We start from the raw sequence: 57,081 nt of genomic DNA, 5'->3' as shown, positions 1-57,081 counted from the left end.
CCGATGCCCTCACCGCCGGCCTGACCTGGTTCCGCGCTCTGCTCGAACACGAGCGCGGCGCCTACTGGACCTTCCTCGTCTCCACCCCCGGCCACCTCGCGGTCGGGGCGAGCCCGGAGGCGCACGTGAGCGCGCAGGCCGGGGCTCCCGCCGGGCCCGGCCACAGCACGGTGACGATGAACCCGATCTCCGGCACGTTCCGCCACCCGGCCGGCGGGGCCACGGCAGAGACCCTGACGGAGTTCCTCTCGTCCACCAAGGAGACCGAAGAGCTCTTCATGGTGGTCGACGAGGAGCTCAAGATGATGAGCGCCGTCTGCAGCGACGGGGGCCGCATCACCGGTCCGCATCTCAAGGAGATGTCGCGGTTGACGCACACCGAGTACATGCTGCGCGGGACGAGCACGATGGATCCGCGGGACATCCTGCGCGAGACGATGTTCGCCCCGACGGTCACCGGATCGCCCATGCAGAACGCGTGCACCGTCATCCAGCGACACGAACGCGCTCCGCGCGGCTACTACTCGGGCGTCGCCGCACTGTTCACGCCCACGCCCGGCGGCGGACACGACCTCGACGCGCCGATCCTCATCCGCACGGCGTATCTCGTCGACGGCACGCTGCGCGTGCCGGTCGGCGCGACGCTCGTGCGTCACTCCGATCCCGACGGCGAGGTCGGTGAGACCCATGGAAAGGCCGCGGGCGTGCTGGGCGCCATCGGCGCGGTCGCCCGCGACGTCGTCGCGGAGGCGAGCGCGCTCGACGAAGACGCGCCCGCCGCCCGGCCTCCCCGCCTCGCCGACGCGCCCGAGATCGCCGCACTGCTGGCCGCGCGCAACGAACGCCTCGCGTCGTTCTGGCTCGAGCCGCAAGCCGGCGAGATCGCGGGACCGTACTCCGGGCGCACCGCGGTCGTCGTCGACGCCGAAGACCGCTTCACGACGATGCTCGCGCACCAGCTGCGCCACCTCGGCTTCGCGGTCTCGATCCTCCCGTGGAACGACGCGGATGCCGCGGCCCTCGCGGCCGCCGACCTGGTGGTCGCCGGGCCCGGACCCGGCGACCCGCGTGACGACGCCAACGCACGGATCCGGACGATGCGCGCCGTCGTGGCCGACCGGCTGGAGAGCGGCCGCCCCCTGCTGGCCGTCTGCCTGAGCCACCAGATCCTCGCCGATCGGCTCGGCATCTCCCTGGCCCCGTTGGACGCGCCGCATCAGGGCCTGCAGAAGACGGTCGACGTCTTCGGGGTGCCGGCGTCCATCGGCTTCTACAACACCTTCACGGCGCGTGTCGAGCCGGGCACCGACGAGATCGGCCGGACGCGGATCTCGGCCGACCCGGCATCCGGCGACGTCTACGCGCTCCGCGGGCCGGGCTACGCCTCGGTGCAGGGCCACCTCGAGTCGATCCTGTCGCGCGACGGGCTGCGGACCCTCGAGAGCCTCATCGCCGACGCGCTGTCCTGAACCGGGGCGCGAGGACGCTCAGCCGAAGATCTTCATCGGGTTGACGATGTCGGCCAGGATGAGGATGCCGCCCATCACGATGAGCGCGATGACGACGACGAAGGTGACCGGCACGAGCCGTGTCGCGTCCACGGGAGCGGGCGGCGGCCGCCGCCACAGCTTCGCCCAGGCCCGCTTGAGTCCGTCCCAGAGCGCGACGACGACGTGCCCGCCGTCCAACGGGAGCAACGGGATGAGGTTGAAGACGAACAGCGCGAGGTTGAGCGATCCGAGCAGACCGAGGATCGTGGCCACCCGGTCGAGGACGGGCGCGTCGATGGCCGCCGCCTCTCCGGCGAGCCGGCCCACGCCGACGACCGAGAGCGGGCCGTTGGGATCGCGCGGCGCCCCCGTGACCAGGTCGGAGGCCGTCTGGTAGACCCGGACCGGGAGCTGCCACATGATGCCGGCGACCTGGCCGGCCTGCTGCAGCGCGGCGGCGGGCCCGTCCCACAGCGGCTGGCGCACATAGGCGGTCGCGGCCGTCATCCCGACGAAGCCGACCTCCGCGGTCACCGCCGTGCCGTCCGGACCCGCGATCTGGCGCTGCGCGAGCATCGGCGTCACGCGCAGGGTCTGCTCGACGCCGTCGCGACGGACGACGACGTCGATCGTGCGGTTCGGGGCGGCCTGGATGATCGCCGACGCCTCCTCGAAGGTGGCGACGGGGGTCCCGTCGACCGACACGAGCTCGTCGCCGGGGCGAAGGCCCGCCGCCGCGGCCGGCGACTGCGGGTCGTCCGCGGTGCAGGCGGTCTGGGTGGAGCCGGCAGGCAGGACGCATTCGTTGACGGCGGCGACCGTCGTGGTGGCCGTCTGCACCCCGATCCCGCTGAACACGATGGCGAACAGCAGCATCGCGAGCAGCAGGTTCATGACGGGGCCGCCCAGCATGATGACGACCCGCTTCCACACGGGCAGCGCGTGGAACGTGCCCGTGCTGTCGTCTCCGGCGATCGTCTCGTCATTGGCGGCGCGGGCGTCCTGCACCATCGTGGCGAAGAACCCGCCCCCTGCCTTGCCCGCGGCACCGCCCACCGCGGCGCGGGCACGCGACCGCGGGTACACCCCCGCCATCGAGATGTAGCCGCCCAACGGCACGGCCTTCACGCCGTACTCGGTCTCGCCGAAGCGACGCGACCACAGCGTCGGTCCGAAGCCCACCATGTACTGCCCGACGCGGACGCCGAAGCGCTTCGCGGGCACGAGATGACCGATCTCGTGCAGGGCGATGGATGCGGCGAGTCCCACGACAAGCAGCAGGACGCCGACGATGAAGGCGATGACGGTCACGAGCGAACAGGCTACCCGCCACCGCTTTGAGTTTGCTCAGTCCGCGCCCCGGGCCCCGGTAGGCTCGACGTGTGCCCGAACGCCCGATGACCCGCCGGCTGCGGGCCCTGCGCGGGACGGCGGCGGCGGCGATCGCGACGACCCTCGCCTCGACCGGGCACACGTTCGGCGGCGGGGCCGCGCCGTCGCTGTGGCTGCTGGTCGCCGTGACCGTCTTGGCGGCGCCGCTCGCGGTCGCGATGGTCGGACGACGGCGCAGCCTTCCGCGGCTGGCGGCCGCCATCGCGACGGCCCAGATCGCCCTGCACACGGCGTTCGCCGTCGTCGGCGGCGCCGCACCGGTCACCCCCGCCGGGCACGAGCACGTGATGCCGGGCGTCGCGATCGGGGTCGCGACGACCCACGCCGGCGGGCATCTGACGGCCGCCATGCTGATCGGCCACCTGGTGGCCGCCCTCGTGACGATCGCGCTCGTCGCCTACGGCGAACGGCTGCTCGCGATGATCGCGCGCGGCGTCCGTCGCCTCCTCGCCCGGGCCGCCGTGACGGCGCCCGGACCGCGTCCCCGCGCGCACGCCGCCCCGACCGACCGGCGCATCGCCCTCCCGCTCTTCCTGCTGTCCGCTCTTCGTCGACGGGGGCCGCCGGCGTTCGCACGCTGAGCACCGCCGCACACGCGGCACCCGCGGCGCACGCGCCGCCCCGTCACCGCGGCATCCCGCCGCACCACGTACAGAAAGAGCACCCTGATGACCGTCACCACCCGTTCGCGCCGTCGCACCCGCCTCGCCGCCGGCCTCATCGCCGGCGCAGCCCTCGTCCTCGCCGCCCCGCTGGCCGCGTCCGCGCATGTCCACGTGACCCCCGACGAATCGTCGGCCGGCACGACCACCCGCCTCGCGTTCTCCTTCAGCCACGGCTGCGAGGACTCCCCGACCACCGCCGTGAAGATCACGGTGCCGCAGGGCATCGACGGGGTGAAGCCCGTGCTGGACGGCGCCTGGACGATCTCCCGTGAGCTGAACACCGACGGCATCCCCACGAGCGTCACGTTCACGGCCGTGACCCCCGTCGAGTCGGGCGTCGCGGCATCCGTCGCCCTCGACGTGATCTTCTCCTCCAGCGCCGCGAACACGTCGGTCGCCTTCCCCGTCCTGCAGACCTGCGCGACGGGATCGACCGACTGGTCGGAGGTCGCCGCCGAGGGACAGACCGAGGACGACCTGGCCGCCCCGGCACCGGTCGTCGCGGTCGGCGCCGTCTCCGCGGACGGCGGAGAGCACGGCCATGACGCCTCGACGACCGAGGAGCACGCCGACGCCGACACGCACGCGTCGACGGATGCCGCGGCACCGGCAGACGCCGATCCCGTCGCCCGCTGGCTGAGCGGAGGGGCCCTGGTCGCGGCGCTCGCGGCCCTCGCCGTGGCCCTCTTCCGACGCCGCGCCTGACCCCCGGTCGGGCGGCGGATTCGACCCCCGTCGCCCGGCCGCTCTCAACGAGCCGCGATAGAGGGCACATAGTTTTCACATAACTCCATGCGCGAGCATGGGGGGATCATGACACCCGACATCGAGAGCACCCTGCCCCCGACGCTTCGCCCCGATCAGCCGCCGCAGAGGAGACTGATCGACCTCGTCGATCGCTTCGGCGGAGAGCTGCGCGCCGGAGACGGCGACACCGTGTTGCGCGGGATCACGCTGTCCACCAACGATCTGCGCCCCGGTGAGGCGTTCGTCGCCCTGCCCGGCACCCATCAGCACGGTGCCGAGTTCACGAGCGCGGCGGCCTCCCTCGACGCGGCGGCGATCATCACCGACGAGGAGGGTGCGCGCCTCGTCCGCGATGCGGCGCTGTCTCCCACGCTCCCGGTGGCCGTCTTCCCCGATCCCCGCGGCACCCTCGGCGCCATGTCGGCATGGGTCTACGGCACCGACCGCGACCTGCCGACCCTCCTCGCCGTCACCGGCACGAACGGCAAGACCAGCGTCTCGCACCTGCTGAAAGCGATCCTCGAGCAGATGGGGGTGGTCGCCGGACTGTCGTCCACCGCCGAGCGCCACATCGGCCCCGAGGTGATCACGTCGCGCCTGACCACGCCCGAGGCCAGCGAGTTCCACGCCCTCCTCGCCCTCATGCGCGAGCGCGGCGTCGAGGCCGTGGCCGACGAGGTCAGCGCTCAGGCCCTCGACCGCCACCGTGTGGACGGCATCGTCTTCGACGTCGCGGGCTTCACCAACCTGACCCACGACCACCTGGACGACTTCGGCGACATGGAGACCTACTTCCAGGCCAAGCTCCCCCTCTTCACCCCGGAGCGCAGCCGGAGGGCGGTCGTCAGCCTCGACTCGGAGTACGGGCCGCAGCTGGTCGCCGCCGCGACGGTGCCGACGACGACCATCACGACGCCCGCGATCGCGGCCGTGCCGGCATCCGCCGATTGGACCGTGGAGATCTCCGCGGAACGCCAGAACGGCACGACCTTCTCGCTGCGGGGTCCCGGCGGGCAGGCGCTGGAGACGACCGTGCCGGTGATCGGGCGGCATATGGCGTCCAACGCGGGGCTCGCGATCGTGATGCTCGTCGAGGCCGGGTACGAATGGTCGCGGATCCACGCCGCGCTCGACGGTCGCCGCATCGAGGCCGCCGTCCCCGGACGCACGCAGCGCGTCTCCGGGGATGCCGGGCCGGCGGTCTACGTCGACTTCGGGCACTCCCCGGACGCCTTCGACAAGACGCTGGCCGCGGTCCGGAGGGTCACCCCCGGGCGGGTGCTGATGCTGTTCGGCGCCGACGGCGACCGCGACACGACCAAGCGCTTCGACATGGGCCGCACGGCGGCGCTGGGCAGCGACATCCTCATCATCACGGATCACCATCCGCGTCACGAGGATCCCGACCAGATCCGCGCGGCGCTGCTGACGGGGGCCCGTGCGGCGATGTCCCGCGCCGAGATCCTGGAGATCTCCCCGCCGGAGCGCGCGATCGTCGAGGCCGTGAGCCGGGTCGGCGACGGCGACGCGATCCTCTGGGCGGGGCCCGGCCACCAGGACTACCGCGACATCCGCGGCGTCCGCACGCCCTACTCGGCGCGCGAGCTCGCCCGCCGAGCGCTCGACGCGGCGGGCTGGCCCGCCCCCGCACCGACGTGGACGGTGCCCTACCCCGCCGACTCCATCGCACCATCGGATCCGACGCGGCCGTTCTGAGCTCCGCTCGGGCTCTCTCGCGAGGCGCTTCCCCTTTGTGGCCTGACCACATTGCGGGCGGCGCCTCGCGCGCTTCTCCTGTCGACTTCCTCCACAGTCCCGTTGTGGTCTGACCACAGGTCGTATGCTGGGGTCACGACCCGACCACGGATGGGTGGACGGGCCGCTCCCACGAGGATCTGAGGAAGCGAATCATGACCACCGTCACCCCCTCCGCACAGGACACGCAGCCCGCCGCCTGGAACGGTTTCACCGCCGGCCCCTGGCAGGACGCGATCGACGTGCGCGACTTCATCCAGCGCAATTACACGCCCTACCTCGGGGACGCCTCGTTCCTGACGGGAGCGACGGCGCGCACCACCCGGGTCTGGGACACGCTGTCGGCGATGTTCCCCGTCGAGCGTGAGAAGGGCATCTACGACGTCGACGCACACACGCCCGCCGGCATCACGGCACACGGTCCCGGCTACATCGCGAAGGACGACGAGGTCATCGTCGGCCTGCAGACCGACGCGCCGCTCAAGCGCGCCATCATGCCCAACGGCGGATGGCGCATGGTCGAGGGCGCGCTGAACACGTACGGGTACGAGGTCGACGAGACGCTGAAGGAGATCTTCACGACGTACCGCAAGACGCACAACGAGGCCGTCTTCGACGCCTACTCCCCCAACGTCCGCGCCGCCCGCAGCTCGCACGTGATCACCGGACTGCCCGACGCGTACGGCCGCGGACGCATCATCGGCGACTACCGCCGCGTCGCGCTCTACGGCGTGGACCAGCTCATCGCCGCGAAGCAGGTCGACAAGCTCGGGCTCGACACGACGCCGTTCAGCGAGGAGGTCGTCCGCATGCGCGAGGAGCACGCGGAGCAGATCCGCGCGCTCGGCGAGCTGAAGCAGATGGCCGCGTCGTACGGCTACGACATCTCCGGTCCGGCGACGACGGCCCGCGAGGCCGTGCAGTGGCTGTACTTCGGCTACCTCGCGGCCGTGAAGGAGCAGAACGGCGCCGCGATGTCGCTCGGGCGCACCTCGACGTTCCTCGACGTGTTCATCGAGCGCGATCTCGAAGCCGGGCTCATCACCGAGTCCGAGGCCCAGGAGATCATCGACGACTTCGTCATCAAGCTGCGCATCGTCCGCTTCCTGCGCACCCCCGAGTACGACAGCCTCTTCTCGGGCGACCCGACATGGGTCACCGAGACCATCGGCGGCATGGGCGAGGACGGCCGCCCGCTCGTCACGAAGAACTCCTTCCGCTTCCTCCAGACGCTCTACAACCTGGGCCCGGCCCCCGAGCCCAACATGACCGTGTTCTGGAGCCCCGAGCTGCCGCAGGGGTTCAAGGACTACTGCGCCCGCGTGTCGATCGACACCTCGGCCGTGCAGTACGAGTCCGACGAGATCATCCGCCCGGCGTGGGGGGATGACGCGGCCATCGCGTGCTGCGTGAGCCCCATGCGCGTCGGCAAGCAGATGCAGTTCTTCGGCGCCCGCGTGAACCTCGCCAAGACGCTCCTGTACGCGATCAACGGCGGACGCGACGAGGTGACCGGCAAGCAGGTCTCGCCGGTCGCGGCGCCCGTCGGCGACGGCCCCCTCGACTTCGACGACGTCATGGAACGCTTCGACAAGACGATGGACTGGCTGGCCGAGACGTACGTGGAGGCCCTCAACTGCATCCACTGGTCGCACGACAAGTACGCGTACGAGCGGATCGAGATGGCCCTGCACGACAAGGACGTGCTGCGCACGATGGCCTGCGGCATCGCCGGACTCTCGGTCGCGGCGGACTCGCTGGCGGCGATCAAGTACGCCACGGTGACCCCCGTCCGCGACGAGCGCGGCATCGTCGTCGACTACCTCACCGAGGGTGACTTCCCGAGCTACGGCAACGACGACGACCGGGCCGACCAGATCGCCGTCGGCCTCGTGGAGAGCTTCATGTCGAAGATCCGCCGTCACCCGATGTACCGGGGCGCCCTGCCCACGCAGTCGGTGCTCACGATCACCTCGAACGTCGTCTACGGCAAGGCGACGGGCAACACGCCCGACGGTCGCCGCGCCGGCGAGCCGTTCGCCCCGGGCGCCAACCCGATGAACGGTCGCGACACGCACGGCATGCTGGCGTCGGCACTGTCGGTCGCCAAGATCCCGTACGCGCAGGCGCAGGACGGCATCTCGCTGACCAACACGGTCGTGCCCAGCGGCCTGGGACGCACGACGGACGAGCAGGTGCGCAACCTGGCGGGCCTCCTCGACGCCTACGTCGGCTCGCACGGCTACCACATGAACGTCAACGTGCTGAACCGCGAGACGCTCGAGGACGCCATGGAGCACCCGGAGAACTACCCGCAGCTGACCATCCGGGTCTCCGGCTACGCCGTCAACTTCGTGCGCCTCACCCGTGAGCAGCAGTTGGACGTCCTGTCGCGGACCTTCCACGGCTCGATGTGACCCCCGAGAGAAGCTGAGGACCATGGCCAGGGCGGTGCTCCGCCACCCGTGCAACACGGTACCGGCCTCCCTCCCCGATGACGCGGTGCGCCTGGAGGTCCCCCTCCAGGCGCCCGCCCATCGGCGCACGGGCGCCGGCGTCGACGGACTCGAGGTCTCCGACGTCGACCGTCACGAACGCCTCACGGCGATGCGCGAGGGCCGCCTCGGCTCCGTGCACTCGTGGGAGCTGGTCACGGCGGTCGACGGACCGGGGACGAGACTGACCACGTTCCTCAGCGGATGCCCGCTGCAGTGCCTGTACTGCCACAACCCCGACACGCTCGCGATGAAGGACGGCCAGCCTGTCACGAGCGATGAGCTGCTGGCCCGCATCTCCCGGTACACCGCGGTCTTCCGCGCCACCGGCGGCGGCATCACCCTCTCCGGCGGAGAGGTGCTCATGCAGCCCGCCTTCGCCGCACGGATCCTCCGTGGCGCGAAGGAGCGCGGCATCCACACGGCGATCGACACCTCCGGCTACCTCGGCGCGGCGGCGTCGGACGCGATGCTGGACGACGTCGATCTCGTCCTGCTCGACGTGAAGAGCGGCGACCCGCAGGCCTACCGGGAGATCACCGGTCGCGATCTCGAACCGACCCTCGCCTTCGGTCGGCGCCTGGCCACCCGCCCCGAGGGCCCCGAGATCTGGATCCGGTACGTCCTCGTGCCGGGCCTGACGGACGACGTCGAGGGCATCGAAGCGGTCGCGGCCTACGCGGCATCCCTCAACGAGATCCGACCCGGCGCCGTGACGCGCGTCGAAGTGCTGCCGTTCCACCAGATGGGCCGCGACAAGTGGGACGCCCTCGGCCGCGAGTACCGTCTCGCCGACACCGAGCCGCCCTCCGTCGCCCTCGTGGAACGGGTGCGCGCGCAGTTCCGCGCGCACGGCCTGGTGACCTACTGACGTCGGCTCCTCTCGCGAACGCGGACCGCTGCTTCCCCTCCGCGGCCGCGCGGCCGGGTCATCGACGACCGGGCCCCGGACCGGACCGCTCTCCCCCATCCCCTGTGGGCGGTCCGGTCCTCTTCTCCGCCCGGGCGCACGGCCGGGGCGGCGACCTCACGCGGAGGCGATGATCCGGTCGGCGCTCCTGCGCGCCCACGCCTCCGCCTCGGTCAGGGCGTCGCGCGACAGCATCGACGGCGCCTCGTGCGCCTCCACGGTCCGTCGCACGGTGTCGAGGATGCAGGGAAACGAGAGCCGCCCCTCGTGGAACGCGTCGACGGCCTGCTCGTTGGCCGCGTTGAACACGGCCGGATACGTCGCACCGGCGCGGCCGACGCTCTTGGCGAGCGCGACGGCGGGGAACGCGTCCTCGTCGAGCGGTTCGAACGTCCACGAGCCGGCGCGCGTCCAGTCCAGCGGCACGCCGACGCCGCCGACCCGGTGCGGCCAGTCCAGGCCGAGCGAGATCGGCAGGCGCATGTCGGGCGGAGACGCCTGCGCGATCGTCGATCCGTCCACGAACTCGACCATCGAGTGGACGATCGACTGCGGATGCACGACGACGTCGATGGCGTCGTAGTCGATGCCGAACAGCAGGTGCGCCTCGATGACCTCCAGGCCCTTGTTGACCAGCGTCGCGGAGTTCGTCGTCACGACGCGGCCCATGTCCCAGGTGGGATGCGCCAGCGCCTGCGCCGGGGTGACCCCGGCGAGGTCGGCGCGGCTGCGACCGCGGAACGGACCGCCCGAGGCGGTCAGCACGAGCCGGCGCACCTCGTCGGCCGCGCCGGCGCGCAACGCCTGCGTGATCGCCGAGTGCTCCGAGTCGACCGGGACGATCTGCCCGGGAGCCGCCCGCGCGGTGACGAGCTCGCCGCCGACGATGAGGGACTCCTTGTTGGCGAGCGCGAGCGTGCGCCCGCACTCCAGCGCCGCGAGAGTGGGACCCAGCCCGACGGATCCGGTGATGCCGTTGAGCACGACATCGGCATCCACGTCGCGGACGAGCTGCTCGGCCTCGACCGCGCCGAGCGCGGTGTGCTCCACACCGAACTCCGCCGCCTGCGCGGCGAGCGCGTCGGCGCTGCTGCCGGCCGCGAGCCCGACGACCTCGAACCTGTCGCGGCGTCCGCGGATCACGTCCAGCGCCTGCGTGCCGATCGAGCCGGTGGAGCCGAGAATCAGGATGCGGCGCATCCCGTCAGCCTACCGGCGACCGATCGGGACTACTGGTTCTGCGAGGTCTGCGCGCCGAGGATGTCGACGACGAACACGAGCGTCTCGCCCTTCAGGTCGGTCGTGTTGATCTCGCCCTCGCCGTACCCGTCGGCGGGGGTCATCACGACCAGCACCTGCGAGCCGACGGTCTGACCCTCGAGCGCCTTGCGGAAGCCCTCGACGACCCCCGTCGTGCTGAAGCTCGTGGGGACACCGCCCTTGTCCCAGGTGGAGTCGAAGGTCTCGCCGTTCGACCAGCGCACGCCGGTGTACTGCACCAGCACCTGGTCGCCGCTCTGCACGGTCGCGCCGTCGCCCTTCTTGAGCGTCGCGATCTGCGTCTCGGCCGGCGGGTTCCCGCCCGGCAGCGTGATCGTGGGGGCGCCGTTGTCGGCCAGCGCGACGGTGGGCATGCCCGCGACGGGCTCCTGGGAGGCCCCCCACGCGGCGCTCGGCACCACCGAGAGCAGATCGACGACGTAGACCTGTGCCGCGCCCTGCTCGCTGGCCGGGAAGGTCGCGACGACGCGCTCGCCCGGCGCGCCGCAGCCGAGCACCTGGCCGAGCGGGCTCGACGCGGAGATTTGGGCGGGCAGCAGCTGACCGGCCTGGTAGCCGATGTCGCCCATCTTCTCGCCGGTCTCGGCGTCGTAGGCGGTCATCGCGTAGGAGATGAAGTCGCCCGCGGCGACGGGGGTCCCGGTGCCCTTGTCGATGGTCTTCGCCTCGAGCTTGTCGATCTGCAGCGGGGCGGTGAAGGACAGGGTCGGAGACGTACCCGCGTCTCCGCTGACGGTGACCGCGTCGACCGCGGTGCCGGCGGCGACCTGGGCCGAGCAGAGGTCGGCCGCAGCGTCGGCGCTGGGGCTCTGCGTGGCGGCGTCGCCGCCCGAACCGGAGCATCCCACGAGGAGGACGGCCGAGACGGCGGCGATGGACAGAGCGGCGAGCGGGCGCAGGCGCACGATGAGGACCTCACAGATGGGAGACGGGACCCGCCCATCCTCTCGCACTTTGTTCTGTGCGCGCTGGGAGATCGTCGGCGAGCCCTGGCGGGGCATGCGTGATCGGGCATGCGATCGGGAGTACCCTCATCTGGTGACATCCGCCGAGCCCGCCCCCGACGCCGCCGGCGAACAGGCGCCGCCCGAGACGGGCCCCCACGACGTGACCGGCATCGGCCCGACCTACGTCATCGGCCGCTGGGTCGTGGCGCCGCTCGCCCGCCTCGTGTACCGGCCGCGCATCGAGGGCCGCAAGAACTTCCCCCGCAAGGGCGCGGTCATCATCGCGAGCAACCACCTGTCGTTCATCGACTCCTTCGTCATCCCGATGGCCGCCCCGCGCCCCGTGCGGTTCCTCGCGAAGTCGAGCTACTTCGACGGCACCGGGATCAAGGGATGGTTCTCGCGGCAGTTCTTCTACGCCGTCGGCGCGTTCCCCGTCCAGCGCGGCGCGGGACAGGCCGCCCTGGACGCCCTGGATCAGCAGCGCCGCATGCTCGAGGAGGGCTGGTCGACCGCGCTGTACCCGGAGGGCACCCGCTCGCTGGACGGACGCCTCTACAAGGGCCGCACGGGCGTCGCCTTCCTCGCCCTGCAGACCGGAGCGCCCGTCATCCCCGTCGGCCTCGTCGGCACCAACGAGATCATGCCGGTCGGCGCGAAGTTCCCGCGTCTGCGGCCGCGGGTGACCGTGCGCTTCGGCGAGCCGCTCGATCTGTCGCACCACGGCTCGGCCGACTCGGGCCGCGCCCGACGGCAGGCCACCGACGAGATCATGGCGGCCATCCACGCCCTCTCCGGCCAGGAGCTGGCGGGTGCCTACAACGAGGCTCCCGCGTCGAATCCCGTCGAGCGGCTCAAGCAGGTCCTTCCCCACGAGCGTCGCTGACCCCCGCGCGAGCGTCGCTGACACCCGCGACGACGACCACGGCCTCGTGCCGCACGGGGAAGTTGACGGAGTTCGCGATGAAGCACCACTCGCGCGCCTGCGCGTGGGCCGCCTCGGCCGCGGCGACCATGGATGCCGCGGCCACCTCGACCCGGGGGTGCAGGGTCACCTCGGTGAACGACCCCCCGCCGCGGCCGTCCTCCGTCATCAGGCCGGTGGCGCTGTCTTCGTAGGACACGACGACGACGCCGGCCTGGACGCACGCGTGCAGGTACGACAGCAAATGGCATTCGGACAGCGCCGCCAGCAGCAGGTCCTCGGGGTTCCACTTCGCCGGGTCGCCGCGGAACGGCCGGTCGCTCGAGGCGTCGAGGGCGGGTTTGCCGTCGACCGAGATCGTGACCGAGCGGTCGTAGTCCCGGTATCCGCTCGTGCCGGTGCCCCGGTTGCCGGTCCACCTGCTGTGCAGCGCGTAGCGATGCTCACCGTTCATGCGGCCAGTCTGCCATCCGCGACCGCCGCGGCCGATGCGCGCAGGGAAGTAGGCTCTTCTGCGTGTCAGATCCTCACGCCTCCGCCCGATCGTCCGCGCGCAACGGAACCATCGCGGTCGGCGACGCCGTCGAGCTCGCCGTCGTCGAGCGCAGCGGCTTCGTCGAGTCGCGGCATGCGGGCGCGGCGATCGTGCTCGACGCAGAAGGCGTCGTCCGGCTGAGCCTCGGCGACGTCGAGGCGCCCATCCTGCCGCGCTCGAGCATGAAGCCGCTGCAGGCCCTGGGCTGCCTGACGGCGGGCGTGACGCTGGAGGGCGAGCAGCTCGCGCTTTCGACGGCGAGCCACAGCGGCACCGACCGGCACGCCGCGGTGGTCCGGGAGATCCTGGGACGGGCCGGCCTCGGCGAGGACAGCCTGCAATGCCCTCCGGCATGGCCCGGCGACACCGCGACGCGCGACGAGCTCGTGCGCGAGCTCGGCCAGCCCGAACGGGTGCGGATGAACTGCTCGGGCAAGCACGCGACGATGCTGCTGGCCTGCACCGCGAACGGGTGGGACCCGGGCAGCTACCTCGACCCGCAGCATCCGCTTCAGGTGCACATCCGTGAGGTGATCGAGCGCCTGACGGGCACGAAGGTGTCGACCATGGCCATCGACGGGTGCGGGGCGCCGGTGTACGCCATGAGCCTGACCGCCCTGGCGCGCGCGGCGCACCGGATCGGCACGGCGTCGGAGCGATCCCCGTTCGCGCTGCATCGCCAGGCCGGCGCGCTCGTGCGCGCGGTGCGGGAGAACCCGTGGGCGATCGACGGCCCGGGACGGCCCGACACGATCGCGATCGAGCGCCTCGGAGTGTTCGCCAAGGGCGGCGCCGAGGGCGTCATGATCATGACGGCTCCCGACGGCACGACCGTCGCGCTCAAGACCCTCGACGGCAGCGGCCGGGTGGCGACGGCGGTGGCCCTCTCACTGCTCGCCCGCGTCGGCGCCCTGACCGCGGAGGACGCCGCCGCCACGATGGCGCAGCTCCCCCTCGAGATCACCGGCGGGGGCCGCGAGGTGGGACGCATCCGCCCGACCGTCTGATCGGCGCCCCGGCGGCAGGCGGACCCGCACGCACTCCCGTCCGGGAACGACCCGCCAGGCGCGCCCGGCTGCGGACGCGGCGAACGGCGGCAGCTCTCGCCGACCCGTCACGGCGCGGAACTCGGGGAGGCACTCCGCGCCGATCAGCAGCTCGTGCGCCGACCTGACGCGCGCCAGCAGGCGCCATTGCGCGAGCCACTCGTCGGCGGCGCCGTGGACGACCAGGGTCTCGCGCGGGGCACCCGGCGGCGCTGCCGCCGGGTCGATCAGGTCGGATGCGGCAGCCTCGGCGACGGTCAGCAGACGCGCTCCGCGGGCAGCGCAGGCCGCGGCGAGACCGCGCGGGTCGGCGCCCGGACCCGCCACGACGGCGGTGACACCGCCGACGGCGCCCGCCGGTGACCACACGGGCGGCGCGGGGCCCGGCGCGGGCATCACGGGCGCGTCGGTGTGGGCGAACTGGACGAGGAGCCGGCCCCAGCGTCCGCGCCCCACCGGCTGATCGGAAAGGAAATGGGCGGAGTCGCCGCCGGCGGCGACGTGGTCGGCGCGCGTCGCGAGCGACAGCAGGGCGCGATGCGGGAGGAGCTCGATGATGCGCGCCGAAGGGCCCGAGATCCGGGCCGCGGAGACGACGACGAGCCGGCCCGCCCGGCGCGCGTCACGGACGATGCGCTCCAGACGGGCGACGAACTCGACGGCGTACTCCGCGGAGAACCGGCCGACGAGGGCGTCGAGGTCGTCGATCAACACGGCGCCGCCGGTCGCGGAGCGCAGCAGAACGTCGACCGCGTCCCACGCGCCCTCCGCGTCCGCCGGAACCCACAGCGGAGCAACGCGAAGCTGGCGCGCGACCGTCCGGAGCACCCCCGTGCGCCCACTCGCGGCGGCCCCGACGACGGCGAGACCCGCGGCATCCTCGGGGAGGACCACCGCCTCCTGACGCTGCCGGTCCGGCTCGTCCGCGAGCCCCAAGACGATCCGTCCCGGGCGGGCGACCCGTTCGAGAGGCACGGATGCCGCGAGCGGCGGAAGCCAGGGCGCCCGCGCACGCTGCGCTCCCGCCGCGACCCGGATCGCCTCCAGGGCGCGCGCGGTGCATCGGGCGACGCGCAGGCGCCGCGGCTCATCGTCCGCCGCGCCGCGGATCAGCGCGATCCCCCGCCCCTCCGGGCGCCCCGACAGCCGCACCGCGTCGTCGGTGCCGAGGACGAGGCGGGAGTCGGCCGCGTCGGTGGTGCGCAGAGCGATCCGCAGCGGCGCGTTGGCCAGGACGGCGTCGCGGAAGGCGCCGGTCGCCCGCTGCGACGCGAGCACGAGATGCATCCCGAGCGCCCGCCCGCGCGCCGCCACATCGGCGAAGAGCTCGTGCAGCTCGGGATGGGCGTTGATGAGGGCCGCGTACTCGTCGACGACGATGACGAGGCGCGGGAGGGCACCGACCGCCTCGTCGATGTCCTTCGCCGCGTGCGCGGCGAGCGTCCGCTCCCGATGCCGTATCTCGGCACGAAGGCTCTCCACCGCCCGCACCGCGGCCTGCTCGTCGAGATCGGTGAGCACGCCCGTCACGTGCGGGAGGGCCGCGAGCGCGTCGAATGCGCGCCCTCCCTTGAAGTCCACGAGGAGCAGGGCCACCTCGGTCGCATCACGGCCCCGGCACATGCCGGCTGCCCACGTGCACAGCAGCTCGCTCTTGCCGCTGCCGGTCGTGCCGATCACGACGGCGTGCGGACCGTCGGTCACCAGATCGAGGGAGACGACCTCGCCCGCGCTCACTCCCAGCGGACAGCGCAAGCTGCCCGGACGGGGCTCGTCGACGGCGAGGTCGTCGACGGTGGTCGCCTCGTCCGCGCGGTGTCCGAGGCCGTGCGCCCGCGCCGCGAGCGCCGACGCGATCTCGGCGGCCTGGGCGGCCGAGACGGCCTCGACCTGCACCGAGCGGGTGTTCCCGTCGTGATCCAGCCGCCCCCGGTCTCCCCCGGCGAGCGTGAGCACCGCCGCGCACCGCGGCGGCACGGGATCGTCTTCACCGATCACGACGATGGGGATGTCGGCGCCGGCGGGAACGCGCGCAGCGGCATCCGTCACCACGACGGCCGCCCCCGCCGTCGCGTGGGCGTGGGGCAGCTCGCCGGCGACCGCGAGGACCGTGCTCAGCGCCGCGGGGTCGGCGACCCGCACTCGACCGGGAGGGTGGACCAGGCACACCTGCAGCAGCAGCGCCCGGGCCACGGATGCCGCGAGCACGGCCGGCCCGCGCACGGCGATGCCCGCGTCCAGCGGGATCGTCACGGGTACGTCCTCGATCTCGCGGGCGCGACGGCGCAGCGCACGCGCCGCCTCGTCGGCGGCGTCGCCCTCGATGCGCAGACCGCTGACACCGGCTCCGCGCCCGACCACGAGGCAGCTCTCGCGGCCGGGGACCGCCCGCCAGATCTCGGCGTCGTCGCCGCACAGCGCCGCGACGTCGGGAGTGCGGCCCCACGCGCGCGCACGTTCCTCGGCATGGCGCGTCTCGACCTCGCGGCCCAGGCGGGTCAGCTCGCCGCGTGCGGCGCGACGGGCCGCGTGTCGCGCGCGGCGCGCGGCGCGCAGCCCGTCACCGAAGGAGGCGACGGCCAGCAGCGGTCCGAGCGCCGCGAACCACAGGGCGTACGTCGATCCCGTCACCCGCCACAGCACGAGTGCGCCGACGACCGGGACGATCGCCGCCAGCACGGGCACCGGTGCGCGCACCGGCGGAGGCGGCACCGACGGCAGGCGGAGGAGATCGTGCTCACGGGCGGCGACATCGCTCATGCCGGCAGTCAACCGGCCCGTGGACAGCGCCGACCGCGGATGCGGACGATCGGTGGAGGGAAGGCGTCAGTCGGCTGCCGGGGAGGAACCCGTGCGGTGGACGTCGAGGACGATGATCGAGATGTTGTCGCGGCCGCCGTTCTCCAGCGCCGCCTCGAGCATGTCGTCGGCCGCCGCACTCGGGTCATCGTGCTGCAGGAGGAAATGCAGGATGCCGTAGTCCGTGAGTTCCTTGGTGAGCCCGTCGCTGCAGATGACGAAGCGGTCGCCGTCGATGACCTCGAGGCGGACGTAGTCGGGCGCGACGCCGTCGGAGGGGCCCACGGCGCGGGTGATCACATTGCCGTAGGGGTGGTTCTCCGCCTCTTCCGGGCTCAGCCGTCCCGCGGCGATGAGCTCCTGCACGACGGAGTGGTCCGTCGTCACCTGGGCGAGGCCGCCGTCACGGAAGAGGTAGACCCGGGAGTCGCCGATGTTGAGGGTGACCCAGGTCGGCTCGGGTGTCGAGGTGTCGAGGTACACGCCGGTGACGGTCGTGCCCGTCCCGTCGTCGGTCGCATCGGGGTGCGAGGCGATGTCGGCGACGGCCCGTGCGAGCGCCTTCTCGATGCTCTTGGGGGTCACCTCGCCCTTGGCGGCGATCGACTCCAGGCGCGCGACCGCGCTGCTGCTGGCGATCTCCCCACCGATGTGCCCGCCCATGCCGTCGGCGACGACGAAGAGCGGATACTCGGCGAGGACCGCATCCTGATTGACCTCGCGCCGCCGACCGCGGTGGGTCAGTTCCGACCACTGCAGTTCGAGCACACCGTCCGCGAGCGGGATGGTGCGCGAATGGGTCGCGGCTTCGGGCACGGTCCCACTCTAGTGGACGCCTCAGCCCCGCACCCCGCCGACAGGCGCACCGCTCGGCGGAAGGTCGGCGATCCCCTCGTCGTCGACGGGCGCCTCGAACTGCGCGTCGTAGAGCCGGCGGTACGCACCGCGCGCGGCGAGCAGCTGCTCGTGGGTGCCCTGCTCGACGATCGAGCCCTCCTCCATCACGAGGATCAGGTCCGCGTCGCGGATGGTCGAGAGCCGATGCGCGATCACGAACGCGGTCCGGTCGGTGCGAAGGCGCGACATCGCCCGCTGGATGAGCAGCTCGGTGCGGGTGTCGACCGAGCTGGTCGCCTCGTCGAGGATGAGGATGCGGGGATCGGCGAGGAAGGCGCGGGCGATGGTGATGAGCTGGCGCTCACCGACCGACAGATTCGTCGCCTCGTCGTCCAGCACCGTGTCGTAGCCCTCCGGCAGGGCGTGCACGAACCGGTCGACGTAGGCGGCCGTGGCCGCCGCGACGATCTCCTCCTCCGACGCCTCCGGACGCCCGTACGCGATGTTCTCGCGGATGGTGCCCGAGAACAGCCACGTGTCCTGGAGCACCATGCCGGTGCGTGCCCGCAGGTCGTCGCGGGTCATCCGCCGGGTGTCGACCCCGTCGAGCGCGATCGCCCCGGCATCCACATCGTAGAAACGCATGATGAGGTTCACGAGCGTGGTCTTGCCCGCACCCGTGGGCCCGACGATCGCGACGGTGCTTCCCGGCTGCGCCTCGAGGGTCAGCCCGTCGATGAGCGGCTTGTCGGCCACGTAGCGGAAGCTCACGTCGTCGAACTCGAGGTGAGCGGCGTCGGCGGGCGCGGTCGCCGCCGGATCGGGATCGGGCTCCTGCTCGGGCTCGTCCAGCAGCTCGAACACGCGCTCGGCGCTGGCGACGCCGGACTGCAGCAGGTTCGCCATCGACCCCAGCTGGCTGAGCGGCTGGGTGAACTGGCGCGAGTACTGGATGAAGGCCTGCACATCGCCGATCGAGAGCAGTCCCGCGGCCACCTGGAGACCGCCGACGACGGCGATGCCGACGTAGACGAGGTTGCCGATGAACATCATCGCGGGCATGATCACGCCGGAGAGGAACTGCGCGCCGAAGCTCGCGCGGTACACCTCCTCGTTCTCGACCGCGAAGTCCTGCTCCACCGCCCGCTGGTGCCCGAAGACCTTCACGACGGCGTGGCCCGAGAAGGTCTCCTCGACGCGTGCGTTCAGGATGCCGGTGGCCTTCCACTGGGCCACGAAGAGCTTCTGCGAACGACGGGCCACGAGCACGGTGACCAGGACGGTCAGCGGGATCGTGACGAGCGCGATGACGGCGAGCAGCGGCGAGATCACGAACATCATCACCAGCACGCCCACCACGGTGAGCAGCGACATGATGACCTGCGACAGCGTCTGCTGCATCGTCTGGCCGATGTTGTCGACGTCGTTCGTCACGCGGCTGAGGAGCTCTCCGCGCTGCACGCCGTCGAAGTACGACAGGGGCAGGCGGTGGATCTTCTCCTCCACGCGGACACGCAGCCGGTGCATCGCGCGCTGGACGATGCCGTTGAGCAGACGGGCCTGGAGCCAGTTGAAGACCGCCGCGAACACGTAGATCGCGAGGACGGCGAGCAGGATGGTGCCGAGCCGGCCCATGTCGATGCCGGCGCCGGGCGTGAAGTCCATCGCGGAGAGCATGTCGGCCTGCTGCTGATTGCCGCTGGCGACGAGCTGGTCGATGACCTGCTGCTTGGTCGCCCCGGCCGGCACCTGCATCGAGATGAATCCGGCGAACACGACGTTCGTGCCCTCGCCGAGGATCTTCGGTCCGAGCACCGAGAGCCCCACCGACAGCACACCCAGGATCAGGACGACCACGAGCTTCGCGTTGTCCACGCGCAGGGTGGCGAGCAGGCGACGCGCGCTCGGGCCGAAGTTCTGCGCCTTCTGCACCGGCGCGCCCCCGGCCATCGGGCCGCCGCGCGGGCCGCGGGGCCCCGGGCCGCTCACGATGCCTCCTGCGCGGCGAGCTGCGACTCGACGATCTCGCGGTAGGTCTCGCTGGTCTCCAGGAGCTCCTCGTGCGCGCCGATGCCGACCATGCGACCGTGGTCGAGGACGATGATCTGGTCGGCGCTCTGGATCGTCGAGACGCGCTGGGCGACGACGATGCGCGTGGCGCCGGGCAGATGCATGTCCAGTGCTCGGCGCAGCGCCGCGTCGGTCTGCAGGTCGAGCGCCGAGAACGAGTCGTCGAAGATGTAGATCTCCGGCTGCTTGGCGAGCGCACGGGCGATCGCGAGGCGTTGACGTTGGCCGCCGGAGACGTTCGTGCCGCCCTGCGCGATCTGGGCCTCGAGTCCTCCCGGGAGCGCCGTCACGAAGTCCTTCGCCTGGGCGAGCTCCAGCGCCCGCCACAGCTGTTCGTCGGTGGCGTCCTCGTCGCCGTAGCGGAGGTTGGAGGCGACGGTGCCCGCGAACAGGAACGCCCGCTGCGGCACCAGCCCCACCCGCTCCCAGAGATCGTCCGGATCCATCGTGCGCACGTCCACCCCGTCGACCGTGAGACTGCCCCCGGTCACGTCGAAGAGGCGCGCGATGAGCCCGACGAGCGTGGACTTGCCCGACCCGGTCGAGCCGATGATCGCGGTGGTGGTGCCCGGCTCGGCCTGGAAGCTGATGCCCTGCAGCACCGGCGCCTCGGCACCGGGGTAGGTGAACTCCACGTCGTCGAACACGACCCGGCCGCCACCGCGCGCGGCCGGCACCGGCGTCTGCGGGGCCCGGACCGAGGGCTCGGTGTCCAGCACGGCGCCGATGCGGTCGGCGCACACCGCCGCGCGCGGGATCATCACGAACATGAAGGTCGCCATCATGACGCCCATGAGGATCTGCATCATGTAGCTCAGGAACGCGAAGAGCGTGCCGATCTGCACGCCGTTGTCCTGCACCTCCGCAGCGCCGAACCAGATGATGGCGACGGAGGAGAGGTTCATCACGAGCATGACCGCGGGGAACATCAGCGCCATCAGGTTGCCGGCGCGAAGCGCCGTCTCCATGACGTCTTCGCTCGCGCGGGTGAACCGGGCGCGCTCCTCGTCCTCGCGCACGAAGGCGCGGACCACGCGGATGCCGGTGAGCTGCTCGCGCATGATCTGGTTGATCCGGTCGATGCGGGCCTGCATCTTGGTGAAGGCCGGCACCATCCGCACCACGATGAGCGACACGATCACCAGGAGCACGGGGACCGACACCGCGACGAGCCAGGACAGCCCGGCATCCTGTCGCACCGCCATGACGATGCCGCCGATCGCCAGCATGGGAGCGGCCACCATGACCGTCGCCGACATCTGCACGAGCATCTGCACCTGCTGCACGTCGTTGGTGTTGCGGGTGATCAGCGACGGCGCGCCGAACTGGCCCACCTCCCGCTGCGAGAAGGCCACCACGCGATGGAACAGGTCCGCGCGCAGCGCCCGGCCGAGTCCCATCGCGAGCCGCGACCCGAAGTACACGGCGATGAGCGAGCACACGATCTGCACCAGGCTCACGCCGAGCATGACGCCGCCGGTCTGCCAGATGTAGCCGATGTCGCCGGTGATGACACCTTTGTCGATGATGTCGGCGTTGAGCGTGGGCAGCAGCAGCGAGGCGACCGACTGGCCGAGCTGGAAGACGACGACCAGCACGAGCAGCGGCCATGACGGTGCGATGTAGCGCACCAGGATCCTGCCGAGCACGGCACCACCTTCCCGCGCCCCACGAGATGAGCGTGAGATGAGCGCGAGACGACGCTACGCCCGCGCGCCGTCCACGCTCAACCGCCCGGGTGCGCTGTGAGCGAACCCGGGCGGTCGAGGTGAGAAGGTGCGATCAGGAGCGCGGCGGCTCCGGAGCCGCGGGGGGCTCCGTCGTCGGAGGCTCGGGCGCCGCGGGCGGCTGCGTGGCCGCGGGCGGCTGGTACGTGGGCGGCGCCGGCGGCTGGTATCCCGCGGGCGGTGCCGGCGGCTGGTAGGCCGGCGGCTGGTACCCGGCCGGAGCGGCGCCGGTGGCCTGGACGGGAACGCCCTGCCACACGGTGCGGTCGGCGAGGAAGCCGTTCGCGGCCCACGGTGCCGGTGCGACGCTCGGGTTCCAGCGCGACTTGTCGAACGCGAGGATGCCGAGCCAGACGATGCCGAGGAGCACGTAGAGGATGACCCAGGGGGTCTCCTTCTGGAGCTTGAGGCCGACGCGCCACGCGGCCAGCGCCCCGACGACGATGGGGAGCAGGGCGATGATCCATCCGAGGACGGGGATCTGGCTCAGCAGGCCCGACGCCAGGATGGCCCCGAGCATCACCCACGGGCTGACGTCGCCGAGCTTGGCGAACACCATGAAGTTGTAGATCGGGACCCAGGCGCGCCACTTGCCCTGGACACCGGCCTTGTCGAAGATCTTCATCAAGAAGAAAGCGCTGATCACGTAGCCGATCACCGCGAAGATGAAGATGAAGAATGCGAGCGCGATCAGGGCAGCCGCAGCCGCAGCCGCGCTGCCTCCCGAGTAGTCATCCATGAAAACCTCCCCCGGCGAGTCTCGCCGTCGAGCACGACCACCCTGGCCCGCTCGGCTCACATCGTATTGGTAGTGCCCCGACGAGCGCGACGTCTGTTGCGGTGGGTCTTCCCGGGGCGGTCGCGCCGATCGATAGCCTGTCCCCATCCCGCCCACCGCCATCCGGAGGAAGACGCCATGACCGAGCCGTCCGCACCCACACCGCCGCCCCTGCCCGAGCGACCCGCAGAGGAGGCCGCCCGCGAGATGCCCCGCCCCGAGGGGATCGCCGGCGTCGACGACACGGGGGTGCCCCGGCTCGTGGGCGATCTCGACGACATCGGCCGCGGCTTCCTCGCCGCCCTGTTCGACCTGTCGTTCACGCGGTTCATCACCCGCCGCCTCGCGAGCGTCTTCTACCTCGTGGGGCTGGTCGCCATCGGCATCGCCTTCATCGCGAGCTTCCTCGGCGGGATCATCTCGGGAATCGGCTCGCTGTGGTGGAACCCGGGCGGCGGCATCGCCCTGATCCTCTCGACGCTCATCGTGGTCCCCGTGCTCGCGTTCCTCGCGGTCGTCGTGCTGCGGTTCGTCATCGAGGCCGGCGTCGCGCTGGTCGCGATCGCCGAGAACACCGAGCGCACGGCCGCGAACACCTCACGCGACTGACGGCACGGGGCCGTCAGACGACGAGCTCGATCTCGCCCGCCGCGCCCTCGCGCAGGACGACGTCGTTCGCCGTCGCCCAGCGCAGTAGCGCGTCGATCGTGGAGATGCGCGGCCGGGTCTGGGCGAGGGCGCGTACGAGGGCGCCCTTGCCGGCCTTGTTGAAGTGGTTGAGGGCCCGAGCGGTCCCGTCGTCGCCGACGGTCACGACCCGCAGGTAGGCGCAGCGGAGTCCGGACGGGACCGGCCCCAGAGCCGCGTAGGCCTCCGAGCGCAGGTCGAGGACGAACGCGGGAGCCTCGGCCGCCAGCGCGGACGACACGGCGCCGGCCCAGTGGCGACGCAGCGGCGGGATGCCGGGGAGCGCGGTGCCCGCGGCGAGACGGTAGGCGGGGATCGCGTCGAGCGCGGCGACCGGGCCGAACGGCGCGGAGTGGATGAGGACGTGCGCGCCGAGCCAGCGGCGCGCCGCGGGCTCCAGCGTCGCGGCATCCAGGGCGTCGAAGAGGACGCCCGTGTAGCGATCGATCGCCGGCATCGTCGGCGCGCGGCGCAGTGCGGCATTGTCGGCGATGTCGCCGCGCTGGCGCGCGGAGAGTCTGAGCACGGCGGCCGCCGCGTCCTCGTCCGCGCTGAGGGCGATCAGCGCATCGATCACGGCCTCGCGGGCGTCGGTCAACGCGGGCAGGGCCAGCGACCCGACATCCAGCGGCCGGGACGCCCGTCCGCCGGGACGCTTCGTCTCCGACGGCGGCAGCAGGATCAGCATCACGCCTCCCAACAGTGAGAAACCACTCCCCTGCCGACGAACCACCGGAGCGGTGGTTCGTCGAGAGGGAAGTGGTTTCTCGAGGTTTTCAGCGAGACGCGAGTGCGGCGTGGCCGGCCACGATGGTGAGCTCGTCGCCCTCCATCGACAGGAATCCATCCTGCGCGCTGGCGACGACCTTCGTCCCGTCGGGCTGCGTGATGCGCACCTGCCCTTCGGCGAGGATCGCGAGCACGGGCTCGTGACCGGTCATGAAGCCGATCTCGCCCTCGACGGTCTTGGCGACGACGAGATTCGCCTCGCCGTGCCAGACCTCCTCCTCCGCGGAGACGAGGGTGACGGTCAGCGCCATGTCAGCTGTTCTCCTTCTGGATCTTCGCCCACTTCTCCTCGACGTCGGAGATGCCTCCGACGTTGAAGAAGGCCTGCTCGGCCACGTGGTCGAAGTCGCCCTTGACGATGGCGTCGAACGACTCGATGGTCTCCTTGATCGGGACCGTGGAGCCCTCGACACCGGTGAACTTCTTCGCCATGTAGGTGTTCTGCGAGAGGAACTGCTGGATGCGGCGGGCACGCGAGACGACGATCTTGTCCTCTTCGGACAGCTCGTCGACACCGAGGATCGCGATGATCTCCTGCAGCTCCTTGTTCTTCTGCAGGATCTGCTTCACGGCCGTCGCCACCCGGTAGTGGTCCTCGCCGATGTAGCGCGGGTCCAGGATGCGGCTGGTCGAGGTCAGCGGGTCGATGGCCGGGTAGAGGCCCTTCGACGCGATCTCGCGGGAGAGCTCGGTCGTCGCGTCGAGGTGCGCGAAGGTCGTGGCCGGCGCCGGGTCGGTGTAGTCGTCGGCCGGCACGTAGATCGCCTGCAGCGAGGTGATCGAGTGACCGCGCGTGGAGGTGATGCGCTCCTGCAGCACACCCATCTCGTCGGCGAGGTTCGGCTGGTAGCCCACGGCCGACGGCATGCGACCGAGAAGGGTCGACACCTCGGAGCCCGCCTGCGTGAAGCGGAAGATGTTGTCGATGAACAGCAGCACGTCCTGCTTCTGCACGTCGCGGAAGTACTCCGCCATCGTCAGCGCCGACAGCGCGACGCGAAGACGCGTCCCCGGCGGCTCGTCCATCTGGCCGAAGACGAGCGCGGTCTTGTCGAAGACGCCCGCCTCCTCCATCTCGCCGATGAGGTCGTTGCCCTCACGGGTACGCTCACCGACACCGGCGAACACCGACACACCGCCGTGGTCCTGCGCGACGCGCTGGATCATCTCCTGGATGAGGACGGTCTTGCCGACACCGGCGCCGCCGAACAGGCCGATCTTGCCACCCTGCACGTAGGGCGTCAGCAGGTCGATGGACTTGATGCCGGTCTCGAACATCTCGGTCTTCGACTCGAGCTGGTCGAAGTTCGGCGCCTGGCGGTGGATGCCCCAGCGCTCGGTGATCTCGACGGTCTCGCCGGGCTCGAGGTTCAGGATGTCGCCGGTGACGTTGAACACCTTGCCCTTGGTGACGTCGCCGACCGGGACCGTGATGGGGCCGCCGGTGTCGCGCACCTCCTGGCCGCGGACCATGCCGTCGGTGGGCTTGAGCGAGATGGCGCGCACCAGGTCGTCGCCGAGGTGCTGCGCGACCTCGAGGGTGATCTCCGTCGCGTCGTCGCCGATCGTGATGGTCGTCTTCAGCGCGTTGTAGATGTCGGGGATCGCATCGTGCGGGAACTCGATGTCGACGACCGGGCCGGTGACGCGTGCGACGCGCCCGACGACCGTCGTCTCGGCCTGTTCGGCGGTGGCGGTGGCAGTCATTGTCTGTCTCTTTCGGTGTGGGCGTTATTTGCCGGATGCCAGGGCGTCGGCACCGCCGACGATCTCGGCGATCTGCTGAGTGATCTCGGCCTGACGCGCGTTGTTGCGCAGGCGGGTGTAGTCGGTGATGAGCTTGTCGGCGTTGTCGCTGGCGCTCTTCATCGCCTTCTGGGTCGCGGCGTGCTTCGCGGCCGACGACTGCAGGAGCGCGTTGAACACGCGGCTCTGCACGTACACCGGCAGCAGCGCGTCGAGGACGACCTCGGGGCTGGGCTCGAACTCGTACAGCGGGTAGACCTGGGTGGCCGCGCCGGCGGACTCGACGACCTCGTCCGCCTCGACGACCTCGAGGGGCAGCAGACGAACGGTCTGCGGCTCCTGGGTCATCATGCTGACGAAGCGGTTGAAGACGAGATGGATCTCGTCCACGCCGCCCTCCTCCTCGCCGCCGCGGTCGTAGGCGTCCAGCAGGGCGCCCGCGATCTGCTCGGCGGTGTTGAAGTGCGGAGTGTCGGTGTCGCCCACCCACTCGCCGGCCGACGCCATGCGGCGGAACTGGAAGTAGCCCACCGCCTTGCGCCCGACGAGGAAGTACTCGACCTCCTTGCCCTGGGAGCGCAGCAGCTCACCGAGCTGCAGGCCCTCGCGCAGGATCTGCGAGTTGAAGGCACCGGCGAGCCCTCGGTCGGAGGCGAAGATGACGACCGCCGACCGGCGGATCGTCTCCCGCTCCGTCGTGAGGGGATGCTGGACGTTCGAGTGCGTCGCCACGGCGGAGACGGCCCGTGTCACGGCGCGCGCGAAGGGCGAGGAGGCGCGCACGCGCGCCATCGCCTTCTGAATGCGCGAAGCCGCGATGAGCTCCATCGCCTTCGTGATCTTCTTGGTCGTCTGAGCAGAAGAGATCTTCTGCTTGTAGACCCTGAGTTGTGCTCCCATGGATTCTCTGTCTCAGATCGCGCCGGGCGTCAGCCGCGGCGGCCCTTGACGATCTGCTCCTGGTTCACGTCCTCCTCGTGCGCGGCGGCGACCTCTTCGTGACCGGGCTTGTTGATGGCCTGGCCCTTGCCGCCCTGGAACTCGAGGATGAAGGCGTCGGTGACCTTCTCGAGCTCGGCGACCGTCGCGTCGTCGAGCACGTTGGTGTCGCGGAGCGTGTCGAGGATCGTCGTGTTGCGCTTGAGGTAGTCGAGCAGGTCGCGCTCGAAACGGAGCACGTCCTCGACCGCGATCGTGTCGAGCTTGCCGTTGGTGCCGGCCCAGATCGACACGACCTGCTCCTCGACGGGGTACGGGTCGTACTGCGGCTGCTTGAGCAGCTCGGTCAGACGCGCACCGCGCTCGAGCTGACGGCGCGATGCCGCGTCGAGGTCGGAGGCGAACATGGCGAACGCCTCGAGCGAGCGGTACTGGGCCAGCTCGAGCTTGAGCGTTCCCGAGACCTTCTTGATCGACTTGACCTGGGCGTCGCCGCCGACGCGCGAGACCGAGATGCCCACGTCGACCGCGGGACGCTGGTTCGCGTTGAACAGGTCGGACTGCAGGAAGATCTGGCCGTCGGTGATCGAGATCACGTTGGTCGGGATGTAGGCCGAGACGTCGTTGGCCTTCGTCTCGATGATCGGAAGACCCGTCATCGAGCCGGCGCCGAGCTCGTCGCTCAGCTTCGCGCAACGCTCCAGCAGACGCGAGTGCAGGTAGAACACGTCGCCGGGGTACGCCTCACGGCCCGGCGGGCGGCGCAGGAGGAGCGAGACGGCGCGGTAGGCCTCGGCCTGCTTCGACAGGTCGTCGAAGATGATCAGGACGTGCTTGCCGCCGTACATCCAGTGCTGGCCGATGGCCGAGCCCGTGTAGGGCGCGAGGTACTTGAAGCCGGCGGGATCGGATGCCGGGGCCGCGACGATCGTCGTGTACTCCATGGCACCGGCGTCCTCGAGCGCACCCTTGACGGAGGCGATCGTGGAGCCCTTCTGACCGATGGCGACGTAGATGCAGCGGACCTGCTTGTTGACGTCGCCCGACTCCCAGTTGGCCTTCTGGTTGATGATCGTGTCGATCGCGATGGCCGTCTTGCCGGTCTGACGGTCGCCGATGATGAGCTGACGCTGACCGCGGCCGACGGGGATCATCGCGTCGATGGCCTTGATGCCGGTCTGCATGGGCTCGTGCACGCTCTTGCGCTGCATGACGCCGGGCGCCTGCAGCTCGAGGGCGCGGCGCCCCTCGGTGGCGATCTCGCCGAGGCCGTCGATCGGGTTGCCGAGCGGGTCGACGACGCGGCCGAGGTAGCCGTCGCCGACGGCGACCGACAGGACCTCACCGGTACGGGTGACCTTCTGGCCGGCCTCGATGCCGGAGAACTCGCCGAGCACGACGACGCCGATCTCGTTCTCGTCGAGGTTCAGCGCGAGGCCCTCCACGCCGTTGTCGAAACGCACGAGCTCGTTCGCCATGACGCCGGGAAGACCCTCGACGTGCGCGATGCCGTCGGCGGCGTCGACGACCGTGCCCACCTCGGTGGCGGCGGCGCCGGCCGGCTCGTAGGCGGCGACGAAGTCTTTCAGCGCGTCACGGATGACGTCGGGGCTGATGGTCAGATCTGCCATGGTGTTCCTTCTGTTCTAGCCAGCGAGGCGCTGGCGCAAGTCGTTGATTCGGGAGGAGACGGTCCCGTCGATGACGTCGTCACCGATCTCCACGCGCATTCCGCCCAGCACCTCCGGGTCGACGACGACGTTCACGGTGACGTCGGCGTCGTAGCGGGCGCTCAGCGCGGCCGCGAGGCGATCCTGCTGCGCGGCGTCGAGCGCGCCGGCCACCCGCACGGTGGCGACCTTCTTGCCGCGCTGGTCGGCGACGAGCTGGAGCGCGCGGTTCAGAAGGAAGCGCACACGGCGCTCCCGGGGCTGCTGCACCAGCTGCGAGGCGATGAGGGCCGTGGCCTCTCCCGCCCGACCGCCGAGCAGCTTCTCGATCAGCGCGCCCTTGGCCGACGCGTCGCCCCGCCTGCTGCCGAGCGCCAGCTCGAGCTCGGGGTTGGCCGCGACGAGGCGTGCGACCTGGAACAGCTCGCCCTCGACGTCCGTGCCGGGAGCCCCGATCGCGGCGGCGCGGATCGCGAGCTCCTCGATGCCGGAGATGAGGTCGCGCGTCGACGACCAGCGCTGCGAGACCGCGGAGGTCAGCAGCCGGACGGCGACGGGACCGTACCCGGCGAACACGGCGCGGGCGACCTGGGCGCGCACCTCGGCAGGCGCGCCCCATGCGGAGAGCGCGCCGCTCAGCTGCGCCGAGTCGGCGATCTCGCGCGCGGCCGCGAACAGCTCGCGAGCGACCGTGAGGTCGCCCACGCCGGCTGCCGTCAGCTCCGCCGTGGTCGTCGCCAGTGCCTGAGTGGTCGCGCTGCCCATTACTTCGCCTTCTCGAGGTCAGCGAGGAAGCGGTCCACGACGCCCTTCGCCTTGGCGTCGTCCGAGAGCGACTCGCCGATGACGCCGCCGGCCAGGTCGAGCGCCAGGGTGCCGACCTCGCTGCGCAGCGACACGAGCGCCGTCTGGCGCTCCGCCTCGATCTGCGTGTGCGCGGCGGCGGTCAGGCGCGAGGCCTCGGCGGATGCCGTGTCCTTCGCCTCGGCGACGATCTTCTTGCCGTCCTCACGGGCGGCGTCGCGGATCTCACCGGCCTCCTTGCGAGCCTCGGCGAGCTGCGCCGTGTACTCCTCGAGCGCGGCTTCGGCCTTGCGCTGCGCCTCGTCGGCCTTCGCGATGTTGCCTTCGATGGCGGCGGCACGGTTGTCGAGCAGCACCTTCATCTTGGGAAGGGCGACCTTCCACACCACGACGAGGATGACGATGAAGCAGACACCCGACCAGATGATGTCGTACCAGGCGGGGATGAGCGGGTTGTGGCCCGCTTCCTCCGCGGCGTACGCGACAAGATTGCGCATCCTGTCTCCTTAACTGGTGCGGGCGATCAGACGAAGATGAAGCCGGCAGCGATGCCGATGAAGGCGAGCGCCTCGGTGAAGGCGATACCGATCCACATGAGGACCTGCAGGCGGCCGGCCAGCTCGGGCTGACGGGCGACGCCCTCGATCGTCTTGCCGACGACGATGCCCACGCCGATGGCGGGGCCGATGGCCGCGAGGCCGTAGCCCATCGTCGCGACGTTGCCGGAAAGCTCGGCGAGAACCGTAGTTGCGTCCACGGGGTTTTTCCTTTCGGGGTTGGGTGGGAGAGGCGGGAGCCTCGCCCGCTCAGTGCTCTTCTGCCACCGCGAGCTGGATGTAGACCGCGGTGAGGATGGTGAAGACGTAGGCCTGGAGGAAGGCCACCAGGATCTCGAACAGGGTGAAGGCCAGACCGAAGGCGAGCGAGCCCGCCGCCAGAGCCGACCACCAGCCGCCGAGGGTGATGAGGAAGAACTGCGTCGCCGAGAAGAACAGGACGAGCATGAGGTGACCGACGATCATGTTCATCAGCAGTCGCAGGGTGAGCGTCACCGGGCGGATGATGAACGTCGACAGGAACTCCAGCGGCGTGACGATGATGTAGAGGAACGGCGGGACGCCCGAGGGGAACAGCGCGTTCTTGAAGAAGTTCTTCGGGCTCTTCTTCATACCCGCGTAGATGAACGTCACGTAGCTGATCACCGCGAGCATCAGCGGGACGGCGATGATGCTCGTCCCGGCGAGGTTCATGAACGGGATGATGCCTGTGATGTTGAAGAACAGGATCATGAAGAACATCGTGGTGAGGATCGGCAGGAAGCGCTGCCCGTCCTTCTTGCCCAGGAGGTCTTCGGCGATGTTCACGCGGACGAAGTCCAGGCCCATCTCGGCGATGCTCTGGAAACGGCCCGGCACGATCCGCATGCGACGGGTTCCGGCCCACAGGAACAGCACGAGAGCGATCGTCGCGATGAACTGGATGAGGTGGATCCGCGTGACGGGGACGCCCAGGACGCTGAAGAGGACGTCCGGGAAGAACTCATCGATGGACGGGCCGTGGAAGCCGCCGTCTTCGGCGGTCTTGGCGATCAGTGTCGCAGCTTGGGTAAACAGCGCTGGCTCCAGCTTCGGGGCACCGGATGCAACCGGTGCGACGATGGTCGGTGTGAGCGTCACTGCGCACGCGTTTCGCGGAGCGCGAACGGGCGCAGAGACAGCCTATCAGCCCCGGGAGGGGTTATCGTCCGCGGGCCGCGGACCGTCCTCGGCATCCCCCCTTTCCGGGGGCGCCGGGCGTCGCGCTTCGTCGATGACGTCGGCGAGCGTGGGCAGCGAGGCGTCGCTGACGACGGGCACGCGCATGCGCACCATCACGATCGCGTCGATCGCGAGCGAGACCACCACGCTGATGACGAGCGCGATGAAGAACACGCCGGCATTCAGCCACGGCTGGCCCCGCAGCAGGAACAGCACGACGAGGAAGACGACGAACTTCAGCAGCCATCCGCCCATCACGGCGCCGAAGAAGATCGGCACGTACAGCGGATCGCCGAACCACCGGTTGGACACGAGGATCGTGACCGCCGTGAACCCGAGGAAGACCGCCGCGAGGACGATCGCGACCAGCGCGCTCCACAGACCGGAGGTCCCGGCCACGGCGAAGCCGATCAGCGCGCCGACGACGGCCAGGATGCCGGTGGCGAGGGCCGACCACAGGAGGGTCGTGCGCAGGACGGTGGTGCTGGACAGGGAGCTCATGAGGTCCTCGGGGTCGGATCGGACGGGGGCGCCGCGGCGCCGTCGGCAGCGGTGGGGGCGGAACGCCGGGACGGCATGAAGGTGACGACGAGGCAGGCCGCGATGCCGACGAGGACGAACACCCCGCCGATCGCGTAGTCCCCCGGCCAGTTCTGGGTCGTCCCGATGTACATGAGCAGCACGCCCACCGACACCACGGCCGTCCACGCGTAGAAGATGAGGACGGCGTCGCGGTCGCTGTGCCCCATGTCGAGCATGCGGTGGTGCAGGTGCTTGCGATCGGGAGAGAAGGGCGACTTCCCGCGCGCCATGCGGCGCACGATCGCCATCCCGAAGTCCAGCAGCGGCAGCAGCACGACGACGACGGGCAGCAGGATGGGGATGAACGCACCCAGCAGCTGCGAGCGGCCGAACACGTCGTTGTCGCCGAGCAGCGCCGGCGGCAGGTTGCCCGTGAACACGATCGCCGACGACGCCATGAGAAGTCCGAGCAGGAGCGCCCCCGAGTCTCCCATGAACAGTTTCGACGGGTTCCAGTTCAGCGGCAGGAAGCCGATGCACACACCGATGAGGGCGACGGCGATGAACGAGGCGAGGCTCGAGTAGCTCGATGCGCCCGTGTCGCGCGCGACGAGGTAGGTGTACACGAAGAACACCGCGTTGGCGATGAGAGCGACCCCGGCGACGAGGCCGTCCAGTCCGTCGATGAAGTTGACCGCGTTCATGACGATGACGATCGCGATCACCGACATCGCGAAGCTCGCGAAGCTCGACACCACGAACTGCTGGCCGAACGGGATGAAGAAGATCTGGATGCCGCCGAAGCCCACCACGATGCCGGCGGCGAGGAACTGCGCACCCAGCTTGATCATCCAGTCCAGATCCCACAGGTCGTCGAGCACGCCGACGACGACGATCAGGGCGGAGGCGCCGAGCAGCGACCAGATGACCGCCGGATCGGCCCAGAAGATCTGGAAGTAGCCGATCTGCGAGGAGATGCCGAAGGCCACCAGCACGCCGAGGAACATGGCCACACCGCCGACGCGCGGCTTGGGCGTGGTGTGGACGTCACGCTCACGGATCTCGGGGTACAGCTTGAGCCGCATCCCGATCCGCCAGACGACCCAGGTGAAGCCGAGGGTCGCCACGGCCGTCACGGCGACGGTGAGCAGATAGAACCTCATGGCGCGGGCGCGTCGTCGCCGAGCGGCTCGGGGTCGGGCTCGAGCAGCTCGCCCAGCACCTCGCGGAGCCGGTCGCGCGGGACGGCGCCCTCGCGGAGCACCCGGACGGGACGCCCTCCCGGGACGGCGAGTCCCGTCGCGTCGACGATCGTCGACGCGACGCCGTGCGAGGACGGTCCCCCGTCGAGGTAGACGGAGACGCTGTCGCGGAGCATCGTGTAGGCGCTGTGCACGTCGACGGCCGCGGCCTTGCCGGTGAGGTTGGCGCTGGAGACCGCCAGCGGGCCGCAGTCCTCGAGCAGCTCGAGCGCGATGCGGTCGGCGGGCATGCGCACCGCCACGGTGCCGCCCGTGTCGCCGAGGTCCCACGACAGGGAGGGCTGCGACGGCAGCACGATCGTCAACCCGCCCGGCCAGAACTCCTCGACCAGTCGCTCCACGGGAGCCGGAACGTCCGAGACCAGGGCGCGCATCGTCGACAGGCCCGCGACCAGGACCGGAGGGGGCGACTGGCGCCCGCGCCCCTTCGCCGCCAGGAGCGCGGCGACGGCGCTGGCGCTGAACGCGTCGGCCGCGATGCCGTACACGGTGTCCGTCGGCATGACGATGAGCTCACCGCGCCCGATCGCCTGCCGTGCCTTGCGCAGACCCGGAAGCAGCTGCTCCGTGTCGCGGGCGTCGAAGAACTCAGACATATCGTGTCCAGTCTACGTTTCACCCGCGCGACGTTTCGACTCGCTGCGCTCGCTCGACGACCGGAAGGCGCGCGACGTTTCGACTCGCTGCGCTCGCTCAACGACCGGAAGGCGCGCGACGTTTCGACTCGCTGCGCTCGCTCAACGACCGGAAGGCACGCGACGTTTCGACTCGCTGCGCTCGCTCGACGACCGGAAGGTCAGGGGCGGAGGGCCGTCGTCGCCCGGTCGCGGAGGGTGAGGTCGGGATGCGTGGCGCACGCGCGCCAGCCGTCGGCCTCCAGCAGCGCGCGGATGGGGCCGCCCTGCCATTCCCCGTGCTCGATCACGAGGGTCCCCCCGGGGCGCAGCAGACGCCGGCCGACCCGGGAGAGCACGCGGACGACGTCCAGGCCGTCCTCTCCCCCGTACAGCGCCGACGGCGGGTCCCAGTGGCGCACCTCCGGGTCGCGCGGCACGGCGGCGTCGGGGACGTAGGGCGGGTTGGAGACGAGCACGGCCACCGAGCCGTCGAGCTCCGGGAACGCGTCGGCGAGGTCGATGAACGCCAGGCGCGCCTGCGGCGCGTGCCGGGCGAAGTTCTCCTTCGCCCACACGAACGCGTCGAGCGCGTTCTCCGCCGCGTGCACCTGCGCGTGCGGCACCTCCGTGGCCATCGCCAACGCGATGGCGCCCGAGCCGGTGCCCAGGTCGACGGCGACGGGCTCGGCATCCGGCACGGCGCGCAGCGCGTCGATGGCGAGCTGGGCGACCATCTCGGTCTCGGGCCGCGGCACGAAGACTCCCGGACCCACCCGCAGCTCGAGATGGCGGAAAGGAGCCGTGCCCGTGAGGTGCTGGAGCGGCTCACGGGCGGCGCGGCGGGCGATCAGCGCCTCGAACGCCGTCGTGTCATCGGGGACGTCGTCGCCACGCAGAGCCGCGGCGAGCAGTTCTCCGCGCGTGCGGCCCCAGACGTGCGCCGCCAGCAGCTCCGCATCGACGTCGGGCGTCTGCACCCCCGCGGCGGCGAGCGTCTGCGTCGCCCGTCGGAGCAGGTCGGACAGGCCGGTGGCAGCGCGTCGTGCGGGCGCGCCGGAATCGTGCGGGGGGATCATGAGCCCTCCCACCCTAGTCGCGCCCGCCGGCGGATGCCGCGCGGGAGGCCCGTGCACCCGTGAAGAATCGTCACAATCGACTCCGGAGCAGATCGGGCGCTTAGGCTGGTGCGAGACGCCGACGGCGACGCGATCACGCACGACCGGGCGGCACCCGACCGCACGAAAGGCAGGCCATGTCCGGCATCCACCCCGACATCACGAGCGCATTCGGCAACACTCCCCTGGTGCGTCTGAACCGCATCGCCGAGGGCCTGCCCGGCACGGTGCTCGCCAAGCTCGAGTTCTACAACCCGGCGTCCTCCGTCAAGGACCGCCTCGGCATCGCGATCGTCGACGCCGCCGAAGCGGCGGGCGCGCTGCAGCCGGGCGGCACGATCGTCGAGGGCACGAGCGGCAACACCGGCATCGCGCTGGCGATGGTCGGCGCCGCACGCGGCTACAAGGTCATCCTCACGATGCCCGCGTCGATGTCGGTCGAGCGTCGTCTGCTGCTGAAGGCCTACGGTGCCGAGCTCGTGCTCACCGAGCCCGCGCTCGGCATGAAGGGCGCCGTCGCGAAGGCGGAGGAGATCGCCGCCGCGACGCCCGGCGCCATCCTCGCAAAGCAGTTCGCCAACGAGGCCAACCCCGCCATCCACCGCAAGACGACGGCCGAGGAGATCCTCCGCGACACCGACGGCGAGATCGGCTACTTCGTGGCCGGCATCGGCACCGGCGGCACGATCACCGGCGTCGGCCAGGTGCTGAAGGAGCGGGTGCCGGAGGCGAAGGTCATCGCCGTCGAGCCGGCCGACTCCCCGCTGCTGACCAAGGGCACGCCCGGGCCGCACAAGATCCAGGGCATCGGACCGAACTTCATCCCGGAGATCCTCGATCAGGGCGTCATCGACGAGGTCGTCGACGTCGAGTTCGACGACGCGATCCGCGTCGCCCGCGAGGTCGCGACCACGGAGGGCATCCTCGTCGGCATCTCCTCCGGCGCCGCGATCTGGGCCGCACTGCAGATCGCCGCCCGCCCCGAGGCCGAGGGCAAGAACATCGTCGTGATCATCCCGTCCTTCGGCGAGCGGTACCTCTCGACGGCGCTCTACGAGCACCTGCGCGAGGACTGATCCCCGACGTGACCCGCACCACCGGCCCCTCCGCCGCGCCGCGACTCGGGGCGTTCGCCCGCGTCCGCGAGGACATCGCCGCCGCGAAGCTGCGCGACCCCGCAGCCCGCGGCGCGGCGGAGATCGCCGTGCTCTACTCCGGCCTGCACGCGATCTGGTCCTACCGCCTGGCGAACGCCCTGTGGCGGCGCGGCTGGCGCTTTCCGGCCCGGGCCCTGTCGCAGCTGACGCGCTGGCTGACCGGGGTGGAGATCCATCCCGGTGCGACCATCGGGCGGCGCTTCTTCATCGACCACGGCATGGGCGTCGTGATCGGCGAGACGGCCGAGATCGGTGACGACGTCATGCTCTACCACGGCGTCACCCTCGGCGGACGCACCCGCGACGCGGGCAAGCGCCACCCCACCCTGGGCGACGGCGTGGCGGTGGGCGCCGGCGCGAAGATCCTCGGCCCCGTGCGCATCGGCGCCGGATCCGTCATCGGGGCCAACGCGGTCGTCACGCGCGACGCACCGGAGGACTCGGTGCTGGTCGGCGTTCCCGCGAAGGCGCGCACGCGCCGCGCGGGCGAAGACACCCGCGCGCTGCTGACGACGCCGGAGTACTACATCTGACGCATCGTCAGGACGCGCGCCGGCTCTCGACCTTCTTCTTGAGGAGCACCGCGGGCAGCAGGAACGCCGCGATCGCGGTGACGACCCACACGATCATCGGGGCGACCACCCAGGTCCACCAGGGCGATCCGATCGTGAGCCCCGCCCCCGGGATGATCGCCGTGACGAGCAGGGCGACGAAGGTCGACACGATGCCGATGCCGCCGAGGAAGGCCGGCGCGTTGCGCTGGGCGACGCGCGCGAGCCACGGGGCGAGGACGCTCTGCAGCACCGCGAAGATCACGATCGCCAGGATGAACCCGAACGGACTGCGCCAGTCGATCGTGAAGCCGGGCAGCACGATGTCGGCGACGATGAGGCCGACCGCCGCCGACGCGAGGAAGACGAGGGCGCGCAGGAGGAACGTGATCATGACGCGAGCGTAGCGGCATCCGTCGGCACGCGACGAACCGTGCGGTCAGTCGCCGCCGAGCGCCGCCAGCCGCGCCTCTTCGTCGGCGGCGATGGCCGACTCGATGAGGGGCCCGAGGGCGCCGTCCATGACCTGATCGAGGTTGTAGGCCTTGTAGCCGGTGCGGTGGTCGGCGATGCGGTTCTCGGGGAAGTTGTACGTGCGGATGCGCTCGGAACGGTCCATGCCGCGGATCTGCGAACGGCGGGCGTCGGATGCCGCGGCATCCCGCTCCTCCTGCTGCTTGGCGAGCAGCCGGGCACGCAGCACCCGCATGCCGGCCTCGCGGTTCTGCAGCTGGCTCTTCTCGTTCTGCATCGAGACGACGATGCCGGTCGGCAGGTGCGTGATGCGCACCGCGGAGTCGGTCGTGTTGACGGACTGTCCACCCGGACCCGACGAGCGGAACACGTCGATCTTGAGGTCGTTCGCGTCGATCTGCACCTCTTCGGGCTCGTCGACCTCCGGGAAGACGAGGACACCCGTCGTCGACGTGTGGATCCTCCCCTGCGACTCGGTCGCCGGCACGCGCTGCACACGGTGCACGCCGCCCTCGTACTTGAGGTGGGCCCACACCCCCTGCGCCGGGTCGGTCGAGCTGCCCTTGATCGCGACCTGGACGTCCTTGTAGCCGCCCAGATCGGATTCGTTGCGTTCCAGCAGCTCGGTCTTCCACCCCATGGATGCCGCGTACTGCAGGTACATCCGCAGGAGATCGGCCGCGAACAGGGCCGACTCGGCGCCGCCCTCCCCCGCTTTGACCTCGAGGATCACGTCGCGCGCGTCGTCGGGGTCGCGCGGGATGAGCAGGCGCCGCAGCTTCTCCTGCGCGGCGGCGACCCGCTCCTCGAGGACCGGGACCTCGTCGGCGAAGGCGTCGTCCTCACGGGCGAGCTCACGCGCGGCGGCGAGGTCGTCGTCCGCCGCACGCCACGCGTCGTGCGCCGCGACGATCTTCGACAGCTCGGCGTAGCGACGGTTGACGCGCTTCGCGCGGGCGGCATCGGCGTGCACCGCGGGGTCGGAGAGCTCCTCCTGGACCGCGCGGTGCTCGTCGATCAGCGCCTGGACGGACTCGAACACGGTCCCGCTCAGCGGATGCTGTTCTCGTGTCCGTGGCTGTGGCCGCCGGCGGTCGTGGACACCGACTTCATCTGCACGTTCTGCATCTGGTAGAGGAACTCCACGTTCGAGCTCGTCTCCTTGAGCTTGCCGAGGACCACCTCGAGAGCCTGCTGCGGGTCGAGGCCGGCGAGGGCGCGACGCAGCTTCCAGGTGATCTTGACCTCGTCGGGGTTCAGCAGCATCTCCTCGCGGCGCGTGGACGAACCGTTGACGTCGACGGCGGGGAAGATGCGCTTGTCGGCCAGCTGACGCGACAGGCGCAGCTCGCTGTTGCCGGTGCCCTTGAACTCCTCGAAGATGACCTCGTCCATCTTGGAGCCGGTCTCCACGAGCGCCGTCGCGAGGATGGTGAGCGATCCGCCGTTCTCGATGTTGCGGGCGGCACCGAAGAAGCGCTTGGGCGGGTACAGGGCCGACGCGTCGACGCCACCGCTGAGCACGCGGCCGCTGGTGGGCGCCGAGATGTTGTAGGCGCGGCCGAGACGCGTGATCGAGTCGAGCAGCACGACGACGTCGCGGCCGAGCTCCACGAGGCGCTTGGCGCGCTCGATGGCGAGCTCCGCGACGGTCGTGTGGTCTTCGGCCGGGCGGTCGAAGGTCGAGGCGATGACCTCGCCCTTGACCGTGCGCTGCATGTCGGTGACCTCTTCGGGGCGCTCGTCGACGAGCACGACCATGAGGTGGACCTCGGGGTTGTTCGTCGCGATCGCGTTCGCGATCTGCTGCAGGACGATCGTCTTGCCGGCCTTCGGCGGCGCGACGATGAGACCGCGCTGGCCCTTGCCGATCGGGGCGACGAGGTCGATGATGCGCTGCGTGAGCTTCTCCGGCGCCGTCTCCAGGCGCAGGCGCTCCTGCGGGTAGAGCGGCGTGAGCTTGCCGAACTCGACGCGCTCGGCGGCGTCGTCGACCGACAGGCCGTTGATGGCGTCGACCTTCACCAGCGCGTTGTACTTCTGGCGGCTCGACTGTTCGCCCTCGCGCGGCTGCTTGATGGCGCCGACGACGGCGTCGCCCTTGCGCAGGTTGTACTTCTTGACCTGGCCGAGCGAGACGTAGACGTCGCTGGCGCCGGGCAGGTAGCCCGTCGTGCGCACGAACGCGTAGTTGTCGAGCACGTCCAGGATGCCGGCGATCGGGATGAGGACGTCGTCCTCGCCGATCTCGGTCTCGAACTCGTCGCCGTTCTGGTTCTGTCCGCCGCGACGCTTGTTGCGCTGACGACCGCGTCCCTGACCCTGCTCGTCGGCGTCGTCGTTCGACGTGTTGTCCTCGGCGGGGGCCGCGGGAGCGGCCGGCGCGTTCTGGCCGCCCTGCGTGGCCGGGGCGTTCTGCGCGGCCTGGGCGTTCTCGCCGCGCTGGCCGCGGTTGCGGCTGCGGCTGCGCGAACGGCTGCGGCTGCGGCTCGGGGTCTCCCCCTCGGCCGCGTTCTCGCCGGATGCCGTGGCGTCGGCGGCTGCAGCGTCGGCAGCCGTCTCGTCCTGGGCAGGAGCGGTCTCGCCCTCACCGGACGGGGCGATGGCGTCGGTCGCCGCAGCCGCGGTGTCGGGGGTCTCCGCCGGCGCGACGGTCTCGGCGGGCGCGTCCGCGCTCTCGGCGGCGGGCGCGTCGGCGGTCTCGACGACGGTCTCGGCGGCGGCGGTCTCGGCGGCGGGAGCCTCGGCATCCGTCGCCTCGGCGGCCGGCACGTCGGTGCTCTTCGCACGGCGCGGGGCACGCTTGCGCGGCGCCTTGACGGGCTTCTCGACGACCGGCGCCTCCTCGCTCGCGGCGGCGGGGGCCTCGGCATCCGAGGGCACCTCGACGTCGGGGGCCTCGCTCTGGACGGCCTCGGCGGCGGGCTCCTCCGGCGCGACGGGCTCCTCCGCGGGAGCCTCCTCCGCGGGAGCCTCCTCCGCGGGAGCCTCCTCGGCGGCGGCCTCCTCGACGGGGGTCTCCTCCGCCGGGGTCTCCTCGGCGGTGGGGGCGTCGGTCACCTCGGTCGCGGCGGCGTCGCCGGCGGCTTCCGTGTTCTCGACGTTCTCGATGTTCTCGGTCTGGATCTCGGAGAGGGACTCCACGAGTTCTCCTTCGTAGGCATGTGGACGGGGACCGTCCGCATCGCGCCGTCCACGACAGGCGCTACCGCTCTCGTGCGCGCATGCACGTCTAGCTCAGACGCGCGATGGTGCAACGTGAGGGTTATGCGGTGGTTCGCAGAATTGCGACGGAGGCCAGATTCACGGTCACGCCGTGGCACCCTCCGTATGGTTCCTCACTGTACCACCCCTGACGTCGACGGCGAGCATGCGCGGCTCCCACGGAGTGTCCGTGACGGTGGCCGCCACCTCCGCGGCCGCGAGTCGCTGTCCGGGACCGTCGGCGAGCACGAGCACGCTCGGTCCGGCTCCCGACACCACCGCCGCGAAGCCGCGGGCACGCAGGGCGCGAACGAGCTCGTCGGTCGCCGGCATCGCCTGGGCCCGGTACGACTGATGCAGCTTGTCCTCGGTGGCCGCCATCAGCAGCTCCGGGCTCTGCGTGAGCGCCGCGATCAGCAGGGCCGAGCGCGACACGTTGAAGACGGCGTCCTCGCGCGTGACCTGCAGGGGCGCGAGCCCGCGCGCGACCGACGTGGACATCGTGAAGTCGGGGACGAACACGAGCGGAGCCACGCCGCGGTGCACCAGCAGCTTCTTGTGCTGCGGGCCGTTCTCGTCCATCCATGCGATCGTGAGGCCGCCGAACAGCGCCGGTGCGACGTTGTCGGGGTGCCCCTCGAGCTCCGTCGCGAGCCGCAGCAGCGTGTCGGGACCGAGCTCGACGTCGCCGGCGAGCAGCCCCTGGGCCGCGAGCAGCCCGGCGACGACCGCCGCGCCCGACGAGCCCATGCCGCGCCCGTGCGGGATGGTGTTGTGCGCGACGAGACGGATGCCGGGCATCGGACGGCCGGAGGCCTCGAAGGCGTACGCCATGGCCCGCACGACCAGGTGCGAGGCGTCGGTGGGGACGTCGGCGGCACCCTCCCCCGAGACGACGATCTCCAGCCCCGGCTCGGGCAGCGCCGTGACGACGAGCTCGTCGTACGAGCTCAGCGCGAGGCCCAGCGTGTCGAAGCCCGGCCCGAGGTTGGCGCTCGTCGCGGGCACGCGCACCGCGACGGCACGCCCCGCCTCTGCCGCGGTCATGCCAGGTCGAGGACGGACGCGACCTCACTGGTCGTCGCGTCGACGACGGTGGGCTCGACCTCGGTGCCGTCGGCGTTGCGCAGTGCCCACTGGGGGTCCTTGAGGCCGTGGCCGGTGACGGTGATGACGATGGTCGCGCCGGCGGGGATCACGCCCGCCTCGGCACGGTCCAGCAGGCCCGCGACGCCGATCGCGCTGGCCGGCTCGACGAAGACGCCGGCCGTGCTGGCCAGCAGCTTCTGCGCCGCGAGGATGCGCGCGTCGTCGATGGCGCCGAACCAGCCCTGGGTCGCGTCGCGCGCTTCGAGGGCGAGCTCCCACGAGGCGGGGTTGCCGATGCGGATCGCCGAGGCGATCGTCTCGGGGTTGCGGACGACCTCGCCGCGCACGAGCGGCGCGGAGCCCTCGGCCTGGAAGCCGAACATGCGCGGCACCTTGGTCGCGACGCCGCGCGCGGCCTCCTCGCGGTAGCCCCGGGAGTAGGCCGTGTAGTTGCCGGCGTTGCCGACGGGGATGAGGTGGAAGTCGGGGGCGTCGCCGAGCTGGGAGACGACCTCGTAGGCGGCCGTCTTCTGCCCCTCGATGCGGTCGGGGTTGACCGAGTTGACGAGGTGGACGGGGTAGTTGTCGGCGAGCTCGCGCGCGATCTCGAGGCAGTCGTCGAAGTTGCCGCGCACCTGGATCAGCCGACCGCCGTGGATGACCGCCTGGCTGAGCTTGCCCATCGCGATCTTGCCCTCCGGGACCAGCACGGCCGCCGTGATGCCCGCGTGCGCCGCGTAGGCGGCGGCGGATGCCGACGTGTTGCCGGTCGAGGCGCAGATGACGGCCTTCGCGCCGTGCTCGACGGCGCGCGAGAGCGCGACCGTCATGCCGCGGTCCTTGAACGAGCCGGTCGGGTTCATGCCCTCGAACTTGATGAAGACGTTCGCGCCGGTCTGCTGCGAGAGCGCCGCGGCGGGGATCAGGGGCGTGCCGCCCTCGCCGAGCGTCACGACCGTCGACGTCTCCGTGACGCCGAGCCGATCGGCGTATTCGCGCAGGACTCCCTGCCAGACGTGTGCCATGTCCATCTCCTTCTTGCGGTGCCGCGACCGCGAGTTCAGTTTCCCCGGATCAATTGCCTTCGACGCGCAGGACCGACACGACGCGGCCGACCACGCCGCTGGCGGCGAGACGGTCGACGGTGTCGCTGAGGTCCTGCTCACGTGCCGTGTGGGTGCCGATGACCAGCCGCGCGACGCCCGGAGCGTCCTCGGCCTCGGTGGGCGCGGTCGGCTCGATCGTCTGCTCGACCGTCGCGATCGACACGCGTCCCTCGCTGAGGATGCCGGCCACCGTCGCGAGCACACCCGGCTCGTCGGAGACCTCGAGGGTGATCTGGTAGCGCGTGGTGACGCGGCCGATCGGGAGCACCGGGAGGTTCGCGCGCGTGGACTCGCCGACCCCGACCCCGCCGGCGATGTGGCGCCGCGCCGCCGACACGACGTCGCCGAGCACGGCGGACGCCGTCTGCACCCCGCCGGCGCCCGCGCCGTAGAACATCAGGTTCCCGGCCGCCTCGGCCTGGACGAAGACCGCGTTGTTGGCGCCGTGCACGCTCGCCAGCGGGTGCTCGCGCGGGATCAGGGCGGGGTACACGCGCACCGAGATCGCCTCGCCGGTGGGCGAGTCCGCCTCGGCGTCGGCGAGACGCTCGCAGACGGCCAGCAGCTTGATGACGTAGCCGGCGTGACGGGCGGCATCCATCGCCTGCTTGTCGATGCGCGTGATGCCCTCGCGGTGCACGGCGTCGAGCGGGACGGCGGTGTGGAAGGCGAGCGAGGCGAGGATGGCCGCCTTCTGCGCCGCGTCGTAGCCTTCGATGTCCGCCGTGGGGTCCGCTTCCGCGTAGCCGAGCTTCTGCGCGTCGGCGAGGACCTCGTCGAAGCCGCTGCCCTCGCTGTCCATGCGGTCGAGGATGTAGTTGGTCGTGCCGTTGACGATGCCCATGATCCGCTGCACGCGGTCGCCGGCGAGCGAGTCGCGCAGCGGCCGGATGATCGGGATGGCACCGGCGGCGGCGGCCTCGTAGTACACCGACGCGCCCACCTGATCGGCGGCGTCGAAGATCTCCGGGCCGTGCGTGGCCAGCAGCGCCTTGTTGGCGGTGACCACGTCGGCGCCCGACGACAGCGCCAGCAGGATGTCGGTGCGGGCGGGCTCGATGCCGCCCATCAGCTCGATGACGATGTCGGCGCCGACGATCAGCTGCTCGGAATCGGTGGTGAACAGCTCGCGCGGCAGGTCCGCGTCGCGCGGCGCGTCGGGGTTGCGCACCGCGATGCCGACGAGATCGAGCGCTGCGCCGGCACGGTCGGCCAGCTCGTCCGCGTGCTTGCGCAGGAGCGCGGCGACCTGGGACCCGACGGCCCCCGCCCCGAGCAGGGCCACACGCAGTCGACGGTAGTCGGTCATTCGTTCTCCTCGCCGGATGGGGAGCCGGAGGCGACCCCGAGGTCGCGCGCCAGCAGGTCGTCGATGGTCTCGCCGCGCACGATCACCCGTGCCGCGCCGTCCCGGACGGCGACGACCGGCGGCCGCGGCACGTAGTTGTAGTTGCTCGACAGCGAGAAGCAGTAGGCGCCGGTCGCGGGCACGGCGAGCAGGTCGCCGGGGGTGACGTCGCCGGGCAGGTACTCCGCGTCGACGACGATGTCGCCGGACTCGCAGTGACGGCCCACCACGCGGGCCAGGGCAGGCGCGGCATCCGAGGTACGCGATGCGAGACGGGCGGAGTACTGCGCGCCGTACAGCGCCGGACGCGCGTTGTCGCTCATGCCGCCGTCGACGCTGACGTAGAGCCGTTCGAGCTCGTCGCTGACCTGCACGGGCTTGACGGTGCCCACCTCGTACAGGGTCACACCGGCGCGGCCGACGATCGTGCGGCCCGGCTCGAAGGCGAGGTGAGGAAGCGGGATGCCGCGGACCTCGCACTCGCGCGCGACGGCGTCGACGATGCCGTCGGCCAGCGCGGCGATGGGCGTGGGCGTATCGACCGACGTGTAGGCGATGCCGAAGCCGCCCCCCAGGTTGAGGACGGGGATGTCGCCGCCGGCGAGCAGCTGCGCGTGGAGGTCGACCACGCGAGCCGCGGACTCCTCGAAGCCGCGCGCGCCGAAGATCTGCGAGCCGATGTGGCAGTGCAGTCCGACGAAGCGCAGGCCCGGCAGCTCGCGGATGCGGGCGACGACGGCCGGGGCGTCGGCGAGGGCGAACCCGAACTTCTGGTCCTCGTGGGCGGTCGCGAGGAAGTCGTGCGTCTCGGCGTGCACGCCGCTGTTCACGCGGACGAGGACCGCCTGCGGCTCGGCCCCGGCGGCGACGCGGCGCTCCACGATCGCGGCGAGCCGCTCGAGCTCGATGCGGGAGTCGATGACGATCGAGCCGATGCCGATCTCGACGGCGCGCTCCAGCTCGGCCACCGACTTGTTGTTGCCGTGCAGCCCGAGCCGCGACGCGTCGGCGCCGGCGGCAAGGGCCACGGCGAGCTCACCGCCGGTGGCGACGTCGACCGCGAGTCCCTCTTCGGTGACCCACCGCACGATCTCCGTCGACAGGAACGCCTTGCCGGCGTAGTAGACCCGGGCCTGCACCCCGTGGCGGGCGGCGGCGGCGGCGAACGCCTCGCGCACCTCGCGGGCGCGGCGGCGCACGGCATCCTCGTCGAGGACGTACAGCGGTGTGCCGAAGCGGGCGCGCAGCGCGGCGGCGCCGACGCCGGCGATGAGCAGCTGGCCGTCGTCGTCGCGGGCGGCCGAGGCCGGCCACACGGCCGCGGCGAGCGCGTTCGCATCGTCCGGCACGGTGAGCCACGCGGGCACGAGCGGGCGGTCGGAGGCGGCGGACACGTGCGGAACCAATCGTGTGGGGTCGGGCTGCCGACGGTCACGTCACGCCCGGCAGTCCTAGAAGTCTAGGGCACCCCCGCATGCCGCCTCACGCATGTGACGACCCCCGCGAGACCCCCCGGGCCCGCCCCGCCTCAGCTGCACGTGCCCTTCTGCTGCAGGGCGGTGTCGACGGTGATCCGCGGATCGACCGCGACGTCCGCGACCACCTGCGATCCGTCGACGCGCACCGCGGACAGCGTGAGCCCGGCGGGCAGGTACTGCTTCACGCACACGTCCCAGTCGCGCACCACGGTGCGCGCGACCGCGCCGAACTGGTCGATCAGAACATCGGCCGACACCTCGGCGCCCGACACCCGCAGCGTGCGCGGCGTGAGCACCAGGTCGCCGTCCGACGCCGAAGGGGCGAGGCTCACCCCGACCGGCACCGACAGGGCGAACAGCCTCAGCTCCGTCGACATCACGATGTCCGGCGCCTCGAGCGTGACGGCATCCGCCGGGAAGCCCTCGACGGTGCCGAGCAGCGCCCGCACCTGGGCCTCGTCCAGACGCACGGTCGCCGACGCGCTCTGCAGCAGCTGGTCGCCGCCGACGGGCACACCCGCGGCGTGCACCTCGACGTCGCCCGTGAGCTGCCCGAGCGGAACGTCCGCGGCGGACACGGTGACCTCGTCGAGACGGCCCGCGATCAGCTGCGGCAGCATCTGACCGGGGACGGCGACGTCGATCTGCTGATCGGCGGGGAGGTCGAGCCGCGACACGACCTGCTCGCGGATCGTCCGCTCCACGACACCGCGGGCGATGTACTCCCCCGCGAACCACGCGCCGACGGCGAGCGCCGCGACCGCGAGCACGGCGATCAGCCACGGCCAGCGGCGGCTGCGGCGTCGTCGCGGTGCGGATGCCGCGGCATCCGTCGACAGCACCCACTGCGCCGTCGGGTCGGGAAGCGGCTGGGTGGGGTGCTGGTCGCTCACGTCACATCCGCTCGGGCGCGCTCACACCGAGGAGTCCGAGTCCGTTGCGCAGCACCTGACCGGTCGCGTCGTTGAGCCAGAGCCGCGTGCGGTGCAGGTCGGTGACCGGCTCGTCACCCAGCGGCGTCACCCGGCAGGTGTCGTACCAGCGGTGGTACAGGCTCGCGAGCTCCTCGAGGTAGCGCGCGACACGGTGCGGCTCGCGCACCTCGGCGGCGTAGGCCACGATGCGCGGGAACTCCTGCAGGGCGCCGAGCAGGGCCGACTCGCTCTCGTGGTCCAGCAGCTCGGGCACGAACGCGCTGCGGTCGACACCGGAGTCCGCCGCGTTGCGCGCGACGTTGTGCGTACGGGCATGCGCGTACTGCACGTAGAAGACGGGGTTGTCGTTCGTGCGCTTCGTGAGGATCTCGGGGTCGAGGGTCAGCGGCGAATCGGCCGGGTACCGCGCGAGCGAGTAACGCAGCGCATCGGTGCCGAGCCAGTCGCGCAGGTCGTCGAGCTCGATGATGTTGCCGGCGCGCTTGGACAGCCGCGCGCCGTTGACCGAGACGAGCTGGCCGATCAGCACCTCGATGTCCTTCTCGGGGTCGTCGCCCGCCGCGCCCGCGAGCGCCTTGAGGCGGTGGACGTAGCCGTGGTGGTCGGCACCGAGGAGGTAGATCTTGTGCGCGAAGCCGCGGTCGCTCTTATTGAGGTAGTAGGCGGCGTCGGCGGCGAAGTAGGTGTACTCGCCGTTGGAGCGACGGATCACGCGATCCTTGTCGTCGCCGAAGTCGGTCGTGCGCACCCACACGGCGTCGTCCTGGTCGAACACGTGCCCCTGGGCCCGCAGGCGGTCGACGGCCTCGTCGACGAGGCTCGGCTCGCCGTTCGGGCCGTGGGCGTGGAGCGTGCGCTCGCTGAAGAACACGTCGAAGTGGACGTTGAACTTCTCCAGCGACGCCTGCAGGTCGGCCAGCTGCAGGGCGTACGCCCGATCGCGCGCCTCGACCACCTGATCCTCCGCCGGCAGGTCGAGGATGCCCGGGAGCTCGGCGAGGACGCGACGGGCGAGGTCGTCGATGTAGGAGCCCGGATAGCCGTCCTCGGGGGTCGGCTCGCCCTTGATGGCGGCGAGCACGGAACGGCCGAAGCGGTCCATCTGCGCGCCCGCGTCGTTGATGTAGAACTCGCGCACGAGCGTCGCACCGCTGGCCAGGAGCACCCGCGCGATCGCGTCGCCCAGGGCCGCCCACCGGGTGTGGCCGATGTGCATCGGGCCGGTCGGGTTCGCGCTCACGAACTCCAGGTTGATGCTCTGCCCGCGCTGGGTCTCGTTGGCGCCGTAGGCCGCGCCGGCCTCGACGATCGCCCGGGCCAGGGCACCGGCGGCGCCCGCCTCGAGACGGATGTTGATGAAGCCGGGACCGGCGACCTCGACGCTCGCGACGCCGTCGGTGGCCGCGAGCGCGTCGGCGATCTCCTGCGCGAACTCGCGCGGGTTCGCCCCGACCGCCTTGCCGAGCTTCAGCGCGGCGTTGGACGCCCAGTCGCCGTGGTCGCGGTTGCGCGGCCGCTCCAGCGGCAGGTCGGCCGCGGTCAGACCGGCGCTCGCACCGGGGCGTCGCGCCTCGGCGAGCGGGGCGATGACGGCGAGGAGGGCGGCGGAGAGGGCGTCGGGGTTCATAGCCCGTCAAGTCTACGGGCGCGTGCCGCCCGCAACCTGCGTGCGCGGCTCGGCATCCGTCGTGAGGTGCGGGGTCTTGCAGGCCCTCCCCGCGCACGGGCGCCGGCACAACTCCACCTGAGACGTCTGCGAAGCCACGAAAGCTGCGGACAGCAGACCCACAGGCGGAGTTGCGCAGGCGCGTCGAGCCCCACGGCCGCGGTGGCGGCCCGCCTGGCCCGGCCGGGTCAGGCGAGCTGGACGAGCTCGGCGAAGTCGTCGAGAGCGGGGTCGGATGCCGCGGCCGCGGCATCCTGCGCCGCGACGTCGGACGCGTCGTCCGGCAGGACGCACGCGTCGACGCGCATCCGCTGCAGGCCGACGTAGCCGCCGTGGTAGCTGAGGAACGCGCAGTCGGCGGCGTCGCGGCCGGTCGCGATGCGCACCAGCGAGCGGCGGTTCGCGAGCCGGGTGGCGTCGATGACGTACCAGCTGCCGTCGAGGTAGGCCTCGGCGACGGCGTGGAAGTCCATCGGGCGCAGCCCCGGCGCGAAGCACGCGGCGTAGCGGGCCGGCATGTCCATGGCCCGCAGCAGCGCGATGACGACGTGCGCGTAGTCGCGGCAGACGCCCTGGCCGGTCATCAGCGTGGTGACGGCCGAGTCGGTGCCCTGGCTGAGCCCCGGCGTGTAGGTCGTGCTGGAGGCGACGAACTCACTGACGGCCGCGATGAGGTCGAGGCCCTGCAGCCCCCGGAACTGACGCCGCGCCTGCGAGAAGACCTCGTCGGACTGGCAGTAGCGGCTGGGGCGCAGGTAGGTGATGGCTTCCAGGTCGCTCGTCGCGCGCTGGGCGACGTGGCCCTCGATGAGCGCCTCGTAGCGCACCTCGAGACGTCCCGACTCGCCCAGAAGGCGGTGCAGCCGGCTCCCGGACTGGTCGATGATCTCCGTCGGGGTGTACACGCGATCGCCCTGCGTGAAGGTCAACTCCTCGCGCAGGACCGGGGCCGGCTGGGCCGCCGCGATCTGGAAGATGAGGTCGACGGAGGCCCCGAGATCGAGGTCCAGTTCGGCGGTCACGAGGCGTTGCACCGCAGTATCCTCGCACGCCGCGGAGGCGGTCGCGCACACGGATGTCCGGACCCTCTCACGCGGGTCCCCGACGGCCGATTCCGGTTTGTGCCGGCCGTGACCTACTCTCGTCGCATGTCCGCCGTCCGCCGCCCGCGTCGCCGCCTTCCGGCGGGCGCACGGGCGACGCTCGCGACGCTCGTCGCGGTCGCCTGCGGCGTGGGCGTCTGGCAGCTCGCGGTGCGCATCGCCGACCCGGCACCGGCCGCGGTCGCGGCCGCCGGCAGCGACGCCGTGGCGGTGGCACCGGCATCCCTCGTGCTGCCGGATCACCCCACGGTGCTGGTGTTCGGCGACTCCTGGACCTACGGCTCGGCAGCCGCATCGCCGGCCCTCGGCTACGCCGCCGTGGTCGGCGATCTCGCCGGCTGGACGACGGTGGTCGACGGCGTGCGCGGCTCCGGGTATCTCACACCCGGAATCGACGGGCCCGACTACGCCACGCGCATCGCGGCGCTCGACCCGCGGCTCGATCCGGACCTCGTGATCGTGCAGGGCTCGATCAACGATCGACGCGAGCCGGCGGCGGGCTATCGGCAGGCGGTGGATGCCGCGTGGGACGCCCTGGCCGAGCGGCTCCCGCGCGCGCAGGTGGTCATCCTCGGGCCGGCGCCGCAGGTGCTGCCCGTCGAAGCGGCGACGGCGCGGATCGACGCGGATCTCGCCGCCGCGGCCGCTGCGCGCGGCTGGTGGTACATCTCCCCCGTCCGGGAGCGGTGGATCACGCCGGCGAACTACGCGCAGGTGATCGACGCCGGTGCCGGGCGCCAGCACCCCTCGACCGCCGGGCACCGCTACCTCGCGGAGCGGCTCGCGGCGGCGGTCGCGGCGCTGCAGCGGTGATACCCTCGATCGGTACGCCTCCGTAGCTCAGGGGATAGAGCGTTGGTTTCCGGTACCAAAGGTCGCAGGTTCGATTCCTGTCGGGGGCACTCCTAGTTCCGCACGTCGTCGCGACGCGTCCGCGTCACGCGTCGTCATGCGCCGTCACACGCGCTCATCCCGCCGCCTTCGCCCGCGATCTCATCCGCATCGACACCGTCGACACGGGTGTCGCCGATCTCGTCCTCGCGTTCCTCGCCGACGAGGAGAGCGGTGGCGTGTGGGGCGCGGGATGGCTCGTGGAGCACCGTCCGGACCTCTTCGGCGCGGCACGGGGGCTCTCCTTCTCCCCCGAGACGCGCGACGACGACCTCGACGCCCTCGGCTTCGTCGGAACCCTGATCGAGACCCTGCAGGCGGCGATGGCGGCGGAGGACGAGCAGGGCATCGTCGTCCCGTACCTGCTCCCGGCCTCCACCGACAACAAGCACTTCGCACGCCTCGGCATCCACGGCTACGGGTTCATCCCGCTCCGCGTGCCGCGGGGCTTCGACGTCTTCGGCCAGTTCCACGCGGCGGACGAGCGCATCCCTCTCGCGGCGCTGCACTTCAGCGCGCGCACGACGGCTCGCATCCTGCAGCACGCCTAGCGGGCAGGATGCGGGCCGTCGGGGATTCAGCCCTCGGACGGGAGCTCGGCCGCCGGTGCCCCCGCGTCGCGCCAGGCGGGGAAGCCGCCGTCGACGTGCGCGACGTTGGTGAAACCGCTCTCGCGCAGCTTCTGCGCCACCGGTCCCGAGCCGCGGATGGATCCGCAGACGATGACGATGTCCTGATCCCACTCGGTGATCTCGGCGAGCTTCTCCGGAGAGTCGAGGAGGAACTGCGCGTCGATGCGATCGCGGTCACCGCGGATCGCCCCGGGGATCACCCCGTCTTTGGCGCGACCGGCGTCGCTGCGCACGTCGACCACGACGGCGCCGGCCGCGAACCGGTCAGCGGCCTCTTCCGGGCTGATCAGCGGGGCCTCGACGGCGGGGGTGGATGCGGGTGCGACGTGGTCGTGGGTCACGGATGTCTCCTCGTGGGTCGGGATCGGAAGGGGGTGGTCCGCATGCGTCCGACGATAGGTGCGCCCCCGCGCAGCGACGGCCGATGCGTCGCCGGATTGCTCTGTGTGACGCCACGCTACGGATGATCACGGGCCGTGACGAACGGTGTTTGCCGAGCGCCCGTGCCGCTCTCTACCGTCAGGCAACCGGCTCGTCCTCGATGAGCCTTCCCGAGAGAACGGCCCGAAAGAGGCTTCCATGACCGACACCCTGGCCCGCGCCACCGGCGCGTCCACGACCGCCCCCGGATCGCCGCCCGACGGCGACCGCTGGGACCTCGGCACCATCCGCGTCGTCCGCACGAAACACTGGTTCCGCTGGGCGCTCGCGGCCGTCGTGATCTTCGTCCTCGCGCAGTTCGCGTGGTCGCTCGTGACCAACGAGAACTACGAGTGGGACGTGTTCGCGCGCTACTTCGTCTCCGAGCCGGTCCTGCGCGGACTCGGCCTGACGCTGCTGTACACGGCGGTCTCGGCCGTGATCGGCTTCCTCCTCGGGACGCTGATCGCCCTGGCCCGCCTCGCGAAGTCGCCGCTGCTGAACAGCGCCGCCTGGCTGTACATCTGGTTCTTCCGCTCGGTGCCCCTCGTCGTACAGCTGGTGGTCTGGTACAACCTCGGCTACCTCTACCCCACCCTCGGCCTCGGAACGCCGTTCACGACGGACTTCTGGATCGTCGAGTTCCCCACCGTCCAGCTGATCTCGGCGTTCGCGGCCGGCGTGCTCGGCCTCTCCCTCCACCAGGCCGCCTACTCGGCGGAGATCATCCGCGGTGGACTGCTGTCGGTGGACCAGGGCCAGCTGGAGGCCGCCGCCTCGCTCGGCATCCCGCCCCGCCGCCGCCTCACCCGCATCGTGCTCCCGCAGGCCATGCGCTCGATCGTGCCCAACGCGACCAACGAGGTCATCGGTCTCGTCAAGGGGACGTCGGTGCTCTTCGTCATCGCCATCCCCGAGCTTTTCTACGCGGTGCAGGTCATCTACAACCGCAACAGCCGCGTCATCCCGCTGCTGCTGGTCGCGGTGGTCTGGTACACGATCGTCACGACGATCCTGAGCATCGCGCAGTACTACATCGAACGCCACTACGCCCGCGGAACCGTGCGCGTGCTCCCACCCACGCCGGTGCAGAAGGCGCGCGCGTGGATCGCCGCGCAGTGGGCGCGCCTGGCCGACGAGAACCCGACAGCGGCGCGACCGGTGCCGCACGACGAGAAGGTCGCAGGACGGTCATGAGCGCGACGACGGGACTCGTGGAGATCCACGACGTGCACAAGAGCTACGGCGGCATCGAGGTGCTCCGCGGCATCCATCTGACGATCGCCCCCGGCGAGGTCGTGGCGATCCTCGGCGCCAGCGGCTCGGGCAAGTCGACCCTGCTGCGCACCATCAACCACCTCGAGACGGTGGATGCCGGCTCGGTCACGGTCGACGGCGAGTTCATCGGCTACGAGAAGCGCGGCGGCGTCCTCCACGAGCTGCGCGAGCGCGACGTGCTCGCGCGGCGCACGCAGATCGGCATCGTCTTCCAGAACTTCAACCTCTTCCCGCACCTGACCGCCCTGGAGAACGTCACGGAGGCGCCGATCGCCCTCGGGCGACACTCCAAGGAGGATGCCCGCGAGCTCGGGCTGGGGCTGCTGGACCGCGTGGGCCTCGCGGACAAGGCCGACCGCTACCCGCGCCAGCTCTCCGGCGGTCAGCAGCAGCGGGTGGCGATCGCCCGCGCGCTGGCCCTCGCACCGAAGGTGATCCTGTTCGACGAGCCGACGAGCGCCCTCGATCCGGAACTGGTCGGCGAGGTGCTCGACGTCATCCGCGACCTCGCGCAGCTCGGCACCACGCTGGTCATCGTCACCCATGAGGTCGGCTTCGCACGCGAGGTCGCCGACCGCGTCGTCTTCCTCGACGGCGGTCGCATCATCGAGCAGGGTCCGCCCTCCGAGGTCCTCGTGCGTCCGCAGCACCCCCGCGTGCAGGAGTTCCTCGCCAAGGTCCTCTCCTGACAACCCCACCGCAGATCACACCCGACACAGAAAGCAGAACACAGCACATGGCCATCAGCAAGAAGCAGGGCATCGCCCTCGGCATCGCGGTCGTCGCCGTCGCCGCGATCGTCGGCGGCATCATCACGGCGGTCAGTCTCAACGGCTCGGCGACCGCCGCCGAGCCCGGCCCGACCGAGACCAGCGCGAACGTGTCCACCTCCGACATCCACTGGGTCCACCTGGACTCGTCCGTTCCCGCGGCCGTCGAGGCGCTCAAGGAGAGCGGCTTCACCCCGATCGAGCCCGGGAAGCTCACCGTCGCGATCGGCGCCTTCGTCCCGCCGCTGAGCTACCAGCCGGAGGGCACCTCGGCCGCGACGGACGTCGCGGGCACCGAGCCGAACATCGGCTCGCTCATCGCCGAGGCGCTGGGGCTGGAGTACAACCCCGTCGTGGTCGCCTGGGCCGACTGGCCGCTCGGCATCCAGTCGGGCAAGTACGACCTCATCGCGTCGAACGTCACGGTGACCGAGGAGCGCAAGGAGCTGTACGACTTCGCGAGCTACCGTGTCGACCAGCTCGGCTTCTACGTGAAGTCCGACAGCGCGATCACCTCCATCGCGGGCTCCGACGACATCTCGGGGCTGAAGATCATCGTGGGCTCGGGCACGAACCAGGAGAAGGTGCTGCTCGCCTGGAACGCGGAGCTCGAGAAGAAGGGCAAGGCGCCCGCCGAGCTCGTCTACTACGACGACAACGCGGCCGCGACGCTCGCGATCCAGTCGGGTCGCGCCGACGCCACCTTCGGCCCCAACGCGACCTCCGCCTGGGCCGCGCGCGAGACCGGAGACACCAAGCTCGTCGGGCTGGTGTCGGGCGGCTGGCCGCTGACGGCCAACATCGCGGCGGCGACGAAGAAGGGCAACGGCCTCATCGAGCCGGTCCAGATCGCCCTCAACGCCATCATCGACGGCGGCCAGTACGACGAGCTCCTGAAGACCTGGGGTCTGGAGGGCGAGCGGGTCGACAAGAGCGAGATCAACCCGCAGGGTCTGCCGAAGTCCTGAGTCCGCGTTCTCCCACGGGCCGGTCCCGTCCGCGGGACCGGCCGGTATCCTCGTCCTCTGGAGATCCCATGCCCCCTTCCTCCCCCGTCCCCGCTCCCGCCGCGCCCGCGCGAGCGGCCCACGACCCGGCGTCACCGGCCGACGCCGTCACCATCCGCCTCGTGCGCACCGAGGAGTACGCGCGCGCCGGCGAGGTGACCGCCGCCGCGTATCTCGCCAGCTACGGCGCGCTGTCCGACGACTATCTCGCCTCCCTGCGCGACGTCGCCGCCCGCGTGCGCGCGGGCGACGTGTGGGTGGCCGTCGACGACACGGGAGAGATCGTCGGCACCGTGTGGGTGTCGCGGCCGAATCGTGCCCTCAACCCCGACATCGGACGGCCGGGCGAGACCGACTTCCGCCAGCTCGCGGTCGCCCCGTCGGCGCGCGGCCGCGGCATCGGCGCCGCGCTGACGCGCCACGTCATCGCACTGGCTCGCGAGCGCGGCTCGCACCGCGTCGTCATGAACTCGGGTCCGGAGATGACCGGGGCCCACGCGCTGTACGCGAAGCTGGGGTTCCGCCGGCTGCCCGACCGGGAGCAGGCACGCGAGCTCGAGCCGGGCCGCATCGTCACGCTCCTCGCCTTCGGCTACGACCTGGCTCCCGCACCCGCGCCCCCTGCCGAGCGCGCCCCCGACGAGGGCGGACGACTGCTCGAGGTCCCCTGGGCCGATCCCCGCGCCGCCGCGCTCCGCGAGCTCATGGATGCCGAGGTCGGCCCCCGCTACGCCGACCGCTTCCGCGACGGCGACCCGTCCGTCGCCGAGAGGGCGTTCGCCGTCGACCCCGCGACGATCGTCGCCACCCTGATCGCCCTCGACGACGACGGCACCCCGGTCGGGCACGCCGCGCTGCGCGATCTCGCCCACGACGGCATCCGCGACCTCGAGATCAAGCGCTTCTTCGTGCACCCCCGCGCGCGCGGCCGTGGCGTGAGCCGGGCCCTGCTCGCGCAGTTGGAGCGCATCGCACAGCACCGCGGCGCGCGCCGGCTCATCCTGCAGACCGGGGACCGGCAGCACGACGCCGTGGCGCTCTACGAGAAGGCGAGCTACACCCCCATCGGGATCTACGAGCCCTACACGCCGTTCGCCTTCTCGCACTGCTTCGCGAAAGAGATCCCGGCGCGGGAGATCCCGGCGAGCGGGCCCGGCGAGCGCTGACCGCTCAGGCCGGCACCGGCGCCGTCTCGCCGTGCACGCGCGAGACGGGGGTCTTCTCGCCCGCCTCGACCGCGATCGGCAGCCGGTTCTCACTCGGCGGCAACGGGCACGTCGCGAAGTCGGTGTACGCGCACGGCAGGTTCGTCGCGCGGGTGAAGTCGATCGCCGTCCAGCCGTCCGCATCGGGGGCGTCCACCGCGACCGAGCGGTTCGCCGCGTAGGTCGTGCGCCCGCTCGTCGCATCGGTGAACAGCACGAGGAGGCCGCCGCCGTGACCGGGGAAGGCGGTGAGGGCGAGCGTCTCCCCCTCCCAGGCGAACTCCAGGCGGCCGGGCGCGTCGTAGACGTGGGTGAGACCGTCGACGGCCGAGCCCACCTCGGTCGGGCGCGGGGTCTCGAACGGCACGAAGCGGGCGGGCACGCGCCACCGCGCGTCCGGGAGGTAGGCGGGCGTCCCCGGATACGCGACCAGGAACGGGTGGTCGGCGCGCCGGGGACGCACGATCGTGTGGCCCCCGCGGCGGGCGAGTTCGATCGCGCCCTCGACGTCACCGTCGGTGAAGCCCAGGAGCACGGAGGCGCGCTCGGGCAGCGTCCCGAAGACGTGGCGCCCGCCGATGGCGACGCCGTCCAGGGTCAGGGTCTCGCCCGCGGCCAGGTCGACGACGGCGCCGTCCGCTCCGACGCTCCACGCCCCCGGCGCGCCCTCCAGGCGCACCGGGTCGGCCGAGAGCCAGGCCAGCCCGGTGATCGCGTGGAAGCCCAGCGGACTGTTGCGTCGCTCCTCGTGCGCGAGATGCCACGTCTCCCACTCGTGGGCGAACCGCGCCCGGTCGACGTCCGCGGTGATCGTGCTGGTCATGTTCTCTCCTCGTGGGGATGGGGGGTGGGGTGGGACTCAGGCGGGGACGTCGGCGGCCACGTGCGCGGCGACGAGCGGCAGCACGGCGTGGCGGACGTCGTGCAGGATGTGACGGTACTCCTCCGGCGCGAACGCGTAGGGAAGCGCGAGGCGCAGCTCGGTGCGCCCGTCGAAGGCGGGATCGGCCGCCAGGCGCTCGGCGATCTCCTCCGCACTGCCGTGGAGGTCGCGCTGGAACACGATGCGGCGCGAGCCCACGGTGACGGGTCGCTCGGTGCGGGCGTGGCGCTCGGCCACGTACGCGGCGTAGTGGGCGCGCTGCGCGGAGGTCGCAGAGTCGGTGGGCAGGATCACCCGCTCGACCGCGACCGCGGCGCCCTCGCCGCGGAACAGCCGGCGGTACTCGGCGATGTGGATCGCCTGCGCCTGCTCGAAGGTGTCGGCGGCATGTCCGTCGCCGACGTTGCCGAGCAGCAGCTTCAGCCCGTTCTGCGCCGCCCACCGCACGGAACGCAGCGACCCGCCGCCCAGCCAGACGCGCCGGCGCAGGTCGGCGACGTGCGGCTGGATGCGCGGCACCTGCGGGCCGTAGGGCGTCGAGAGCGGCTCGCCGCCCAGCTCGCGGCCCTCGAGGGCCTCCAGGAAACGCGTGATCAGCGCGAAGGGGTCGGTCTCGGCATCCGCGTCGGGCCGGGCCAGGGACCGCAGGAGGTCCTGGTGCGGCGTCGAGGTCGAGATGCCCACATTGACGCGGCCGGCCGACAGCGCGTCGACGGTGGCGAAGTCCTCCGCGAGACGGAACGGGTTCTCGTGACCGAGGGGCACGACGTCGCTCTCGAGCCGGATGCGCCGCGTGCGCTGCGTGGCCGCGGCGAGCACGGTGAGCGCCGACGAGATGCCGCGCTCGAGATGCCGTTGCCGCACGCCCGCCACGTCGAAGCCCAGCTCCTCCGCGAACGCGATGAGGGCGAGCGTCTCCTCGAGGCCCCGCGACGGGTCGTCTTCCGGATAGCTGCCGGCGACGATGATCCCGGTGCGCGCGATGACGCCGCGCGTCGCGGCATCGCCGGTCATCGCGCCGCCTCCGCCCGGACGCGGTGCGTCCGCACCCGTGCGGCGCCGTCGGGATCGTGGAAGGTGCGCACCACGTCGTCGAGCGCGGTGACGGTGAGCTCGAGCGACGCGAGGTCGATGCGCTCGTCGTTGCCGTGGAAGAGCCGCCGGAAGGTGCCGTAGTCCCAGCGTTCGCTGAGGACGCCGAAACCGTATGCGGGGATGCCGCGGCGACGGTAGAACCGCCCGTCCGTCCCGCCGACGCCGAGCATGGGGAGCAGCTCCGCTCCGGGATGCGCGCGACGCACGGCCGATCCGATCGCCGCGTAGAGCGGCGTGTCGATCGGCGAGAGGGTCGCCTCGCCGAACCAGTCGCCCTCGATCTCGATGTTCTCGATCAGATCGCCGAGCGCGTCGCGCAGCTGCCCCTCGACATCCTCGCGGGTGACACCGGGCAGGATGCGGATGTCGAGCTGGATCGTCGCCTCTCCGGGGATGACGTTCCCCTTCTCCCCCGCGCGCACGACGTTGGGCGAGACGGTCGTGTGGGTCGAGGCGTGCGCGAAACCGGCGAGCCCGCCCAA

At 71.5% G+C, this 57,081-nt stretch carries 53 protein-coding genes and 1 tRNA gene (2 of these 54 only partly in view); 18 read left to right on the top strand and 36 right to left on the bottom strand.

Annotated features, from left to right (window positions below):
* On the top strand, positions 1-1,469 hold the 3' portion of the coding sequence (locus L0965_RS10875) for an anthranilate synthase family protein (RefSeq protein WP_101306615.1). The gene continues 448 nt to the left of window position 1, outside the view; only the last 1,469 of its 1,917 coding nucleotides appear in the window; the start codon falls outside the window, past its left edge; the stop codon is at positions 1,467-1,469.
* Between the two features lie 18 nt (positions 1,470-1,487).
* Here L0965_RS10875 and L0965_RS10870 read toward each other — a convergent pair whose 3' ends face one another.
* Positions 1,488-2,801, bottom strand: coding sequence for an RIP metalloprotease (locus L0965_RS10870; RefSeq protein WP_101306616.1), 1,314 nt, complete (start codon positions 2,799-2,801; stop codon positions 1,488-1,490).
* 71 nt (positions 2,802-2,872) lie between these two features.
* On the opposite strand from L0965_RS10870, the gene L0965_RS10865 reads away from it, so the two are divergent.
* From L0965_RS10865 to pflA, 5 genes are all read left to right on the top strand, one after another.
* Entirely contained in the window at positions 2,873-3,463 is a 591-nt protein-coding gene (locus L0965_RS10865; RefSeq protein ID WP_223848953.1) for a hypothetical protein, read from the top strand.
* A gap of 87 nt (positions 3,464-3,550) precedes the next feature.
* A complete protein-coding gene (locus tag L0965_RS10860) occupies positions 3,551-4,252 on the top strand; it encodes a DUF1775 domain-containing protein (RefSeq protein ID WP_061782491.1) in 702 nt (233 codons plus the stop codon).
* A 108-nt stretch (positions 4,253-4,360) separates the two neighbouring features.
* On the top strand, positions 4,361-6,010 hold the full coding sequence (locus tag L0965_RS10855) for a Mur ligase family protein (protein ID WP_101307255.1): 1,650 nt from the start codon (positions 4,361-4,363) through the stop codon (positions 6,008-6,010).
* Positions 6,011-6,204: 194 nt separating this feature from the next.
* Positions 6,205-8,466: a formate C-acetyltransferase gene (gene pflB / locus L0965_RS10850; protein ID WP_101306617.1), complete on the top strand. Its 2,262-nt coding sequence runs from the start codon at positions 6,205-6,207 to the stop codon at positions 8,464-8,466.
* A gap of 22 nt (positions 8,467-8,488) precedes the next feature.
* Positions 8,489-9,415, top strand: a complete 927-nt coding sequence (gene pflA / locus L0965_RS10845) for a pyruvate formate-lyase-activating protein (protein ID WP_101306618.1) — start codon at positions 8,489-8,491, stop codon at positions 9,413-9,415.
* Between the two features lie 156 nt (positions 9,416-9,571).
* On the opposite strand, the gene dxr is transcribed toward pflA, so the two are convergent.
* The gene (dxr, locus tag L0965_RS10840) at positions 9,572-10,654 is read right to left on the bottom strand and encodes a 1-deoxy-D-xylulose-5-phosphate reductoisomerase (protein ID WP_101306619.1); all 1,083 of its coding nucleotides are present in this window, start codon (positions 10,652-10,654) and stop codon (positions 9,572-9,574) included.
* A 29-nt stretch (positions 10,655-10,683) separates the two neighbouring features.
* A complete protein-coding gene (locus tag L0965_RS10835) occupies positions 10,684-11,640 on the bottom strand; it encodes an FKBP-type peptidyl-prolyl cis-trans isomerase (RefSeq protein ID WP_061782506.1) in 957 nt (318 codons plus the stop codon).
* Between the two features lie 94 nt (positions 11,641-11,734).
* Here L0965_RS10835 and L0965_RS10830 point away from each other — a divergent pair, with 94 nt between their 5' ends.
* Positions 11,735-12,568 carry a 1-acyl-sn-glycerol-3-phosphate acyltransferase gene (locus tag L0965_RS10830; protein WP_101306620.1) on the top strand — a complete coding sequence of 278 codons (834 nt, stop codon included), beginning with the start codon at positions 11,735-11,737 and terminating at the stop codon, positions 12,566-12,568.
* Here L0965_RS10830 and L0965_RS10825 read toward each other — a convergent pair.
* On the bottom strand, positions 12,537-13,061 hold the full coding sequence (locus L0965_RS10825; RefSeq protein WP_101306621.1) for an OsmC family protein: 525 nt from the start codon (positions 13,059-13,061) through the stop codon (positions 12,537-12,539). The genes L0965_RS10830 and L0965_RS10825 overlap by 32 nt on opposite strands.
* A gap of 62 nt (positions 13,062-13,123) precedes the next feature.
* Between L0965_RS10825 and L0965_RS10820 the strand changes: the two genes are divergently transcribed.
* Positions 13,124-14,149 (top strand): asparaginase, encoded by a 1,026-nt coding sequence (locus L0965_RS10820; RefSeq protein ID WP_061782492.1) that lies wholly within the window; start codon positions 13,124-13,126, stop codon positions 14,147-14,149.
* Here the strand turns inward: L0965_RS10820 and L0965_RS10815 are convergent.
* The 5 genes from L0965_RS10815 to L0965_RS10795 form a co-directional block, all read right to left on the bottom strand.
* A complete protein-coding gene (locus L0965_RS10815; protein WP_157831625.1) occupies positions 14,030-16,948 on the bottom strand; it encodes an FtsK/SpoIIIE domain-containing protein in 2,919 nt (972 codons plus the stop codon). The two genes, L0965_RS10820 and L0965_RS10815, sit on opposite strands and share 120 nt — an antisense overlap.
* Positions 16,949-17,014: 66 nt before the next feature.
* Positions 17,015-17,803 (bottom strand): PP2C family serine/threonine-protein phosphatase, encoded by a 789-nt coding sequence (locus L0965_RS10810; RefSeq protein ID WP_101306622.1) that lies wholly within the window; start codon positions 17,801-17,803, stop codon positions 17,015-17,017.
* Between the two features lie 21 nt (positions 17,804-17,824).
* Entirely contained in the window at positions 17,825-19,774 is a 1,950-nt protein-coding gene (locus L0965_RS10805) for an ABC transporter ATP-binding protein (protein ID WP_060958903.1), read from the bottom strand.
* Between the two features lie 35 nt (positions 19,775-19,809).
* The gene (locus tag L0965_RS10800; RefSeq protein WP_101306623.1) at positions 19,810-21,543 is read right to left on the bottom strand and encodes an ABC transporter ATP-binding protein; all 1,734 of its coding nucleotides are present in this window, start codon (positions 21,541-21,543) and stop codon (positions 19,810-19,812) included.
* 133 nt (positions 21,544-21,676) lie between these two features.
* Positions 21,677-22,360 (bottom strand): DUF5684 domain-containing protein, encoded by a 684-nt coding sequence (locus tag L0965_RS10795; RefSeq protein ID WP_060958884.1) that lies wholly within the window; start codon positions 22,358-22,360, stop codon positions 21,677-21,679.
* 177 nt (positions 22,361-22,537) lie between these two features.
* Between L0965_RS10795 and L0965_RS10790 the strand changes: the two genes are divergently transcribed.
* Positions 22,538-23,008 (top strand): DUF4282 domain-containing protein, encoded by a 471-nt coding sequence (locus tag L0965_RS10790; protein WP_101306624.1) that lies wholly within the window; start codon positions 22,538-22,540, stop codon positions 23,006-23,008.
* Positions 23,009-23,021: 13 nt separating this feature from the next.
* Here the strand turns inward: L0965_RS10790 and L0965_RS10785 are convergent, their stop codons facing one another.
* The 13 genes from L0965_RS10785 to prmC form a co-directional block, all read right to left on the bottom strand.
* Positions 23,022-23,774, bottom strand: coding sequence for a YaaA family protein (locus L0965_RS10785; RefSeq protein ID WP_101306625.1), 753 nt, complete (start codon positions 23,772-23,774; stop codon positions 23,022-23,024).
* Between the two features lie 88 nt (positions 23,775-23,862).
* Positions 23,863-24,126 (bottom strand): F0F1 ATP synthase subunit epsilon, encoded by a 264-nt coding sequence (locus L0965_RS10780; protein ID WP_060958887.1) that lies wholly within the window; start codon positions 24,124-24,126, stop codon positions 23,863-23,865.
* Position 24,127: 1 nt separating this feature from the next.
* Positions 24,128-25,582, bottom strand: coding sequence for a F0F1 ATP synthase subunit beta (atpD, locus tag L0965_RS10775; protein WP_060958888.1), 1,455 nt, complete (start codon positions 25,580-25,582; stop codon positions 24,128-24,130).
* Between the two features lie 24 nt (positions 25,583-25,606).
* Positions 25,607-26,521, bottom strand: coding sequence for a F0F1 ATP synthase subunit gamma (locus L0965_RS10770; protein WP_101306626.1), 915 nt, complete (start codon positions 26,519-26,521; stop codon positions 25,607-25,609).
* Between the two features lie 29 nt (positions 26,522-26,550).
* Positions 26,551-28,191 (bottom strand): F0F1 ATP synthase subunit alpha, encoded by a 1,641-nt coding sequence (gene atpA / locus L0965_RS10765; protein WP_061782495.1) that lies wholly within the window; start codon positions 28,189-28,191, stop codon positions 26,551-26,553.
* Between the two features lie 15 nt (positions 28,192-28,206).
* Entirely contained in the window at positions 28,207-28,995 is a 789-nt protein-coding gene (locus L0965_RS10760) for a F0F1 ATP synthase subunit delta (protein WP_101306627.1), read from the bottom strand.
* The gene (locus L0965_RS10755) at positions 28,995-29,531 is read right to left on the bottom strand and encodes a F0F1 ATP synthase subunit B (RefSeq protein ID WP_060958892.1); all 537 of its coding nucleotides are present in this window, start codon (positions 29,529-29,531) and stop codon (positions 28,995-28,997) included. The genes L0965_RS10760 and L0965_RS10755 overlap by 1 nt, the downstream gene beginning before the upstream one ends.
* A gap of 26 nt (positions 29,532-29,557) precedes the next feature.
* Positions 29,558-29,791, bottom strand: a complete 234-nt coding sequence (gene atpE / locus L0965_RS10750) for an ATP synthase F0 subunit C (RefSeq protein WP_060958893.1) — start codon at positions 29,789-29,791, stop codon at positions 29,558-29,560.
* A 49-nt stretch (positions 29,792-29,840) separates the two neighbouring features.
* Entirely contained in the window at positions 29,841-30,710 is an 870-nt protein-coding gene (gene atpB / locus L0965_RS10745) for a F0F1 ATP synthase subunit A (protein ID WP_101306628.1), read from the bottom strand.
* 45 nt (positions 30,711-30,755) lie between these two features.
* Entirely contained in the window at positions 30,756-31,292 is a 537-nt protein-coding gene (locus tag L0965_RS10740; RefSeq protein WP_101306629.1) for a hypothetical protein, read from the bottom strand.
* Positions 31,289-32,476, bottom strand: a complete 1,188-nt coding sequence (locus L0965_RS10735; protein ID WP_101306630.1) for an MraY family glycosyltransferase — start codon at positions 32,474-32,476, stop codon at positions 31,289-31,291. Before L0965_RS10735 ends, L0965_RS10740 begins: the two co-directional genes overlap by 4 nt.
* Positions 32,473-33,171, bottom strand: a complete 699-nt coding sequence (locus L0965_RS10730) for an L-threonylcarbamoyladenylate synthase (RefSeq protein WP_061782497.1) — start codon at positions 33,169-33,171, stop codon at positions 32,473-32,475. The genes L0965_RS10735 and L0965_RS10730 overlap by 4 nt, the downstream gene beginning before the upstream one ends.
* Before the next feature lie 200 nt (positions 33,172-33,371).
* Positions 33,372-34,268: a peptide chain release factor N(5)-glutamine methyltransferase gene (gene prmC, locus L0965_RS10725; protein ID WP_101306631.1), complete on the bottom strand. Its 897-nt coding sequence runs from the start codon at positions 34,266-34,268 to the stop codon at positions 33,372-33,374.
* Positions 34,269-34,444: 176 nt separating this feature from the next.
* On the opposite strand from prmC, the gene cysK reads away from it, so the two are divergent.
* Entirely contained in the window at positions 34,445-35,383 is a 939-nt protein-coding gene (cysK, locus tag L0965_RS10720) for a cysteine synthase A (protein ID WP_061782498.1), read from the top strand.
* An 8-nt stretch (positions 35,384-35,391) separates the two neighbouring features.
* Complete coding sequence (gene epsC, locus L0965_RS10715) at positions 35,392-35,997, top strand: serine O-acetyltransferase EpsC (RefSeq protein ID WP_060958899.1); 606 nt, start codon at positions 35,392-35,394, stop codon at positions 35,995-35,997.
* Between the two features lie 7 nt (positions 35,998-36,004).
* Here epsC and L0965_RS10710 read toward each other — a convergent pair whose 3' ends face one another.
* The 10 genes from L0965_RS10710 to L0965_RS10665 all read right to left on the bottom strand — a co-directional run bounded on the left by L0965_RS10710 (position 36,005) and on the right by L0965_RS10665 (position 48,349).
* A complete protein-coding gene (locus L0965_RS10710) occupies positions 36,005-36,409 on the bottom strand; it encodes a phage holin family protein (protein ID WP_060958900.1) in 405 nt (134 codons plus the stop codon).
* 45 nt (positions 36,410-36,454) lie between these two features.
* Complete coding sequence (gene prfA, locus L0965_RS10705; protein ID WP_060958901.1) at positions 36,455-37,531, bottom strand: peptide chain release factor 1; 1,077 nt, start codon at positions 37,529-37,531, stop codon at positions 36,455-36,457.
* An 8-nt stretch (positions 37,532-37,539) separates the two neighbouring features.
* Complete coding sequence (gene rho, locus L0965_RS10700) at positions 37,540-39,633, bottom strand: transcription termination factor Rho (protein WP_101306632.1); 2,094 nt, start codon at positions 39,631-39,633, stop codon at positions 37,540-37,542.
* A gap of 165 nt (positions 39,634-39,798) precedes the next feature.
* The gene (gene thrB / locus L0965_RS10695) at positions 39,799-40,740 is read right to left on the bottom strand and encodes a homoserine kinase (RefSeq protein WP_060959191.1); all 942 of its coding nucleotides are present in this window, start codon (positions 40,738-40,740) and stop codon (positions 39,799-39,801) included.
* Positions 40,737-41,807 (bottom strand): threonine synthase, encoded by a 1,071-nt coding sequence (gene thrC / locus L0965_RS10690; RefSeq protein ID WP_060959190.1) that lies wholly within the window; start codon positions 41,805-41,807, stop codon positions 40,737-40,739. Before thrC ends, thrB begins: the two co-directional genes overlap by 4 nt.
* A 49-nt stretch (positions 41,808-41,856) precedes the next feature.
* On the bottom strand, positions 41,857-43,197 hold the full coding sequence (locus L0965_RS10685) for a homoserine dehydrogenase (RefSeq protein WP_101306633.1): 1,341 nt from the start codon (positions 43,195-43,197) through the stop codon (positions 41,857-41,859).
* Positions 43,194-44,630 (bottom strand): diaminopimelate decarboxylase, encoded by a 1,437-nt coding sequence (gene lysA / locus L0965_RS10680; protein ID WP_101306634.1) that lies wholly within the window; start codon positions 44,628-44,630, stop codon positions 43,194-43,196. The genes L0965_RS10685 and lysA overlap by 4 nt, the downstream gene beginning before the upstream one ends.
* 134 nt (positions 44,631-44,764) lie before the next feature.
* Entirely contained in the window at positions 44,765-45,607 is an 843-nt protein-coding gene (locus L0965_RS10675; protein WP_101306635.1) for a DUF2993 domain-containing protein, read from the bottom strand.
* 1 nt (position 45,608) lies between these two features.
* Positions 45,609-47,276 (bottom strand): arginine--tRNA ligase, encoded by a 1,668-nt coding sequence (locus L0965_RS10670; protein WP_101306636.1) that lies wholly within the window; start codon positions 47,274-47,276, stop codon positions 45,609-45,611.
* A gap of 227 nt (positions 47,277-47,503) precedes the next feature.
* Complete coding sequence (locus tag L0965_RS10665; protein WP_060959185.1) at positions 47,504-48,349, bottom strand: transglutaminase family protein; 846 nt, start codon at positions 48,347-48,349, stop codon at positions 47,504-47,506.
* Positions 48,350-48,463: 114 nt separating this feature from the next.
* On the opposite strand from L0965_RS10665, the gene L0965_RS10660 reads away from it, so the two are divergent.
* From L0965_RS10660 to L0965_RS10650, 3 genes are all read left to right on the top strand, one after another.
* Complete coding sequence (locus tag L0965_RS10660; RefSeq protein ID WP_157831626.1) at positions 48,464-49,231, top strand: SGNH/GDSL hydrolase family protein; 768 nt, start codon at positions 48,464-48,466, stop codon at positions 49,229-49,231.
* Between the two features lie 16 nt (positions 49,232-49,247).
* Positions 49,248-49,320, top strand: a tRNA-Arg gene (locus L0965_RS10655).
* Positions 49,321-49,509: 189 nt separating this feature from the next.
* Complete coding sequence (locus L0965_RS10650; protein WP_198553628.1) at positions 49,510-49,860, top strand: hypothetical protein; 351 nt, start codon at positions 49,510-49,512, stop codon at positions 49,858-49,860.
* A gap of 26 nt (positions 49,861-49,886) precedes the next feature.
* On the opposite strand, the gene L0965_RS10645 is transcribed toward L0965_RS10650, so the two are convergent.
* A complete protein-coding gene (locus L0965_RS10645) occupies positions 49,887-50,282 on the bottom strand; it encodes a rhodanese-like domain-containing protein (RefSeq protein ID WP_101306638.1) in 396 nt (131 codons plus the stop codon).
* A gap of 238 nt (positions 50,283-50,520) precedes the next feature.
* Between L0965_RS10645 and L0965_RS10640 the strand changes: the two genes are divergently transcribed.
* From L0965_RS10640 to L0965_RS10625, 4 genes are all read left to right on the top strand, one after another.
* A complete protein-coding gene (locus tag L0965_RS10640) occupies positions 50,521-51,558 on the top strand; it encodes an amino acid ABC transporter permease (RefSeq protein ID WP_101306639.1) in 1,038 nt (345 codons plus the stop codon).
* A complete protein-coding gene (locus L0965_RS10635; protein WP_061782543.1) occupies positions 51,555-52,328 on the top strand; it encodes an amino acid ABC transporter ATP-binding protein in 774 nt (257 codons plus the stop codon). Before L0965_RS10640 ends, L0965_RS10635 begins: the two co-directional genes overlap by 4 nt.
* A gap of 47 nt (positions 52,329-52,375) precedes the next feature.
* Complete coding sequence (locus tag L0965_RS10630; protein ID WP_101306640.1) at positions 52,376-53,377, top strand: ABC transporter substrate-binding protein; 1,002 nt, start codon at positions 52,376-52,378, stop codon at positions 53,375-53,377.
* 68 nt (positions 53,378-53,445) lie between these two features.
* A complete protein-coding gene (locus tag L0965_RS10625; protein WP_232783917.1) occupies positions 53,446-54,582 on the top strand; it encodes a GNAT family N-acetyltransferase in 1,137 nt (378 codons plus the stop codon).
* A 4-nt stretch (positions 54,583-54,586) separates the two neighbouring features.
* On the opposite strand, the gene L0965_RS10620 is transcribed toward L0965_RS10625, so the two are convergent.
* The 3 genes in view from L0965_RS10620 to L0965_RS10610 are tightly spaced (at most 36 nt apart) and all read right to left on the bottom strand, a layout consistent with a single transcriptional unit that may run on beyond the window.
* Positions 54,587-55,444, bottom strand: coding sequence for a DUF1684 domain-containing protein (locus L0965_RS10620; RefSeq protein WP_101306641.1), 858 nt, complete (start codon positions 55,442-55,444; stop codon positions 54,587-54,589).
* A gap of 36 nt (positions 55,445-55,480) precedes the next feature.
* The gene (locus L0965_RS10615) at positions 55,481-56,518 is read right to left on the bottom strand and encodes an LLM class flavin-dependent oxidoreductase (RefSeq protein WP_101306642.1); all 1,038 of its coding nucleotides are present in this window, start codon (positions 56,516-56,518) and stop codon (positions 55,481-55,483) included.
* Positions 56,515-57,081, bottom strand: partial view of a M20/M25/M40 family metallo-hydrolase gene (locus L0965_RS10610; RefSeq protein ID WP_101306643.1) — the end only. Its footprint extends 810 nt past the window's final position; only the last 567 of its 1,377 coding nucleotides appear in the window; the start codon falls outside the window, past its right edge; it ends in the stop codon at positions 56,515-56,517. The genes L0965_RS10615 and L0965_RS10610 overlap by 4 nt, the downstream gene beginning before the upstream one ends.

The sequence above is a fragment of the Microbacterium sp. NFH-22A-Y genome, from assembly GCF_021401375.1.
GTDB lineage: Bacteria > Actinomycetota > Actinomycetes > Actinomycetales > Microbacteriaceae > Microbacterium > Microbacterium hominis.
The sequence above is the reverse complement of the archived record's forward strand: the minus strand, read 5'-3'. Positions and strand labels throughout refer to the sequence as shown.

What these genes read in the sequence shown, in the direction of transcription:
- L0965_RS10860 (WP_061782491.1), top strand. Translation starts at nt 3,551, where the DNA reads ATGACCGTCACCACCCGTTCGCGCCGTCGCACCCGCCTCGCCGCCGGC.
- L0965_RS10855 (WP_101307255.1), top strand. Translation starts at nt 4,361, where the DNA reads ATGACACCCGACATCGAGAGCACCCTGCCCCCGACGCTTCGCCCCGAT.
- pflB (WP_101306617.1), top strand. Translation starts at nt 6,205, where the DNA reads ATGACCACCGTCACCCCCTCCGCACAGGACACGCAGCCCGCCGCCTGG.
- pflA (WP_101306618.1), top strand. Translation starts at nt 8,489, where the DNA reads ATGGCCAGGGCGGTGCTCCGCCACCCGTGCAACACGGTACCGGCCTCC.
- dxr (WP_101306619.1), bottom strand. Translation starts at nt 10,654, where the DNA reads ATGCGCCGCATCCTGATTCTCGGCTCCACCGGCTCGATCGGCACGCAG.
- L0965_RS10830 (WP_101306620.1), top strand. Translation starts at nt 11,735, where the DNA reads ATGCGTGATCGGGCATGCGATCGGGAGTACCCTCATCTGGTGACATCC.
- L0965_RS10825 (WP_101306621.1), bottom strand. Translation starts at nt 13,061, where the DNA reads ATGAACGGTGAGCATCGCTACGCGCTGCACAGCAGGTGGACCGGCAAC.
- L0965_RS10815 (WP_157831625.1), bottom strand. Translation starts at nt 16,948, where the DNA reads ATGAGCGATGTCGCCGCCCGTGAGCACGATCTCCTCCGCCTGCCGTCG.
- L0965_RS10805 (WP_060958903.1), bottom strand. Translation starts at nt 19,774, where the DNA reads ATGGCCGGGGGCGCGCCGGTGCAGAAGGCGCAGAACTTCGGCCCGAGC.
- L0965_RS10795 (WP_060958884.1), bottom strand. Translation starts at nt 22,360, where the DNA reads ATGGATGACTACTCGGGAGGCAGCGCGGCTGCGGCTGCGGCTGCCCTG.
- L0965_RS10790 (WP_101306624.1), top strand. Translation starts at nt 22,538, where the DNA reads ATGACCGAGCCGTCCGCACCCACACCGCCGCCCCTGCCCGAGCGACCC.
- L0965_RS10785 (WP_101306625.1), bottom strand. Translation starts at nt 23,774, where the DNA reads ATGCTGATCCTGCTGCCGCCGTCGGAGACGAAGCGTCCCGGCGGACGG.
- L0965_RS10780 (WP_060958887.1), bottom strand. Translation starts at nt 24,126, where the DNA reads ATGGCGCTGACCGTCACCCTCGTCTCCGCGGAGGAGGAGGTCTGGCAC.
- atpD (WP_060958888.1), bottom strand. Translation starts at nt 25,582, where the DNA reads ATGACTGCCACCGCCACCGCCGAACAGGCCGAGACGACGGTCGTCGGG.
- L0965_RS10770 (WP_101306626.1), bottom strand. Translation starts at nt 26,521, where the DNA reads ATGGGAGCACAACTCAGGGTCTACAAGCAGAAGATCTCTTCTGCTCAG.
- atpA (WP_061782495.1), bottom strand. Translation starts at nt 28,191, where the DNA reads ATGGCAGATCTGACCATCAGCCCCGACGTCATCCGTGACGCGCTGAAA.
- L0965_RS10760 (WP_101306627.1), bottom strand. Translation starts at nt 28,995, where the DNA reads ATGGGCAGCGCGACCACTCAGGCACTGGCGACGACCACGGCGGAGCTG.
- L0965_RS10755 (WP_060958892.1), bottom strand. Translation starts at nt 29,531, where the DNA reads ATGCGCAATCTTGTCGCGTACGCCGCGGAGGAAGCGGGCCACAACCCG.
- L0965_RS10740 (WP_101306629.1), bottom strand. Translation starts at nt 31,292, where the DNA reads ATGAGCTCCCTGTCCAGCACCACCGTCCTGCGCACGACCCTCCTGTGG.
- L0965_RS10735 (WP_101306630.1), bottom strand. Translation starts at nt 32,476, where the DNA reads ATGAGGTTCTATCTGCTCACCGTCGCCGTGACGGCCGTGGCGACCCTC.
- L0965_RS10730 (WP_061782497.1), bottom strand. Translation starts at nt 33,171, where the DNA reads ATGTCTGAGTTCTTCGACGCCCGCGACACGGAGCAGCTGCTTCCGGGT.
- prmC (WP_101306631.1), bottom strand. Translation starts at nt 34,268, where the DNA reads ATGATCCCCCCGCACGATTCCGGCGCGCCCGCACGACGCGCTGCCACC.
- cysK (WP_061782498.1), top strand. Translation starts at nt 34,445, where the DNA reads ATGTCCGGCATCCACCCCGACATCACGAGCGCATTCGGCAACACTCCC.
- L0965_RS10710 (WP_060958900.1), bottom strand. Translation starts at nt 36,409, where the DNA reads ATGATCACGTTCCTCCTGCGCGCCCTCGTCTTCCTCGCGTCGGCGGCG.
- thrB (WP_060959191.1), bottom strand. Translation starts at nt 40,740, where the DNA reads ATGACCGCGGCAGAGGCGGGGCGTGCCGTCGCGGTGCGCGTGCCCGCG.
- thrC (WP_060959190.1), bottom strand. Translation starts at nt 41,807, where the DNA reads ATGGCACACGTCTGGCAGGGAGTCCTGCGCGAATACGCCGATCGGCTC.
- L0965_RS10685 (WP_101306633.1), bottom strand. Translation starts at nt 43,197, where the DNA reads ATGACCGACTACCGTCGACTGCGTGTGGCCCTGCTCGGGGCGGGGGCC.
- L0965_RS10670 (WP_101306636.1), bottom strand. Translation starts at nt 47,276, where the DNA reads ATGAACCCCGACGCCCTCTCCGCCGCCCTCCTCGCCGTCATCGCCCCG.
- L0965_RS10660 (WP_157831626.1), top strand. Translation starts at nt 48,464, where the DNA reads ATGTCCGCCGTCCGCCGCCCGCGTCGCCGCCTTCCGGCGGGCGCACGG.
- L0965_RS10640 (WP_101306639.1), top strand. Translation starts at nt 50,521, where the DNA reads ATGACCGACACCCTGGCCCGCGCCACCGGCGCGTCCACGACCGCCCCC.
- L0965_RS10635 (WP_061782543.1), top strand. Translation starts at nt 51,555, where the DNA reads ATGAGCGCGACGACGGGACTCGTGGAGATCCACGACGTGCACAAGAGC.
- L0965_RS10630 (WP_101306640.1), top strand. Translation starts at nt 52,376, where the DNA reads ATGGCCATCAGCAAGAAGCAGGGCATCGCCCTCGGCATCGCGGTCGTC.
- L0965_RS10625 (WP_232783917.1), top strand. Translation starts at nt 53,446, where the DNA reads ATGCCCCCTTCCTCCCCCGTCCCCGCTCCCGCCGCGCCCGCGCGAGCG.
- L0965_RS10620 (WP_101306641.1), bottom strand. Translation starts at nt 55,444, where the DNA reads ATGACCAGCACGATCACCGCGGACGTCGACCGGGCGCGGTTCGCCCAC.
- L0965_RS10615 (WP_101306642.1), bottom strand. Translation starts at nt 56,518, where the DNA reads ATGACCGGCGATGCCGCGACGCGCGGCGTCATCGCGCGCACCGGGATC.